We start from the raw sequence: 57,671 nt of genomic DNA on the forward strand, positions 1-57,671 counted from the left end.
GTACGCCCGACTCGCCCGCCCGTTCCAGCAGCCGCGCCAGCGCCTCCGCGCCCGGGAGCGACGCCAACCTCCGCCATGCCTCGGCCGGTTCGCCCCCGAGCCGTACCTCTGCCGCGCCCCGCGCGAGCCGCTCCCCCACCGGTCCGCCCAGGGCCTCGCCCACCGCCTGCGCCGCGACCACGGGGTCCGCCCCCGCCGCGATACAGGCCCCGACCAGGTCGGCCGCCAAGGGGAGTTGCCGGGCAGCCAGTGCCGCGTCGTACTCCTCCACCGGCCCCGGTCTGCGACGCTGCCGCCACCGCCAGGCCCCGAACCCGGCCAGCAGCCCCACCACAACCCCGGCAAGACCGCCGACCAGCACCCAGCCGGCGCACACCGCGCCCGCCACCGGCATCCACCGCCGCACAACGTCCCGGACCGCGAAGTACCGCTTCTCGTGTGTCCTCTCCAGGGCCAGCAGGTCGGTCAGCCTTCTGCGCGCCCGTCGCTCACGCCGCGCCGCACCGAGCGCCCGGGGCAGCCACCCCAGCGCGAGCGTCCCGTACACAAGCGCCCCCAGCCTGTGGACAACTTCCGTGTTCATGCCGCCTCCGCTCCCCTCACGATGCGCAGCGCCCACCACAGCCCCACGCCCTCCAGCACCCCTCCGACCACCAGACAGCCCAGGCCCGGCCCGCTGTGCAGCAGCACGTGCAGCGGATCGGCGCCCAGCGCGGTGCCGAGCAGAAGGCCCATAACGGGCAGTCCCGCGAGCATCACCGCCGTGGATCGCGATCCCGCCAATTGGGCTCGCAGGTCGGCCCGTTGGTCCCGCTCCGCGCACAGGGCCCCTTCCAGGCGGTCGAGTCCCGCCGCCAGGCCCGCGCCCCGGTCCACCGCCACCCGCCAACACGCGGCGAGCCCCACCAGCCCGTCGGCCCCCGGCTGCCGTGCCGCGCCGGTGAGCGCACCCGGCACATCACCGCCGAACCGCGCCGCCGCCAGCACCACCGCCTGGGCCTCGCCGAGCCCGCCCGAGTCGCGCGCGGCTCTCCGCAGTGCCTCGCCCGGCTGATGCCCGGCCCGCACCTCACCGGCCAGCGCCCCGCACAGGGCGATCACCGCCTCACCCCGCTGCTCCCCCGCGCGCCGCGCCTCCCCGGCCCGCCGTACTCGGCGGAGCAGCGGCATCCCGGCCGCCCCGAGGAACAGCGGCACCACGGACGCACCCAGTACCGCGATCACCAACCCGGCGACCAGCGACCACCCTTCGGGACGCAGCCGTCCGCGCAGCCGCCGCCACTCGGCCCGTGCCCGCTCCCACGCCGGCGGTCCGGTGGCCACCACCCCGCCAGCAGCGCACAGCAGGCGCGCCCTGCGCGCACCCGCGTCCCACCCGCCCATCAACCAGGCCGCCGCCCCGGCACACGCCATGGCCGCCCCCACCGAGATGTCACCGACCCCCGTCATCGCAGCCCACCCCCCTCGGTCCCGTCCCGGAGCAGCCCCCGCAGCCGCTCCCACCCCCGCTCGTACGCGAACGCCTCCGCGCCCCACCGCAGCGCGGGCACCGTCACCACCAGCCCCGTCGCATCGCGCTCCAGGACATGCACCTCGGCGATCCGCCGCCGCCCGGCCCGGTCCCGTACGAGATGCAGGACCACGGACAGCGCCGCCGCCAACTGACTGTGCAGCGCCGCCCTGTCGAGCCCTGCCGCCGTGCCCAGGGCCTCCAGACGGGCCGGTACCTGCGCCGCAGCATTCGCGTGCACCGTTCCGCAGCCGCCCTCGTGGCCGGTGTTGAGCGCCGCCAGGAGCGACACGACCTCCGGTCCGCGCACCTCGCCGACCACCAGTCGGTCCGGTCGCATGCGCAGGGCCTGACGGACCAGGTCCTGCAGCGCCACGAGTCCGACGCCCTCCTGATTGGCGGGCCGCCCCTCCAGGCGCACCACATGGGGATGGTCGGGCCGCAGCTCCGCCGAGTCCTCGGCCAGCACGATCCGCTCCCCGGGACCGACCAACCCCAGCAACGCGCTCAGCAGGGTCGTCTTGCCGCTTCCGGTGCCGCCGCTGATCAGGAACGACAGCCGGGCGTCCAGCAGGGCTCTGAGCACCCGGTCCCCGCCGGGCGGGACTGTCCCCGCCGCCACCAACTCGTCAAGGGTGAACGCGCGCGGCCGTACGACCCGCAGCGACAGGCAGGTGGAGCCGACGGCCACCGGGGGCAGTACCGCGTGCAGTCGGGTGCCGTCCGGAAGCCGGGCGTCGACCCAGGGCCGGGCGTCGTCGAGCCTTCGCCCGGCCACGGCCGCGAGGCGCTGCGCGAGGCGTCGTACGGCCGCCGCGTCCGGAAAGGAGACGCTCGTCAGTTCCAGGCCACCGCCCCGGTCCACCCACACCCGGTCCGGCGCGGACACCAGGACGTCGGTCACCGACGGGTCGGCGAGCAGCGGCTCCAGCGGCCCACTGCCGACCAGCTCGGAGCGCAACCGCTCAGCGGCGCCGAGGATTTCGGCGTCTCCGAGCACTCGCCCCTGCTCGCGCAGGGCCTGTGCCACGCGCGCGGGAGTCGGCTCCGAACCGCTCTCGGCGAGCCACTGCCGTACGCCGTCCAGCAGTCCCGCGCCCGTGCCCGCGCCCGTGCCCGTCCCCGCCTCCCAGCTCATACGCCCCCGCCTTCCGCCGGAACCCGCGCCCAGAAGGCCGTGCAGAACCGGGCGAGCGGCCCCCGCGACGCTCCCCCGGGCGGCACACCGGTGTCTGGCGGCATGGATTCCGCGGGCACCTCGCCGACCAGCGGCAGTCCGAGCAGGCGGGCCACTTCGCGGTCGTCGAGACCCGGCGCGTAGGGGCCGCGGACCGCGACGCGCAGGTCGCGCAGGACCATGCCGACCATGGACGCCACCCGTTTGGCAGCCGCGACGGCGCGCAAATCGGCGGGGACCACCAGCAGCCCGAGGTCGAGCTGGGCGAGGGCTTCCGCGACGCCTTCGTCGACGCGGCGGGGCAGGTCGACGACCACGGTGCCGCCGCGCCGTCTGGCGGCGGCCAGGACCGCGCGGACGGCCTGCGCCGGGATGGTGACACAGTCGCCGCGGTCCCAGCTGAGGACGCGCAGCGCGTGCAGTGCGGGAAGGGACTCCTCCAGGGCGCCGCCACCGACCCTGCCGCGGGAGGCGGCGAACGCCGGCCAGCGCAGGCCTTCGACGGCCTCTCCGCCCAGGAGTACGTCGAGTCCGCCACCCAGAGGATCCGCGTCCACGAGCAGGGTGCGGCGTCCCTCGCGCGCAGAGGTGACGGCGAGCGCGCAGGCCAGCGTGGAGGCTCCGGCCCCGCCGCGGCCGCCGATCACGCCGACGGTGAGCGCGGGGCGACCGACTCCCTCGGCCACGTCGGCGATGCGGTCGACGAGCCACTGCTCGCCGTCCGGAAGCATCAGGACGTGGTCGGCTCCGATCTCGACAGCCCGTTTCCAGACGCCGGAGTCGTCCTGGTCCCGGCCGACCAGCGCCACTCCGCGTCGGCGCGCCGCTCCGCGCACGCGCCGCGCCGCGTCGTCGCCGACCAGGACGAGCGGTGCCGCCTCCCAGCTGCCGCGGCCCTCGGGCACCCCGTGGTGGACCTCCGGCCTCGCGCCCGCCGCGGCGCACAGGCGCAGCAGGTCGTCGAGGAGTTCGGCGTCCTCCGTGACGATCAATGGTCCGCCCTGCCGCCCGTCGGCGGCGGGCGGCAGGTCGTGTGTGATGGCTCCCGCCACGATCTCCAGCCCCCTTCGCTGCTCCTTGCGCGGAGCTCGCAAGGTCCTCTGCGGACCCGCGATTCCCTCTCGTGTGAAGAACCGGCAAGCGGCCTCCATATGGACGGCCGATACGAACCGGCCAAACGCGTCCGACAAACGGAACCGGCCATGAACTTGCCGCGAGGAACTCGCCGCGAGCGGGACGCGCTGGAATCACGGTGCAGCGATCCAGAAAATCGTGTGGATCTTGGTCGATAACTGTGGACAACTCAGTGGTTGTGAATATCGCCTTCACCCATACCGGTGAGCCGCCTGCGACTTCCACAGAGCAGTCTCACGGATACGCAGAGTGACGAATCGCGGGCGCGCGAAGGGGGCGGCCACAGCGATGACAACGGGATCCCGGGGTCGCGCGAAAGAGGGGAAAAACCCATCCGGACATGCGACGACCCCCGCCGGGGGGGAGAGCGGGGGTCGTCCCCACGGCCGACTCGGGGGGGGAGGAGTCGGACCGGGTTAGCACGGTCGCGAACGATCCGTGACTTCCATGGTGTACCCGAGAGCCCTCTCAGGCAAACCCACGCGCCCCACACTAGCCCGAATGGTGGGCGCATATGCTCGGGCTCGTGGAAAACCACTCCTTGCCTCGCACGGCAGCCTTCTTTGACCTGGACAAGACGGTCATTGCGAAGTCGAGCACGCTCACGTTCAGCAAGTCGTTCTACCAAGGCGGGCTGATCAACCGAAGGGCCGTGTTGCGCACCGCATATGCCCAGTTCGTGTTCATGGCGGGCGGCGCGGACCACGATCAGATGGAGCGGATGCGCGCATACCTGTCCACGCTGTGCCGCGGCTGGAACGTCCAGCAGGTCAAGGAGATCGTCGCCGAGACGCTGCACGACCTGATCGACCCGATCATTTACGACGAGGCCGCCTCTCTCATCGAGGAACACCACACCGCCGGGCGGGACGTCGTGATCGTCTCCACGTCCGGGGCGGAAGTGGTCGAGCCGATCGGAGATCTGCTCGGCGCGGACCGAGTGGTGGCCACACGCATGGTCGTCGGCGAGGACGGCTGCTTCACCGGAGATGTGGAGTACTACGCGTACGGGCCGACGAAAGCCGAGGCGGTCAAGGAGCTGGCCGCGTCCGAGGGGTACGACCTCGCGCGCTGCTACGCCTACAGCGACTCCGCGACCGATGTTCCGATGCTGGAGGCCGTCGGCCATCCCCATGCGGTGAATCCGGACCGTGCGCTGCGACGCGAGGCGCTTGCCCGCTCGTGGCCGATTCTGGACTTCCACCGGCCGGTCCGGCTCAAGCAGCGGCTGCCCGCGCTGTCGGTGCCGCCGCGCCCGGCGCTCGTCGCGGCGGCCGCGATAGGAGCGGCGGCGGCCACGGCGGGGCTCGTCTGGTACGCGAGCAAGCGGCGCGCGACGGTGGTGTGAGCGCGTCACGCGTGTGCGCGAGGCACATTTATGCCCGATTCGCTGCCATTTGAACCTAAAAGTAAAGAAGTGCAGTCAGGGGTTCCGCTTCCTCTGGACCAGGAGTAGAAAGGGGTTAACGGCCCGCGAGACCAAGGACATCCGAAAGGATCACCTTCAAACGCAACCGAAGGCCCCACGGACCGCGCATGGACATCGAGCACCCACGCGACGTCGACCCGTCGATTACGGGCCAGCCGCACCAGGTGACGGGCAGGAGTTCCCGACCTGATGGGCAAATATCGAGGACGCTTGGTAACCCGGTGAGCATGCCAGCGGCGGTACGAGAACTCGTACCGCCGCAACCCTGTCCGGAGGCTTACGCCGCGCCGCGCTGAAGCGCCTCGCAGACGGCTGTCGACTCCCTGGCTCCCAGTTCAATCGCCCTTCCGCAGTGGGCGATCCAGGTCGCCATGCCCTTCGGGGTGCCAGAGACATAGCCTTCCAGGGCCGCCAGGTAGGCCGCGCGGCCCAGCTCGGCGTGACCGACCTCCGCCGGGCAGACGGATTTGGGGTCGAGGCCGCTGCCGACCAGGACGATGCGCTCGGCCGCACGTGCGACCAGGCCGTTGTGGGTCCCGAAGGGGCGCAGGGCAAGCAGCTCGCCGTGCACGACGGCAGCCGTCACCAGCGCCGGGGCCGAACCACCCGCGATGATCAGCCGCGAGAGCCCTTCGAGTCGGCCGGCCACCTCGGTCGCGTCGGGCAGGGGCAGCTCGACGAGCGGCTCGTCGACCGGTTCACCGTCCTGACGGGGCCTGCCGACGGTGTCCCCCTGGTCCGCGGCCGCGACGAGGTGCAGCCGGGCCAGCACCCGGAGGGGAGACTGCCGCCAGATGGACAGCAGTTGGCCCGCCTCGGCGGTCAGCCGAAGAGCCGCGCCGACCGTCTGGGCCTCGTCGTCACCGCTGAAGTCGCTGCGTCGGCGCACCTCTTCAAGGGCCCAGTCGGCGCCGGACAGCGCCGCGGAACCGCGGGCGCCCCGCAGCGCGGCCTCGGAAGTGATCTCGTTGCCGCGGCGCCGCATGATCCGGTGTCCGTAGACCCGGTCCACTGCCTTGCGGACGGACTCGACGGATTCGGCCACGCCGGGCAGCGAACCCAGGGCCGCGAGCGGATCGGTGGTCGCGCCTGTCGTACTCATGAGTACGACCCTACGCACCCCGGCGGCCCGCCCCACGAAGGAGTGGTCTTCTTCACGTCACCAGGGCACTGTGCGCAATCACCCCACTACCCTTGGTGAACATGAAAATTGCTTTCGTAGGGAAGGGCGGCAGCGGCAAGACGACCCTGTCCTCCCTCTTCATCCGCCACCTCGCGGCCTCAGGGTCGCCGGTCGTCGCGGTGGACGCCGACATCAACCAGCACTTGGGGGCCGCCCTCGGCCTCGACGAAGCGGTGGCCGCCGGGCTGCCCGCCATGGGCCCGCGGCTGCAGCTGATCAAGGACTACCTGCGCGGCTCCAATCCGCGGATCACGTCCGCGGAGACGATGATCAAGACGACCCCGCCCGGTGAAGGGTCCCGACTGCTGCGGGTGTGCGAGAACAATCCGGTGTACGACGCCTGTGCGCGGCCGGTGGAACTCGACGGCGGAGCCGTCCGTTTGATGGTCACCGGCCCGTTCAGCGAGGCCGATTTGGGAGTGGCCTGCTACCACTCCAAGACCGGTGCAGTGGAGCTCTGCCTGAACCATCTCGTCGACGGCCAGAGCGAGTACGTCGTCGTCGACATGACGGCAGGCTCCGACTCCTTCGCGTCCGGCATGTTCACCCGCTTCGACATCACGTTCCTCGTCGCCGAGCCGACCCGGAAGGGAGTCTCCGTCTATCGGCAGTACAAGGAGTACGCCCGCGACTTCGGAGTCATCCTGAAGGTCGTCGGCAACAAGATGCAGGGCCAGGACGACATCGACTTCCTCCGCGCCGAGGTCGGTGACGACCTCCTGGTCGCAGTCGGGCACTCGGACTGGGTGCGCGCCATGGAGAAGGGCCGCCCACCCCGGTTCGAGCTCCTGGAGGACGCCAACCGCCGCTCCCTGCGCACCTTGCAGACTGCGGCCGACGCGACGTACGAGCTGCGGGACTGGGAGCGCTACACGCGCCAGATGGTGCACTTCCACCTGAAGAACGCGGGCAGCTGGGGCAACGAGAGGACCGGGGCCGACCTGGCGGCGCAGGTCGACCCCGGTTTCGTACTGGGAGAGGGACTGGTGGCTACGGCTTGAGGGCCGGCGCCCCGGGGATGCCCTTCGGGGCCGGGGCGGGGCGGCCCGACAGGAAGGACGCCCAGCCCTGCTTCGGGGCCTCTCCGACGGTGAGGCCGCGAAGCCTGTCCAGCGTGGCCGGGTCCTGGGCGTCGAGCCAGTCGGCGAGTTGCCGGAAGGAGACGCAGCGGACGTCGGGCTTGTTGCAGACGTTCTCCACGACCTGGTCGATGGCACGCATGTAGGTGCCGCCGTTCCAGGACTCGAAGTGGTTGCCGATGATCAGCGGCGCGCGGTTGCCGTCGTAGGCGCGGTCGAAGCCCTTGAGCAGGCCGTCACGCATCTGGTTGCCCCAGTACTCCTGCTTGTCGGGGTCGCCCTGCGTCTGCGTGCCCGACTGGTTGACCATGAAGTTGTAGTCCATGGTGAGCTGCTCGTAGGTGTGCCCGGGGAAGGGGACCAGCTGCATCGACAGATCCCACAGGCCGTTCTTCTTCTTGGGCCAGAGCTGGTTGTTGACGCCGCTGGTGTCATAGCGGAAGCCCAGCTGCCGGGCCGCCTTCATGAAGTTCTTCTGACCCTCCAGGCAGGGCGTGCGGGCGCCGATGAGCTCCTTGTCGTAGTCGAAGGGCAGCGGAGCCGCGTTCTTCATGCCCGCGTTGGTCTTCCAGGACTTCACGAACGCCTTCGCCTGGGCGATCTCGCTCTTCCACTCCGCGACCGACCACTCGCCGACACCGCCTCCCGCACCACAGAAGTGGCCGTTGAAGTGCGTGCCGATCTCGTTGCCCTCCAGCCACGCACCACGTAGCTGCTCGACGGTGTCCTTGATGCCCTTCTCGTCGTTGAAGCCGATCTCCGAGCTGCCCGGCGAGTGCTCCGGTGGCTTGTACAGCTCGCGCTTGTCCTCCGGCAGCAGGTACACACCGCTCAGGAAGTACGTCATCGTCGCCCCGTTGTCCTTGGCGACCTTGCGGAAGTGCGAGAAGAGCTTCTGGCTGTCCTCGCCGGCGCCGTCCCACGAGAAGACCACGAACTGCGGGGGCTTCTGACCGGGCTTCAGCCGCTCGGGCTTGGGCAGATACGGCTGCGCTCCGGTGTACGCGGTGGAGCCGTCGCCGATCAGGCGGACCACGCTCCGGGGCGCCGGGGCCCCCGCGGCCTCGTTCGCGCCTTCCTTGGAACCGCTGGTGCCGGTGGCGCAACCGGCGAGCGCCGTGGCGCAGGCCGCGGCGACTGCTACGCCCGCGGCGATCCTCTGGGTGGCGGCCATTTCCGCCCACCTTCTTCCTTCTGTCAGAGCAACGCCGCTTTGGGCGTTCTAGGGTGCTGTGCGGCTAAATGCCGACAGCGCCGTCAAGGTCGCACGAGGCCGAGACCGAATAAATACGACAAGCCGATAAAAAGCTCGGTTCACCCACGAGGGTGAATTAATGCCCCATTTGCCACTAAAGTCCGCATCAGAGCTTTACTCTGGATTACGATCTATTTACCGAGCGTTGAAAGTCCCGCCACTGCACGCCGTGACCCACGGCCGCGATCTGCCCCCGTCCTCCCTGGACGGGGATCACCTGTTCCGCGACCGCGCTGCCCCGGAGGAGACGGGAATGCCTGCCTGCGTCCCCACCCGCGCCGCCGACTCGACTCGGCCCAGGCGCATCCACCAACCCCACAGCCCCCCGCCGACCCCGCCCCGCCGATTCCGTATCGCGGGCGCCGATCTGTCGGCCTCGATCGCGGTCTTCCTGATCGCCCTGCCCCTGTCCCTCGGCATCGCCCTCGCCACCGGCGCGCCGCTCCAGTCGGGGCTCGTCGCCGCCGCCGTGGGCGGACTCGTCGCCGCGCGGTTCGGCGGCTCACCGCTCCAGGTGAGCGGGCCCGCCGCCGGGCTCACGGTCGTCACCGCCGAGCTCATCCACCGCTACGGATGGCGTACGACCTGCGCCATCACCGTCCTCGCCGGAGTCGCCCAGCTGGGCCTGGGGTGCCTGCGCGTGGCCCGCACGGCGCTCGCCGTCAGCCCCGCGATCGTGCACGGCATGCTGGCCGGCATCGGTGTGACCATCGCCGTCGCCCAGCTGCACATCGTGCTGGGCGGCACCCCGCAGAGCTCCGTGCTCGACAATCTGCAAGCGCTACCCGCCCAGTTGGCGCGCGTTCACCCCGCGGCGGTCTCGATGAGCGCGCTGACACTGGCGCTCCTCTTCGCCTGGCCACGGATTCCCGGACGGGTCGGGCATGTCCTGCGCACCGTGCCGGCCGCGCTGGTCGCCGTCGCGGGGGCCACCCTGACCGCCTCACTCACCGGGCTGGTCCTGCCCAAGGTCGACCTGCCGTCCTGGAGCAGCCACGCGCTGGCCGGGCTGCCCGAGGGGCCGGTGCTCGGGATCGCCGCCGCCGTCCTCACCGTCACGCTGGTGTGCAGTGTGCAGTCGCTGCTAGGCGCCGTGGCCGTGGACAAGCTGGTGGCGAGGCGACCCGTGCAGCAAACCCGGGTGGGTCGCTCCGACCTGAACCGGGAGTTGCTCGGTCAGGGCGCCGCCAATGTCGTCTCCGGTGCGCTCGGCGGGCTGCCCGTCGCCGGGGTCGCCGTGCGCAGTTCGGCGAATGTGCAAGCCGGTGCCGTGAGCCGGAACTCCACGATGCTGCACGGCGTTTTCGTAGTAGTTGCCGCGCTGCTGATGGTCCCGATCCTGGAGCTGATCCCCCTCGCATCGCTCGCCGCCCTGGTGATGGCCGTCGGCATCCAGATGGTGTCCCTGCACCACATCCGCACGGTCACCCGCCACCGCGAAGTGCTGGTGTACGTCGTCACCACGCTCGGCGTCGTGTGCCTCGGTGTTCTCGAGGGCGTGGCGCTGGGGGTCTCCGTGGCCGTCGCCGTCGCCCTGCACCGCCTCACCCGCACGTGCATCACGCATGACGAGAGAGGAGCAGTCCATCACGTACGAGTAAGAGGGCAGTTGACGTTCCTCGCGGTGCCTCGACTCAGCCGCGCCCTGCACCTGGTGCCTCAAGGGGCGCATGTGGTCCTGGAGTTGGACGGGTCGTTCATGGACCACGCGGCATACGAGTCCCTGCAGGACTGGCAGAACGCGCATGTCGCGCGAGGCGGCACGGTCGATTTGACCGGGCGGACCGGCACCCGGATCGCCGAGCCCGCGGGCCCCTCCCACTGCCGCTGCCGCCCCTGGACGCCATGGCGCAACCACCACTGCGAACCTTCCGCCGGTCCGCAGCCCGCATCCGCCGCCGACCGGTCTGGCGGGGCGGGCCCAGCAGACGAATCGGCGGGGCCGGCCGGTGCCACCGGGCGCGATGGCCGGAGCGGGCAGAGCGGTCATCAACTGGCGCGCGGGATCAGCGCGTTCCAGCGCAACACCGCACCCCTGGTGCGCGGTGAACTGGCACGGCTGGCGCGGGAAGGGCAGCGACCGTCGCAGCTGTTCCTGACCTGTGCCGACTCGCGGCTTGTCACGTCGATGATCACCTCCAGTGGTCCGGGCGACCTGTTCGTCGTACGCAACGTGGGCAACCTCGTGCCGAGACCCGGGGAGGAGAGCGGGGACGATTCGGTGGCCGCGGCGATCGAGTACGCGGTGGACGTACTGCATGTGCGATCCATCACGGTGTGCGGGCACTCCGGGTGCGGGGCCATGCAGGCCCTGTTGAACGCGGAGCCCGGGGGGGCGCAGACCCCACTCAAGCGGTGGCTGCGGCACGGGCTGCCGAGTCTGGAGCGGATGGCCGCCAAGAACCGCCCCTGGGCCCGGCTAGCCGGGCGGGCGCCGGCCGACGCGGTGGAGCAGCTGTGCCTGACCAACGTGGTGCAGCAGTTGGACCATCTGCGGGCGCACGAGTCAGTGGCGCGGGCCCTGCGGGAGGGTGCGCTCGAGCTGCACGGGATGTACTTCCACGTCGGGGAGGCGCAGGCGTATCTGCTGGCCGAACGCGACGGCGGCGAGCTGTTCGATCATGTGGGGGCGGCGGAGGATCTGCGGCACCCCGCCTGACCTCGCCACCCGTGTGACCTCGGCGTGGTGCGCGGCCCCGGTTGGTGGGGCGCGCACCACGCCGTACGTATGGATGCGGCGGGTATATAGGCGCGGGGTGCCCTTACGTGGGCCGGGTGTGGGGGCCAGGCGCAAGGGCCAGGAGTGAGGACCGGGCGTGAGGGCCGCGACACGCCCGGGCGTCGCATGTGCCATGGCGTCCACGTGGGGGCGGTCGCGGGAATGGTGGGCGGGTGAACCCGCGTGCCTGTCCGTACGTGGCTCGGAGTGCGTACCCCAGCGTGCCTGGTGCGCGCTTCTGAAGGAACCTCAGCTCCTCGATAGGTCTAAACCAATTTGAGATCGGCCCTTGTCATCGAGGCCCCCGGTCTGATGAGCTGTGGCCTGGGACACAACGGACACCCTGGGAAAGGGAGATGTCGTGAGCAACGAAAGCCTGGCCAACCTGCTGAAGGAAGAGCGCAGGTTCGCGCCGCCCGCCGACCTGGCGGCGAACGCCAATGTCACCGCGGAGGCGTATGAGCAGGCCAAGGCTGACAGGCTCGGCTTCTGGGCCGAGCAGGCCCGCCGGCTGACCTGGGCCACCGAGCCGACCGAAACGCTGGACTGGTCGAACCCTCCGTTCGCGAAGTGGTTCGCCGACGGAAAGCTGAACGTCGCGTACAACTGCGTCGACCGGCATGTAGAGGCCGGGAACGGCGACCGGGTCGCCATCCACTTCGAGGGCGAGCCGGGTGACAGCCGGGCGATCACCTATGCGGAGCTCAAGGACGAGGTGAGCAAGGCCGCCAACGCACTGATCGAGCTGGGCGTCGGCAAGGGCGACCGGGTCGCCGTCTATCTGCCGATGATCCCTGAGGCCGTCGTCGCGATGCTGGCGTGTGCACGGATCGGCGCGGCGCATTCGGTCGTCTTCGGCGGATTCTCCGCGGACGCGATCGCCACACGCATCCAGGACGCGGACGCCAAGCTGGTCATCACCTCCGACGGCGGTTACCGACGCGGCAAGCCGTCCGCGCTCAAGCCGGCCGTAGACGACGCGGTGAGCCGGGTCGACGGGGTCGACAAGGTGCTGGTGGTGCGGCGCACCGGGCAGGAAGTCGACTGGACCGAGGGCCGCGACGTGTGGTGGCACGAGATCGTCGAGCGGCAGTCGGCCGAGCACACGCCGGAGGCGTTCGACGCCGAGCAGCCGCTGTTCATCCTCTACACCTCCGGGACCACGGGGAAGCCGAAGGGCATCCTGCACACCTCGGGCGGCTACCTCACGCAGGCCTCCTACACCCACCACGCCGTCTTCGACCTCAAGCCGGAGACCGACGTGTACTGGTGCACGGCCGACATCGGCTGGGTCACCGGGCACTCGTACATCACGTACGGGCCGCTTTCGAACGGTGCGACGCAGGTGATGTACGAGGGCACGCCGGACACGCCGCACCAGGGGCGGTTCTGGGAGATCGTGCAGAAGTACGGGGTGACGATTCTCTACACGGCGCCCACGGCTATCCGTACGTTCATGAAGTGGGGGGACGACATCCCCGCGAAGTTCGATCTCAGCAGCCTGCGGGTACTGGGGTCCGTGGGTGAGCCGATCAACCCCGAGGCGTGGGTCTGGTACCGCAAGCACATCGGCGGCGACCGGACGCCCATCGTGGACACGTGGTGGCAGACCGAGACCGGCGCGATGATGATCTCGCCGCTGCCGGGGGTCACCGAGACCAAGCCGGGGTCGGCGCAGCGGCCGTTGCCGGGGATCTCGGCGACCGTGGTCGACGACGAGGCGCGGGAGGTTCCCAACGGGGGTGGCGGGTACCTGGTGCTCACCGAGCCGTGGCCCTCGATGCTGCGCACGATCTGGGGCGACGACCAGCGCTTCCTCGACACGTACTGGTCGCGGTTCGAGGGGAAGTACTTCGCCGGGGACGGGGCGAAGAAGGACGAGGACGGGGACATCTGGCTCCTCGGACGGGTCGACGACGTGATGCTCGTGTCCGGGCACAACATCTCGACGACCGAGGTCGAGTCGGCGCTCGTCTCGCATCCTTCGGTCGCCGAGGCGGCCGTGGTCGGTGCGGCGGACGAGACGACGGGGCAGGCGATTGTCGCGTTCGTGATTCTGCGGGGGACCGCTTCCGCGGAGGATGCCGGGCTGGTGGCGGATCTGCGGAATCACGTAGGGGCGACGCTGGGGCCGATCGCCAAACCGAAGCGGGTGTTGCCGGTGGCCGAGCTTCCCAAGACTCGGTCCGGGAAGATCATGCGACGGTTGTTGCGTGACGTGGCGGAGAACCGGGAGCTGGGGGATGTCACGACGTTGACGGACTCCACGGTGATGGATCTCATCCAGGCGAAGCTGCCGGCGGCGCCGAGCGAGGACTGAGGGTTTCCCCCACCCACCACCCCTTTGAGTGTGGGGGCACTAAGTGCCCCCACCCCCCCGATCTCGCGGGGCTCCGCCCCACACCCCAAACCCTGCGGGGCTCCGCCCCACCCCAAACCCTGCGGGGCTCCGCCCCTGCCCCCGGCGGGTACCGCATCCCCCTGACCACCTCGCGCTTGCACGACCCCGCTGGGGCCTGGCGTCGCGCGGTACAGCCCGGGCCCCGGTCCGTGTCCGCTGCGGCTGTGAGGCGTGCAGCGCTGTGGCGCGGCCCTGCGGCAGCACGCTGAGGGTCTCCTCCTTGGTCTCCTCCTGACGGTCGTGCTGGGCCTGGGGGCTCGTGAGGTCTCCGTCGAGTCGGCTATCACCGCTCCGGCCTCCCCGCCCGTCGGGGTCTCGCGTGGCCTCGCGTGCGTCCGTTGCCCGGCCGTGGGCTCGCTCACCGTACGCAGTGTCCCGGGCGGGCTCTCGCAGGTCCGTGCGGCATGACCGTGGGCCATCATGTCCAGCCCTCGTTGTGTCCAGCCCCTGTTGTGTCCAGCCCTCGTTGGTGCCGGGGCGCGCCCCGCACGTCCACGCGGGCGCCCATCCCCTTGCGCACCATATGTTCGCAATGCGAAATATCTCGCTGCAACGGCAAGGTAAAGTAGTGACCTCAGGGTGTGCCGGGAAGTCTGGTCGGCGGTGTCGTCAGCGATCCCGTGTGGCGGCCGTCAGCAAGCAGCCGTAACGACCCGGAGGTCCCGCCGTGGCCACGCCCAGCGCCAACAACCGCAAGTTCCTCGGGCGCCTGTCCCTGCCCGAGCGGAACTTCGTCGCGGAGGCGCTGCGGACCGAGACCGTCGGTGGGGTGCTGCTGCTCGTCGCGGCGGTTGCCGCGCTGGTGTGGGCCAACACGCCACTGCGGGACAGTTACGCCTCCATCAGCCACTTCCATCTCGGGCCCTCCGCGCTCGGACTGAACCTGTCCGTTCAGCACTGGGCGGCGGACGGACTGCTGGCCGTGTTCTTCTTCGTCGCCGGTATCGAACTCAAGCGCGAGCTGGTGGCGGGGGATCTGCGCGATCCGAAGGCCGCGATACTGCCCGTCGTCGCGGCCGTGTGCGGAATGGCCGTACCCGCGCTGGTCTATACCATCACCAATGTGATCGGGGGCGGATCCCTCGGAGGGTGGGCCGTACCCACCGCCACCGACATCGCCTTCGCCCTCGCCGTACTCGCCGTGATCGGCACCTCCCTGCCGTCCTCCCTGCGCGCCTTCCTGCTCACCCTCGCCGTCGTAGACGATCTGTTCGCGATTCTCATCATCGCGATCTTCTTCACCGACCACATCGACTTCGGCGCGCTGGGCGGGGCCGTCGTCGGGCTCGGCGTGTTCTGGGTACTGCTGCGCAAGGGCGTACGCGGGTGGTACGTGTATGTGCCGCTCGCGCTCGTCATCTGGGGGCTGATGTACAACAGCGGCGTCCACGCCACCATCTCCGGCGTCGCGATGGGGCTGATGCTGCGCTGCCACCGGCAGGAGGGCGAGGAGCACTCACCCGGGGAGCACATCGAGCATCTTGTCCGGCCCCTTTCCGCCGGGCTCGCCGTGCCGCTGTTCGCGCTCTTCAGCGCCGGGGTCGTCGTCTCCGGCGGGGCGATCGGTGACGTGTTCACCCGGCCCGAGACGCTCGGTGTCGTGCTGGGGCTCGTCGTCGGGAAGGCCGTGGGCATATTCGGGGGGACCTGGCTGGCGGCCCGGTTCACCAGGGCCTCGCTCAGTGAGGATCTCGTCTGGCCCGACGTCTTCGCCGTCGCCTCCCTCGCCGGAATCGGCTTCACCGTCTCGCTCCTCATCGGCGAACTCGCCTTCAAGAACGACCCGGTACTCACCGACGAGGTCAAGGCCGCCGTACTGATCGGCTCGCTCATAGCCGCCGTACTCGCCACGACGCTGCTGAAGGTACGCAACGCCAAGTACCTTGCGCTGTACGAGGCCGAGGAGCTCGACGAGGACAGCGACGGCATCCCCGACATCTACGAGCAGAACAACCCGGCGTACCACCTGCGGATGGCCGAGATCCACGAACGGAAGGCCGCCGAGCACCGAAGGCTTGCCGAAGTGGCGGGCGGGGCAAGCGAGGAGAACGACGGTCCGGCATGATCTGAGCAGAACCGGATGGTCAGAACCGGATGGTCAGGGCCGGACAGTCAGGACCGGACAGTCAGAACCGGACAGTCAGGACCGGACGGTCGGCAGTGGACGGTACGGACGCTGGAGCAGCCAGGGCCGTTCCGGCACCGTTGGCAGCCAGACCGTACAGATCAGCCCGTACAGAGCAGGCACATACAGAAGAGGGAGTCCGCGATGAGCGCACCCGACGGCAGCCCGGTCGGCGCCGAACGCAGCATCGGCCAGTTGTTCGCCTCGGCGACGACCGAGATGTCCGCACTGGTGCACGACGAGATCGCGCTGGCGAAGGCGCAGCTCAAGCAGGACGTCAAGCGCGGCGCGGTCAGCGGCGGCGCGTTCTCCGCGGCCGGAGCGGTGCTGATCTTCTCCCTCCCGATGCTGAACTTCGCCCTGGCGTACGGCATCCGGACCTGGAGCCACTGGAATCTCGCGATCTGCTTCGTCCTGTCGTTCGCCGCGAACGTGCTGGTCGCCGCCGTCCTCGCGCTGATCGGCCTGACCTTCGCAAAGAAGGCGAAGAAGGGCAAGGGCCCGCAAAAGGTCGCCGCTTCGGTCAAGGAGACCGCGGGTGTGCTCCAGAACGCCAAACCGCATCCCCGGACCGTCCCTGTAAGTGACGCGGTCGAGGTTGTGGCACGCTCGACGTCATGACGGACCCCGCCACCCCTTCGGCGCAACCCACCTCAGTCGTGCGGCTCGACGTCCCCGGCGGGAGAGAAGTGACCCACCGGGACGTCGCCGCCAACGGCGCGCGCTTCCACATCGCCGAGATGGGCGACGGCCCGCTCGTCCTGCTGCTGCACGGCTTCCCGCAGTTCTGGTGGACCTGGCGCCGGCAGATGGTGGCGCTCGCGGACGCGGGCTTCCGGGCCGTGGCCATGGATCTGCGCGGCGTCGGCGGCAGCGACCGCACGCCGCGCGGTTACGACCCCGCCAACCTCGCGCTCGACATCACCGGGGTCGTACGGTCCCTCGGGGAGCCCGACGCCGCGCTGGTCGGACACGACCTGGGCGGCTATCTGGCGTGGACGGCGGCCGTGATGCGCCCCAAGCTCGTCCGCCGGCTCGCCGTGTCGTCCATGCCGCATCCGCGGCGCTGGCGCTCGGCCATGCTCTCCGACGTCAAGCAGTCGGCCGCGGGTTCGTACATCTGGGGGTTCCAGCGGCCCTGGATCCCGGAGCGCCAACTCGTCGCAGACGAAGGCGCCCTGGTGGGTCGTCTGGTACGGGACTGGTCGGGGCCGCGACAGCCGGACGACGAGGCCGTGGAGACGTACCGCCGCGCCATGTGCATCCCGTCGACGGCGCATTGTTCGATCGAGCCCTATCGGTGGATGGTCCGTTCGATGGCACGACCGGACGGGATCCAGTTCAACCGGCGCATGAAGCGGCCGGTTCGGGTGCCGACGCTGCATCTGCACGGATCGCTCGATCCGGTGATGCGGACGCGGAGCGCCGCCGGTTCCGGGGAGTACGTCGAAGCGCCGTACCGTTGGCGGCTGTTCGACGGTCTCGGACACTTCCCCCACGAAGAGGACCCCGTGGCGTTTTCGACCGAATTGGTCAACTGGCTGAAGGATCCCGAGCCCGACCGGTGACCCGTCGGTGACTGTCCGATTGCGGCCCGTGGCCCGCCCGGTATGCGGACGGGAACGCCTGTCCTACGAACAGCCAAATGCCTCGCGCATAGGCCAATTGGGGGGCTCAGGCGCGGTTATCGACCTTGGGGCAGGGGCACACGTCGGGGTATGGGCTGGACGCACGACTACAGTGACGCACCACGCAACCGCCGCTCGGCGACGGGCCTGAGCTCCCATCAGAGGGGCACCCCGCAATTGCCGGGCGCGGACCCCCAAGTGGGGATCCCGCGCATTTTGCGCCGCCGGGCCCGCTGGGTTTCGGTACGGCTGCGTCACCCACGAGGCTGAGTCCCCGCACACCGCCGCCCGTCACCCTTCGCTCTCAGAGCGCGCAGCTGTCGCTGTCCACCTGCTGATCGGCCGTGCGACCCTTGGTGGCGTCCGGCTGGACCTCGTCCGCGGTGAGCGCGTACCCGGTGTTGGCGTCGTCGAGGGACTTCGCGAAGACCACTCCGTACACCTTGCCGTCGGGCGTGAGCAGCGGGCCGCCAGAGTTGCCCTGGCGCACGGTCGCGTACAGCGAGTAGACGTCGCGGCGCACGGTTCCGCGGTGGTAGATGTCCGGGCCGTTGGCCGTGATGCGGCCGCGCACGCGCGCGGGCTGGACGTTGTACGCGCCGTTCTGCGGGAAGCCGGCGACGATCGCGTTGTTGCCGCTGGTCGCGTCCTTGGCCGTGAACTGGAGGGCGGGCGCGCGCAGGTTCGGTACGTCGAGCACGGCGATGTCGCGCTCCCAGTCGTACAGGACGACCTTGGCGTCGTACTTCCTGCCCTCGCCGCCGATCTGGACGGTGGGCTCGTCGACCCCGCCGACCACGTGCGCGTTGGTCATCACGCGGCGGTCGCCGAAGACGAAGCCACTGCCCTCGAGGACCTTGCCGCAGCTCTGCGCGGTGCCCATCACCTTGACGATGGACTTCTGGGCGCGGGTGGCGACGGGGCTGTTCGCGAGCGCCGGGTCGGGGGGCCGGACGTCGGTGATGGGTTCGTTGGCGAACGGGCTGAAGACCTGCGGGAAGCCGTTCTGCGCGAGGACCGAGGAGAAGTCTGCGAACCAGGTGTCGGCCTGGGAGGGCAGGGCGCTGGAGACGCCGTGGAGCACCTTGGAGCCGCGGACCTCCTTGCCGAGTGTCGGCAGCGTCGTGCCCGCGAGGGCCGAGCCGATCAGCCAGGCGACCAGGAGCATCGCGACGACGTTGACGAGGGCGCCGCCGGTCGCGTCCAGGGCGCGGGCCGGGGACCAGGTGATGTACCGGCGCAGTTTGTTGCCGAGGTGGGTGGTGAGGGCCTGGCCGACGGAGGCACAGACGATCACGACGATCACCGCGACCACCGCGGCGGTCGTACTCACCTTGGCGTCGTCGGTCAGGGCACCCCAGACGACGGGAAGCAGATAGACGGCGACGAGGCCGCCGCCCAGGAACCCGATCACCGACAGGATGCCGACGACGAAGCCTTGGCGGTAGCCCACGATCGCGAACCACACGGCGGCGACCAGCAACAGGATGTCCAGCACGTTCACGGGGGCCACCCTGTCATGCGCGCCAGTCGAGCGGGACCTGCTTCTCGCGGTCCCAGGGCAGCTCCCAGCCCGCGTAGTGCAGCAGACGGTCGATGATCCCCGCGGTGAAGCCCCAGACCAGGGCCGATTCGACCAGGAATGCCGGACCTCGGTGACCGCTGGGGTGCACGGTCGTCGCACGGTGGGCGGGGTTCGTGAGATCCGCCACGGGGACCGTGAAGACCCGGGCCGTCTCGGCCGGATCGACCACGCCGACCGGGGTCGGCTCGCGCCACCAGCCCAGGACCGGGGTGACCACGAAACCGCTCACCGGGATGTAGAGCTTCGGCAGCACGCCGAAGAGCTGGACACCGCTCGGGTCCAGCCCGGTCTCCTCCTCCGCCTCCCGCAGCGCGGCCCGCAGCGGCCCGTCGGCCTTCGGGTCGCCGTCCTGCGGGTCGAGGGCGCCGCCGGGGAAGGAGGGCTGCCCCGCGTGCGAGCGCAGGGAGCTGGCACGCTCCATCAGCAGCAGCTCGGGGCCGCGGGCGCCCTCGCCGAAGAGGATGAGAACGGCGGACTGCCGCCCCGCGCCGTTCGACGGCGGCAGGAAGCGGCTCAGCTGGAGCGGCTCCACGGTCTCAACGGCGTGCACCACCGGGTCGAGCCAGGCGGGCAGGCCGTCCTTGGTCACCACGACCTGGCCGTTGTGCGAGTCGGGACCTTCGTGTGTGCGGTGGTGCGCGCCGGGTCCGTCGTACGTGCGGTGTGTGCCCGTCTCGTTCCGCGTGCCGCGTGTACCCGTCTCGTCTTGCGTGCCGCGCGTACCCGTCTCATTCTGCGTGCGGTCTGTGTCCGGCTCGTCGTGCCTGCTGTGCGTGTTGCTCGCGTGCGTCATCGCCACCCCCGTTCTGTTCTCCCCAACGCCGGGCGGCGCCGTGTTCGTTCCGTCATCCGGCGCCCAGTGGGGGTGCCGGGACGCCGCCCGCGTCCAGGTAGGACTGCGGCGGGTTGAGGCGTTGGCCGGGGAAGCCGCCCTTCTCGTACTTCAGGAGCTTGCGCGCCTTCTCCGGGTCCGTCTCGCCCTCCCCGTACGCGGGGCAGAGCGGGGCGATGGGGCAGGCGCCGCACGCGGGCTTGCGGGCGTGGCAGATGCGACGGCCGTGGAAGATCACGTGGTGCGAGAGCATCGTCCACTCGCTCTTCGGGAAGAGCGCGCCGACGGCGGCCTCCACCTTGTCCGGGTCGGTCTCGTCGGTCCACTGCCAGCGGCGCACGAGCCGGCCGAAGTGGGTGTCCACGGTGATGCCGGGGCGCCCGAAGGCGTTGCCGAGGACCACGAAGGCGGTCTTGCGGCCTACGCCGGGAAGCTTGACGAGGTCTTCGAGGCGGCCGGGGACCTCACCCCCGAAGTCCTCCGCCAAGACCTTGGAGAGCCCTATCACCGACTTGGTCTTGGCCCTGAAGAAACCGGTCGGACGGAGGATCTCCTCGACCTCCTCCGGATTCGCCGCGGCGAGGTCCTCGGGCGTGGGGTACTTGGCGAAGAGCGCCGGAGTCGTCTGGTTCACCCGCAGGTCGGTCGTCTGGGCCGACAGGACCGTGGCGATCACCAGCTGGAAGGGGTTCTCGAAGTCCAGCTCCGGGTGGGCGTACGGGTACACCTCGGCAAGCTCGCGGTTGATGCGGCGGGCGCGGCGCACGAGAGCGGCGTGGGACTCGACGATCGCCTTCTTGGGGGCGGCTTGCGCGGGGGCCGCCTTCTTGGCGGCCTTCTTGGCCGGCGCCTTCTTGGAAGCGGCCGCCTTGGCCGACACCGCCTTCTTGGAAGCGGCCGCCTTCTTGGAGGCGCTCGCCCCCTTCTCGGACGTGGCTGTCGCCTTGCTGGACGTGGTCGCCGCCTTCTTGATCGCGGCCGCCGCCTTCTTGGCCACGCCTGTCGTCTTCCCGGTCGCGACTGTCGCCTTTTTGGCAGACTTCTTCGCGGCCTTCTTCGCGACCGGCTTCACCGGCGTCGAATTTGTCGCTTTTGTCGTTTTCATACTTCCGACGGAACTCTGTTCGCCCACAGCGGAATCGCGACGTACAACCACCCGCCCAGCCCCCTTGGCCTGTGCTCTCACCGGCGATTTGGACACCCGGCCAGCCTAAAGCCCCCCACCGACATCCGCCCCGGACCCAGAAGATCAGCCCCCAATTGGCCCCCTGCCGCACTGCCCGGCACGCCAGTGCGGCAGACTTGTGACTGATCACACTGTTTGGACCGTCCAGCAAGATGGGGAACACGGTCCCCTGGTATCACGGGGGAACAAGATCCCCTGAGCAGGTCGACAAGGAGAGAACTCGTGGACGACGTTCTGCGGCGCGCCCCGCTCTTCGCGGCGCTCGATGACGAGCAGGCCGCGGAGCTCCGCGCCTCCATGAGTGAGGTGACCCTCGCACGCGGCGACGCTCTCTTCCACGAGGGCGACCCCGGGGACCGCCTCTACGTGGTCACCGAGGGCAAGGTGAAGCTTCACCGCACCTCACCCGACGGCCGCGAGAACATGCTGGCCGTCCTGGGCCCCGGTGAGCTCATCGGCGAGCTGTCGCTGTTCGACCCGGGCCCGCGCACGGCGACCGCCACCGCGCTGACCGAGGTCAAGCTGCTCGGCCTCGGCCACGGCGACCTCCAGCCCTGGCTGAACGCGCGGCCCGAGGTGGCCGCCGCGCTGCTGCGCGCCGTCGCCCGGCGCCTGCGCAAGACCAACGACCAGATGTCCGACCTGGTCTTCTCGGACGTGCCCGGCCGCGTGGCCCGCGCGCTCCTGGACCTCTCCCGCCGCTTCGGCGTGCAGTCGGAGGAGGGCATCCACGTCGTGCACGACCTGACGCAGGAGGAGCTGGCCCAGCTGGTCGGCGCGTCCCGCGAGACGGTCAACAAGGCGCTCGCCGACTTCGCGGGCCGCGGCTGGCTCCGCCTGGAGGCCCGCGCGGTCATCCTGCTGGACGTGGAGCGCCTCGCGAAGCGCTCGCGCTGACCGCACCGCGCGCCGGCTTTCGGACGCACCTGAAGGGCCCCGCTGCACAGCGGGGCCCTTCTCGTATCGCCGGTGCCGCCGGTTCCCGTGTCGCCGGTTCCCGTATCGCCGGTTCCCGTGTCGCCGGTATCGCCGGTTCCCGTATCGCCGGTTCCCATGTCGCCGGTTCCCGTGTCGCCGGCGTCGCCAGGGCGCTCTCACCAGCCGTCCGGACACCCGGACACCGGGACACCGGCACACCCGGACACCCGGACACCCGGACACCCGGACACCCGGACTTTTAGATGAGGCCGTGTTCCCGGAGGTAGTCCATCTGCGCCCGGACCGACAGCTCCGCCGCAGGCCACAGTGAGCGGTCCACGTCCGCGTACACGTGCGCGACGACCTCGGCCGGCGACCGGTAGCCGTTCTCGACCGCCGTCTCGACCTGGGCCAGGCGGTGAGCGCGGTGGGCGAGGTAGAACTCGACGGCGCCCTGGGCGTCCTCCAGGACGGGCCCGTGCCCCGGCAGCACGGTGTGCACGCCGTCGTCCACGGTGAGGGACCTGAGCCGCCGCAGCGAGTCGAGATAGTCGCCCAGACGGCCGTCGGGGTGGGCCACGACGGTCGTACCGCGGCCGAGGATGGTGTCACCCGTCAGAACGGCCCGATCGGCCGGGAGATGGAAGCACAGCGAGTCGGCGGTGTGGCCCGGAGTCGGTACGACACGCAGTTCGAGGCCGCCCACGGTGATGACGTCCCCGTGCGCCAGTCCCTCGTCTCCGAGCCGCAGCGCCGGATCCAGCGCCCGCACCTTCGTGTCCGTCAGTTCTGCGAACCGCCCGGCGCCCTCGGCGTGATCGGGGTGCCCGTGCGTCAGCAGGGTCAGTGCCACCCGCTTCCCCGCCTTCTCGGCGGTGTCCACGACATTGCGCAGATGTACGTCGTCCAGGGGCCCGGGGTCGATCACCACCGCCAGGCCGGAGTCCGGCTCGGAGACGATCCAGGTGTTGGTGCCGTCCAGGGTCATCGCGGACGCGTTGGGCGCGAGCACGTTGACGGCGCGCGAGGTGGCGGAGCCGGAGAGGACCCCGCCTCGCGGCTGGCCGGGGAGGGCTGCGGCGTCGGTCATGCGGGGGCTCCACCGGTCGGGATGTGCTTGGTGAACTCGTCGTGGCCCGGCCAGGCGAGGACCACTTCGCCGTTCTCCAGGCGGGCCTTGGCCAGGACGGGGGTCAGATCACGGGTGGGCGCGGCGGCGAGGACGTCGGCGGCGCTGTCGTACGGGATGAGCTGGCGCAGGGTCGCGACCGTGGGCGGCATCATCAGGAGCTCGCCCTTGTCGTACCCGTCCGCCGCGTCCGCCGGGCGGATCCAGACCGTGCGGTCGGCCTCCGTGGAGGCGTTGCGGGTGCGCTGGCCCTCCGGGAGGGCGGCCACGAAGAACCAGGTGTCGTAGCGGCGGGTTTCGAACTCCGGGGTGATCCAGCGGGTCCAGACGCCCAGGAGGTCGGACCTGAGCACGAGTCCGCGGCGGTCGAGGAACTCGGCGAAGGAGAGGTCGCGGGCGACCAGGGCCGCGCGGTCCGCCTCCCAGTCCTCGCCGGTGGTGTCGCCGACCACGGTGTCCGGGGTGGGCCCGGCCAGCAGGACACCGGCCTCCTCGTACGTCTCGCGGACCGCCGCGCAGACGACGGCCTGGGCGGACGTCTCGTCGGTGCCGAGCCTTTTCGCCCACCACGCGCGTGTGGGGCCCGCCCAGCGGATCTGGTGCTCGTCGTCGCGTGGGTCCACGCCGCCGCCCGGGTACGCGTACGCGCCTCCGGCGAAGGCCATGGAGGCGCGTCTGCGCAGCATGTGCACCACGGGGGTGGTGGGAGTGTCCTTGAGCAGCATGACGGTGGCCGCGCGCTTGGGGGGTACCGGGGTCAGCGTGCCCTCCGCGAGCGCGCGGATCCGCTCGGGCCACTCCGGTGGATACCACTGCCCATTCGCCATGGCCGGAGGCTATCCCGAGCCGGGCGAATGTTCGAGGGGCCCATGGGGATCTCCGGGCCGGGGGCGGGGGCGGCGGCGGGGCGAAGAAAACCGCCCCCGGTCCCGACCGCCTACACCGCCGTCAGCTCCACCTGGATCTCGACCTCGACCGGGGCGTCCAGCGGGAGGACGGCCACACCGACCGCGCTGCGGGCGTGGACGCCCTTGTCGCCCAGGGCGGCGCCCAGGAGCTCGCTCGCGCCGTTCAGGACACCCGGCTGGCCGGTGAAGTCCGAGGCCGAGGCCACGAAGCCGACGACCTTCACGACGCGCGCGATGCGGTCGAGGTCGCCCGCGACGGACTTGACCGCGGCAAGCGCGTTCAGCGCGCAGATGCGGGCCAGGTCCTTGGCCTCCTCGGCCGTGACCTCCGCGCCCACCTTGCCGGTGACCGGAAGCTTGCCGTCCACCATCGGCAGCTGCCCCGAGGTGAAGACGTACACACCGGACTGCACGGCGGGCTGATAGGCGGCCAGCGGCGGAACGACGCCCGGCAGCGTCAGACCGAGCTCCGCGAGCTTCGCCTCGACGGCGCCGCTCATGCCGACTTCTCGCGCTTCAGGTAGGCCACCAGCTGCTCGGGGTTGTTCGGCCCGGGCACGACCTGGACGAGCTCCCAGCCGTCCTCGCCCCAGGTGTCCAGAATCTGCTTCGTGGCATGGACGAGCAGCGGCACGGTTGCGTATTCCCACTTGGTCATGTCGCCGACTGTAGTCGTTGCCGCGGGGGGCCTCGCGCGCACGTTGTCCACAGCCTCCTGCGTAGTACGGCGGCGGACTGGTTAGGCTCGAAGACGTGAGCAGGCTCCAGGTCGTCAGCGGCAAGGGCGGTACCGGCAAGACCACGGTAGCCGCAGCCCTCGCGCTCGCCCTCGCGACCGAGGGCAAGCGCACCCTCCTCGTCGAGGTCGAGGGCAGGCAGGGCATCGCGCAGCTCTTCGAAACAGAAGCGCTGCCCTACGAGGAGCGGAAGATCGCCGTCGCTCCAGGGGGCGGGGAGGTGCACGCCCTCGCCATCGACCCCGAACTGGCCCTTCTGGACTACCTCCAGATGTTCTACAAACTGGGCGGCGCCGGCCGGGCCCTGAAAAAGCTCGGCGCCATCGACTTCGCGACCACCATCGCGCCCGGTCTCAGGGACGTGCTCCTCACGGGGAAGGCGTGCGAGGCCGTCCGCAGGAAGGACAAGAGCGGGCGGTTCGCGTACGACTACGTCGTCATGGACGCGCCACCCACGGGCCGCATCACCCGCTTCCTGAACGTCAACGACGAGGTCGCGGGGCTCGCCAAGATCGGGCCGATACACAATCAGGCGCAAGCCGTGATGCGCGTCCTGAAGTCGCCGGAGACGGCGGTGCACATGGTGACGCTGCTGGAGGAGATGCCCGTCCAGGAGACCGCGGACGGCATCGCCGAGCTGCGGGCGGCGAAGCTGCCGGTGGGACGGATCATCGTGAACATGGTGCGGCCCGCGCTCCTGGACGACGTCGACCTGGAGCTCACGGGCGCCGTCGCGCGCAGCGCCATCGCCAAGTCGCTCTCGGCGGCCGGGCTCGGCGGCGCCCGCCGCGGCGGGAACGCCGAGCGGCTCGTCGGGCCCCTCCTGGAACAGGCCGAGGAGTACGCCGAGCGGCACACCCTGGAGCGCGAGCAGCGAGCCGTCCTGACCGAGCAGGACCTCCCGCTGCACGAACTCCCCCTGCTCGCCGAGGGAATGGACCTGGCGGGCCTGTACGAGCTCGCCACGGAACTGCGCACTCAAGGGATCTCATGAGTCTGGACCCGGCCCGCGTACTCGACCTCGACCCACTGCTCGACGACCCCGACACCCGCATCGTGGTGTGCTGCGGTTCGGGCGGCGTCGGCAAGACGACCACGGCGGCGGCCCTGGGGCTGCGCGCCGCCGAGCGGGGCCGCAAGGTGGTCGTCCTGACCATCGACCCGGCTCGCCGGCTCGCCCAGTCGATGGGCATCGACTCCCTCGACAACGTCCCACGCCGTGTGAAGGGCATCGACGACTCCGCGGGCGGCGAGCTGCACGCCATGATGCTCGACATGAAGCGCACGTTCGACGAGATCGTCGAGGCGCACGCGGACGGCGAACGGGCGGCCGTGATCCTGAACAACCCCTTCTACCAGTCGCTTTCGGCGGGCTTCGCGGGCACGCAGGAGTACATGGCGATGGAGAAGCTGGGCCAGCTGCGGGCGCGGGACCAGTGGGACCTGATCATCGTCGACACGCCGCCGTCCCGCTCGGCGCTCGACTTCCTGGACGCGCCCAAGCGGCTCGGGTCCTTCCTCGACGGACGGCTGATCCGGCTCCTGACGGCCCCGGCGAAGCTGGGCGGGCGTGCGGGGATGAAGTTCCTGAACGTCGGGATGTCGATGATGACCGGCACCCTGGGAAAGCTGCTGGGGGGACAACTACTGAAGGACGTGCAGACGTTCGTGGCGGCGATGGACACGACGTTCGGGGGCTTCCGTACGCGCGCGGACGCCACGTACAAGCTGCTCCAGGCGCCCGGGACGGCGTTCCTGGTGGTGGCAGCCCCGGAGCGGGACGCGCTGCGCGAGGCTGCGTACTTCGTGGAGCGGCTGGCGGCCGAGGACATGCCGTTCGCCGGTCTCGTACTCAACCGGGTGCACGGCAGCGGTGCCGCCCAGCTGTCCGCCGAGCGGGCGCTCGCGGCGGCGGAGAACCTCGATGCCGAGACCGCGGAGAACCTCGATGCCGAGACCGCGGAGGAACTTGCGGCCGAGGCCGCCGGGAAACTTGCGGCCGAGGGGGACAGGGATTCCGGGGCCGTCGGCGGCCTTGATCCCGATCCTGCGGAAGATCTTGAATCCACGGCTGTAGAAAATCTTGACGACGCCCGCATTGTGGATCAGGAGGGCGGGAAAGCTGGACTTCGTAACTCTCCCGACACGTACGGCAGTTCAGAATCTCCCGCTTCCGAGACATCAGCTCCCGACGGCTCCGAAGGTCCAGCCGGCTCCGACGGTTCCGATGAAGGCTCCCCCGCCGCCACGGACAGCACAGACGCCACGGACAGGGCCGACACGCCGCCGCACGGGCACCGGACCGTCGAACAACTCACCGCAGGCCTGCTGAGGCTGCACGCCGAGCGCATGCAGCTGCTCTCCCGCGAGCAGCGCACGCGTGACCGTTTCGCCGCGCTCCACCCGGAGGTGGCGGTTGCCGAAGTGGCCGCGCTGCCTGGCGACGTACACGATCTCGCAGGACTGCGGGACATCGGAGAACGGCTCGCGGCCAACCGGCCGGAGCTGCCTGAAACCGGCGCCTGAGCGGCGCCGTCCACGGGCCCGGGGCCGGCCCTGAGTCATGAACTCGTGGCCGGGCCTGAGATGGCCTGAGGCGAGTGGGTCCGAGGCGGTAGGTGGGTCCGACGCGGGCCGAGGTGGCCCGCGGGACGCCTTCCGTGGCGCCCTCAGCCCACCGCCGCGTAGCGCTCGTACACCTCTTCCTCGTCGAGGGGCAGCAGGCCCGCACCGCGCTCGTACTCCGTACGCGCGGTCTCCAGCAGGCGACGCCACGAGGTGACGGTGGGACGCCTGCGCAGCAACGCGCGACGCTCCCGCTCCGTCATGCCACCCCACACGCCGAATTCGACGCGATTGTCGAGCGCATCGGCGAGGCACTCCGTGCGTACCGGACATCCGGTGCACACTGCCTTCGCCCTGTTCTGCGCTGCTCCTTGAACGAACAGTTCATCCGGATCGGTAGTGCGGCAGGCCGCCTGCGCACTCCAGTCGGTTACCCAGCCCATACCGGCGCCGTCCTCTCCCGAATCGAGGCTCCCCCACGGCGGCAGCGGCATATTCACCGCCGCCAGTTGAGGACGTTACGGAAGGCAGGCACAGCGCAACACCCCCTGCGGGCCCAATCTTGAATGGCCCGAACGGACTATGCGTAAGCGGCAGATCACCCGGGGGAGTGAGCGGCGGACATACGCGAGTATCCCGGCAAACCGGGACAGTTCAGTTGAGTCACAACGGACGCCAGGTGACGCATGAGGCTGATTCGGACACGACCTCCCCAAAAAAGTTGGGGAACCTCCGGAACGATTCGGGGTCGCCGGACGTATTGATACGTGGCCATACTGCTGTGACAGTTGAGAGCAGCTTAGGCCAAGGCATATACGCGTGTCCGGCGAATGAGAACGTAGGCTGCCCCTATGCCAAAGAAGCGCTCGGGCGGTGGTCTGTCGCCAACGCAACAGGCCGCCAAGTTCCTCGGTGTCAGCGTGCTCGCTGGAGCAGTCATGGCCGGAATCGCGCTGCCCGCAGCGGGCGCGCTCGGTCTCGCGGCCAAGGGTTCCGTCCAGGGGTTCGACGAGATTCCCGACAACCTGAAGAGTCCCGCGCTGAGTCAGCGCACCACCATCCTGGACAGCAAGGGCGGTCAGATCGCGACGGTCTACTCGCGCGACCGCACGGTGGTCGACCTCAAGGACATCTCGCCGTACATGCAGAAGGCGATCGTCGCGATCGAGGACTCCCGCTTCTACCAGCACGGCGCGATCGACCTGAAGGGCGTCCTGCGCGCCCTGAACCAGAACGCGCAGAACGGCGGCGTCGCCCAGGGCGCCTCCACGCTCACCCAGCAGCTGGTGAAGAACTACTTCGTGGAGGAGGCCGGAGACGACCCGACAAAGGTCGCCCAGGCCACCCAGCAGACCCTCGGCCGCAAGGTCCGCGAGCTCAAGTACGCGATCCAGCTGGAAGAGAAGCTCGGCAAGAAGAAGATCCTCGAGAACTACCTGAACATCACGTTCTTCGGTGAGCAGGCCTACGGCATCGAGGCCGCCGCCCAGCGTTACTTCTCCAAGCCCGCCAAGGACCTGAACCTCCAGGAGTCGGCGATGCTCGCGGGCATCGTCCAGTCACCCAGCCGGTACGACCCGGTGAACGACGAGGCGGAAGCCACCAAGCGCCGCAACACCGTGCTGCAGCGCATGGCCGAGGTGCACGACATCTCCCAGCAGGAGGCCGACAAGGCCAAGGAGGCGAAGCTCGGCCTGAAGGTCAGCCAGCCGAAGAACGGCTGCATCACGGCGGTCAAGGGCGCGAGCTTCTTCTGCAAGTACGTGGAGAGCGTGTTCCTCAGCGACCCGGTCTTCGGCAAGACCAAGGAGGCCCGGGCGAAGGTCTGGAACCAGGGCGGCCTGACCATCCGTACGACGCTCGACCCGCAGGCGCAGCAGTCGGTGCAGTCCTCGATCAAGTCCCACGTCAACAAGTCGGACTCGGTCGCCACGGCGGCCACCCTGGTCGAGCCGGGCACCGGGAAGATCGTCGGCATGGGCCAGTCGAGGCCGTACGGCTACGGGAAGAACGAGACGGAGTACAACTACTCGGTCGACCGTGACATGGGCGGTTCGAACTATGGCTTCCCGACCGGTTCGACCTTCAAGCCGTTCGTGGCCGCGGCCGCACTGGAGGAGGGCCGGCCGGCGACCCAGCAGTACCCGTCGCCGTACGAGATGGCCTACCCCAGCCCCGTACAGACGTGCAGCAGCAAGCCCTGGACCAACCTGACCAACGAGAAGCTCTCGAACGAGAGCACCGAGGAGAAGGGCCCGTACGCGCTGAAGACGGCGATGGCCAAGTCGGTCAACACCTACTTCGTGCAGATGATCTCGGACATCGGCATCTGCCCCGTGGTGAAGATGACCGACAAGCTGCACGTCGTGCAGGGCAATGGCGACAAGTTGCCCGAGGTGCCCGCCATCACCCTCGGCTCCAAGGGCATCTCCCCGCTGACCATGGCGAGCGCGTACGCCACCTTCGCCTCCCGGGGCATGTACTGCACGCCGATCGCCATCGAGTCGATCACCCAGAAGGCCGACGGCAAGGAGAAGTCGCTCGAGGTCCCGAAGTCGACGTGCTCACGGGCCATGTCCGAGAAGACCGCGGACACCGTCAACACGCTGCTCCAGGGCGTGATCGACTCCGGTACGGGTCAGCAGGCCGGCCTCTCCGACCGCGACAACGCCGGTAAGACGGGTACGACGGACGAGCGCAAGAACGCCTGGTTCGTCGGGTACACGCCGAACCTGTCGGGCGCGGTCTGGGTCGGCAGCCCGAAGCAGAACGTCAAGATGACGAACATCCGCATCGGCGGCGTCTACCACGACCTCGTCTACGGCGGTCAGGTGCCCGGCCCCATCTGGAAGGACGCCATGACCGGCGCCCTCTCGGGCAAGGACTCCCCGTCCTTCAACCTCGTCGACATTCCCGACGAGAAGCCCAAGGACAACGGCCACGGCCCGACCGACGGGAACAACGGCGACAACAAGGGCAACGCGAACGGTGGGAACACCACCAACGGCAACACCGTCAACGGGAACACCATCAGCGGCACCAACGGCAACACGAACGGTGGCGGGTTCCCGACACCTACGTTCTCGTTCCCCTCGGGCTTCATTCAGGGTCAGAACGGCAACGGCGGTCGTCACGGGTAACCCACCCCGTCACGCCCGCTGACAGAGAGCGGCACACACAGTCGTCGGCCTCGGCGCTCCCCCGGTCGGAGGGAGGGCCGAGGCCGACGACTTTCGGTGGGCGGGCTGGTACGGGTGCAGGTACTCGTACTGGTCCGGGTACTCGTACTGGTCCGAGTGCTGGCACTGGTCCAGGTACTCGCACCGGTCCGAGTGCTGGCACTGGTCCAGGTTCTGCGTCTGCTACTGGTTCCGGTCGTCTACTACCGCTACCGGCTCGTCTACTACCGCTACCGGCTCTGGTCCCTCTTGGGCTCAGCCCGCGAGCAGCTTCTTGACCACGGCGGCGACACGGCCGCCCTCGGCCTGCCCCGCGACCTTCGGGTTCACGATCTTCATGACCTGACCCATGGCACGCGGCCCCTCGGCGCCTGCCGCCCTGGCCTCCTCGACGGCCTGCCCGACGATCTGCTGGAGCTCCTCGTCGGACAGCTGCTTGGGCAGGTACGCGGCGAGGACCACCCCCTCCGCCTTCTCCCGCTCGGCCGACTCGGGACGCCCGCCCTGCGCGAAGGCGTCCGCGGCCTCGCGGCGCTTCTTCGCCTCGCGGGTGATCACCTTCTGTACTTCGTCGTCGGAGAGCTCGCGCTTCGTCTTGCCCGCGACCTCCTCCTTGGTGATCGCGGCGAGGGTCAGCCGGAGCGTCGCGGAGCGGAGCTCGTCGCGCTCCTTGATGGCGGCGTTGAGGTCTTCCTGCAGCTTCGACTTGAGCGTGGTCATGCCGTCGATTGTCGCAGGTGTGGTGCGGCGGTCGCTCGCTGATTTCAGCACCGTGCCCAGGACGCGCCGTCGATGGGCGCGAGGCTGTCCACAGGTTCGAGGTTGTCCACAGGGGGGCACGCGGGGGTGTCGGGGTCTGACACGATGGACGTATGCGCGCGCGATACGGAGTACCCCTGGGAATCACGGCGGTGGGCGCCGCCGGACTGTTGTACGCGGCGGGTTTCGAGGCCCGCTCGTTCCGCCTACGACGGGTGACGGTCCCGGTCCTGCCACCAGGCATGCGGCCGCTCCGTGTCCTCCAGGTCTCCGACATCCACATGGTGAGCGGTCAGCGCAAGAAGCAGCGCTGGCTGCGCTCCCTGGCCGGGCTGCGCCCCGACTTCGTCATCAACACCGGGGACAACCTCTCCGACCCTGAGGGCGTCCCCGAAGTCCTTGACGCCCTCGGCCCGTTGATGGAGTTCCCCGGTGCGTACGTCTTCGGTTCGAACGACTACTACGGCCCCAAACTCCGCAACCCCGCCCTGTACTTGCTGGAGAAGTCCCATGGCCGTCACGGTCTGAACGGCAACAAGCCGGCCGTGGGCGCCATCCACAACCCGTGGGAGGACCTGCGCGACGGCTTCGACACGGCGGGCTGGCTGAACCTGACGAACACCCGGGGGACGCTCAAGATAGAAGGCGCCGAAATCGAGCTGACCGGCCTCGACGACCCGCACATCAAGCGGGACCGGTACGCGCGCGTGGCCGGCGGCCCGTCGGAGTCGGCCGATTTCTCGATGGGCGTGGTCCACGCCCCGTACCTGCGCACGCTCGACGCGTTCACGGCGGACGGCTACCCCCTGATCCTGGCCGGTCACACTCACGGCGGCCAGCTGTGCCTCCCCTTCTACGGCGCCTTCGTCACCAACTGCGACCTGGACACGGACCGCGTGAAGGGCCTGTCCACGCACACGGCGGAGGGGCAGACGTCGTACATGCACGTCTCGGCGGGCTGCGGTACGAGCCGCTACACGCCGGTACGGTTCGCATGCCCCCCGGAGGCGTCACTGCTGACGCTGGTCGCTCGGCAGTAGGTCGGATGGCGGTAGGTCGGCCGGAAGCGGACCGGCCGGAAGCAGGCCGGCCGGAAGCAGGCCGGCCGGAAGCGGGTCGGCCGGAAGCGGGTCGGCCGGAATGTGGTGGTCGAGCGTGGGCGATGATCGGAAGCGGCGTCCAGTGCGGCGGCGACGGGCAGGTCGATCGGGTCGATGGCGTCGTGTGGAGCGTCGATATTGCTGCTGCTGTTGCTGTTGATGGGGTGCGAGTCCACGCCCGGCCGTCACCCACCCGGGTGACCCATATCGCCCGATTCACCCCCCACGCTTAGCGTGGGGACATGATCGCCCCGATCCCCAGGGACATACCCGACCTGCCCGCGATACCGGGCATCCCCTCGCCGGCCCCCTTCATCGTCCCGGCGACGGCAGTGGTGGCCCCCGCGCGTCGCCCGCTGGTGGCCACCTTCCGCCTCCTGGTCGCCCTCGTCGCGGCCGCGGGCGTGGCCATCGAGATGCGCCTGGGCAGTCCGCTCCACGTACTCAGCTACTTCACCATCCAGGCCAACCTGCTGGTGGCGGTGGTCTTCGCCGCCTCGGCACGGCGGGCATGGACGGCGCGTCGCCCGCTGCCCGCGGTCCTCACCGGCGGCACGCTGCTCTACATCTCGATCACGGGCCTGGTCTACCACCTGATCCTGGCGGACCCGTCCAGCGGCTTCTCCATGACCGGAGGTATCGCCCCGCCCACCGGCTGGCAGGCGGTGGCGAATCAGATCCTGCACACGGCGACCCCCATCGCCGCGGTGATCGACTGGCTCCTGCTGGCCCGCCCGGCGCCGTTCGCCATCCGGCATGCGACGACGTGGCTTGTCTACCCCCTCGCCTACCTGGGCTTTTCCCTCGTCCGCGGAGCGATGCTGCCGCCGGGCACCCCGGCGCGCTACCTCTACCCCTTCGTGGACGCCGACCGGCACGGCTACGTGGGCATCCTCGGCAACACCGCGATCCTCGGCGTCGCCTTCTACGCCCTCGCCCTCCTCGTCATCGCCCTGGACCACGTCCGCCCCGACCCGTACCGCTACCGTGGCCGACGCTCCGAAAACCGGATTTCGTCTCCGGCCACCAGTGGGCTAAAGTAAACGACGTCGCCGCGAGAGCAGCGACAATCGGGGTGTAGCGCAGCTTGGCAGCGCGCTTCGTTCGGGACGAAGAGGTCGTGGGTTCAAATCCCGCCACCCCGACAGTGAAGTACCAGGTCAGGGGCCTGATCCGCATCGCGGGTCGGGCCCCTGAGTGGTTCCCTCCTCAGCCACGGCGGCGCGAAGGCCCTCGGTATCCAAGTCGAGGCCCCCGCTGAACGGCCCTCGCTCGATCCGGACCTCGAACGCGCGCGTATCCCCCTGGCCGAGGTCACCAAGAAGCGCGCAGAAGAGGCCGCGGACCAGTTCGCTGCAGTAGCTCCCAAGGAGCCAGCTGAAGAGCTGCCGCGTGACGAGATCCGAGCCATCAGCGTCTTCGAGCACTCCGACCTTCTCGAAGAGGCCCTCACGCAGGCACGCCGCAGGATCCTCCTCATCGCCCCCCTGGATCAAGCGCGCCATCGTCAATACCAGCTTCCTCAGCAAGCTCGAAACCCGGCTGCGCCGCGGCGTCAGCGTTCATATCGCCTACGGCTACACGCCCAACGACCCCAAGAACGACCGGGACGCCGTGCGTAAACTCGAGAACCTCGCCAGCCGCTACAAGGAGAAGTTCACCTTCACACGGGTGAAGTCCACCCACGCCAAAGTCCTCGTCTACGACGACGTGTGGATCACCACCAGTTTCAACTGGCTGTCCTTCGAGGGAGACCGCGACCGCACGTACCGCATGGAGGAAGGCACGTTTGTCCGTGGCAGGGAAACCGTCGATGAGAATTACCAGCACTATCTAGAACTGATCGCTCAGGAGAGCGAATAGCAGGTACTCACGTGGCGGTACCAGAGCCTCCTGATGAGACGTAGGCGGGTCACCCTTCGTGCCTATCCTGGCGAGGCACACAGTGAGCGGTATGAGCCATCGCACCGCACGGGGCCACCCTTCCCCACGACTGTGACGTGACCCAACACCATCAGAACTGCGCCCGCTTGCCTGCTCCCAGCGCATCAGACGGGGAACCGCCAGGGAGTCGACTTCCTCAAACCTGCTCCCCGGTGGCTCCCCGCGAATGGTGCTCGGCCTTCGAAACGGCCTCGCCTGGGCCACGGTCGGACTGTCCGCCGCCTGCTTCACTGCCGGTGTGGTCCTCTCCCTGACAGGCCACGAGGAAACCGGCAGGGCCCTCATCACAGCAGGGTCCTTGGGACGAGGAGTCAACACCCGGAAGTAGGGCGGGGTCGCGGCGCGGGCCACCGCTGCTGGACGCATCCCATCCGGCGGCAGTAGCCGACCTCCGCGGAAATACGCGGGGCATCTTCGACCAGACAGGACGTCAGCCCGGTCGCAGGCTCCACGGCCTCGGGTCAGAACTCCGGGCCGTGGCTGAGTTCGCTGGCCGCCGTCTCGCCGAAGGACCGAACCAGAAGTCGGTGCCTTGAGGCGCGTGCGAACGCGGTTGCCCCGTCGACGCCTGCGTGCTGGGAGAGCCGGTCCAGGTGGTGTGGGACCATCGACGCCGTCTCCGTCAGCTCGCGCCGCCCCACACCGCTTCCAGGTCCCGGCAGCGGACCAGGATGCTCGCGTCGGTCAGCGCGATTTCGTGTGTGCAGCCGCCGTCCTCGTCCGGAAGGATTTCGTCGAGGAGGACGGCGTCGACCAGCATCCAGTCGATGGAGTGTTCATAGTCGACGGAGAAGTGCGTCACGCCCGAGTAGCTGATGCGCAGGCCGGAGTCGTGCTTGAACTTGTTGGGCGCGAAGTCCAGGACCAGGCCGCCGCTCTTGTCGGTGGCGAGGTGGACCCCGGCCAGTTCCAGATCCTTGACACAGCGGGTCGCGCCCGCGATGTCGTAGTGGCCGGGGTCGGTGACGAAGGACCGGGCACCTGGGGGCAGGTCGGCGCGCAGACGCGGCAATTCGGCCAGATAGGCCCCCGGATCCACGGAGAACCCTCCGTCGTCCCAGACGGCCGTGACGTACTTCATTTGCATCCTTCCGCGGCAAGAGGCGGTCGCCTCCATTTGTCTCCGGTGATGTCCTCGGTCCCCTTGGGAGCGATGCGGCCGACCTTCCGCAGCTCGTAGATCATCCGTCCCTTGATGGCGTTCTCCACGCCGGGCGGGACCTCGACCTCCGAAGCCTTGATGCCATGTTTATTGAACCAGCCCTGGCTGTTGTACAGCCCGACTTCGCGCATGGACTTGTCGTAGACGTGGATCTCCACGTCCCTTCCCTTGTTGCCCACCGGGAAAATGTCACGCCGGCCCGTGTACCCCTGCCCGAAGTCCAGTGGGTTCTTCGGCCCCGACGGCCCCTTCCCGGCAAGCCCGAGGGGGTCGGTCCAACCCAGTGGGTTCGGAACGTAGGCGTGGTGATCGGGTGCGGGGACGAGACCCAGCGGATCAGCGCTGATGTACCGCGCCGTCTCCGGGTCGTAGTACCGGTGAAGGTTGTAGTGCAGGCCCGACTCGGGATCGGCGTACTGGCCCGGAAAACGCAAGGGACAGTCCACCGGCGACGCATCCTCCCCCGGAGCCGGGAGGCGAGTGCCCCACAGGCTGGTACGGCGCTGCCAGACCAGATCTCCCGTTGCGGCAACCAGTTCCATGGGCGTGCCCACCGCGTCGGTGACGACGGCATACAGCCGGGCCCTGTGCTCAGGAGCCGATTCTTTCGCCAGCTGCGCCAGGAAGGACTTGTTGCCAGTTGACGATGCCGGTCTGTGGCTCGTCTGGGCTACCGGGCGAGGATCGTCAGCCGCGTAGTCCCAGGTGGTGACCCAGCCGTCCGGCGTGATCTGCTCGGCCAGGCACAGGTCGTCCCAGACGAAGTCCGTACAGTCGGCAACGGAACCGTCGTCGGCCACCCGGTGCTTGGAAACGCGTCGGCCGAACGGATCGTACGCGTAGTGCCAGTGGCTGCCGTCCGGAGCGACCAGGTCCGTGAGACGGTCCTCGGCGTTCCACGCGTAGCTCCAGACACGGGTCTGGCCGTTCAGGAGATTGCGGGTCCTGCGGACAAGGCGGCCTTCGGCGTCGTACTCGTACGAGGTGGGGCCAGCCGAGCGGACGAGCGTTCCGTCGAACAGGCGTTCACCGCTTGCTTCTTGGTCCGGCGACGCGGCGTGCACGAGGTTGCCCGCCGGGTCGTACGCGTAACGTTCCGTCCAGCCGTGAGCGCGGACGCCACTGACCCGGCCCATGCCGTCCAGGTCGAAGTGGCGGGTGCCCGATGTCAGTTCCCGGATCTCGGTCACGCAGCCGTCGGCCTGATGGGCGTAGGTGCGGTGTTGGAGGAGGCGGTCCGCGCCGGACAACAGGGAGGCGGAGGTCGCGGTCAGCGTCTGCGCGGTCAACAGCCCCACCGCGCTCCAGCTCTGCGTCAGCGTCACCTCCGTGCCGATGTGGCGCTCTGTCTCGCGGCCCGCGGCGTCGTGCACGAAATCCAGCGTGCCCGCACGCGAGCTGAGGGTGAGAGGGCGCCCGGCCGGGTCGTACGTCCACTCCGAGACCAGCCCGGACGGCGTCACCCGTCGGGTGCGGAGCCCGAGGGCGTCATGGACATGTGTGGTCGTGCCGCCGTTCACGGTCTCCGTCAGGACCCGGCCGAACGCGTCACGTGTCAGCACGACTTCGGCGTCCGCGTTGGCCGCGCGACACAGACCGCCGTCGGGGCCGTAGCCGAACGTGGTGACGTCACCCGCGTCCGAGCGTTGCTCCACGACCCGCCCGAGCGCGTCCCGCGTGAAACTCAGGGTCTCTCCGGCGCCGTTGGTACGCGCCCGCAGACCACCGACAGCGTCGTGCGTGTACTTGAGGGTGCGGCCGTTGAAGTCGGTTTCCGTGGCCAGGCGGCCGGCCTCGTCATAGGTGTACGACCAGGCCAGACCCAGTGGGTTCGTGACGGATGCGAGGCGCAGTTCGCTGTCGTAGGCGAATTCGTACTGTGCGCCGTCCGGGTCCGTGCGGGAGGCCGGGGCGCCGAAGTGGGTCGCTGTATGGCGAGTGGTGTGGCCGGCGGGATTCGTGTGGGTGAGCAGGTTGCCCTCGGCGTCCCACGTCCACGACTCGCGCGTGCCGTCGGGGTGTTCGCGCCAGGAGGGCCTGCCCTCGATGGTCCAGCCCATGCGGGTGGTGTGGTCCAGAGGGTCGGTCGTTTCGACGATTCGGCCGAACGCGTCGCGGCGGACCGTAGTCGTGTGGCCCAGCTCGTCGGTCAGGGCGCGGGGTAGGCCCACCGCATCGTAGGCCACCGTGCGGGTGTGGCCGAGAGCGTTCGTGATCGCCGTCGGGCGGCCTTCCGCGTCGCAGGCGTATCGGGTCTCCGCGCCGACCGGGTCGACCGTCGTCAGCAGGTTGCCCCGCTCGTCGTACGCGTGTCGCCAGACCGCTCCACCAGGCTCGACGAGTTCCGTGGGCAGGCCGAGCGCGTTGTACGCGGCCCGTGCCGACGACCCGTCGGGCAGGGTGAGTTCGGTGAGGTTGCCCGTCTCGTCGTAGCGGTATCGGATGGTGTGGCCGAGCGGGTCGGTGACCGTGAGAGGTTGGCAGCCGTACTCGTCCCACTGGGTGCGGGTGACGTTGCCGAGCGGGTCGGTCTCCTCCTCAACCATGCCCTCCGCGTTGTGGCGGTGGGTGGAGACGCGGCCCTGCGAGTCCGTGTACGTCGTCGTGCGCGCCGTGTCGTCGTACGTCAGCGTCCCGGAGAGGATTCCGTCCACACCCTCGGTGCGGACCACACGTCCCCGCTCGTCGTAGACGTAGGCGAACCAAGTGCCGTTTCTGTCCGTCCACTTGGTCACCCGGCCCTCGGCGTCGTAGCCGAACCGCAGCGGCTCGCCGCTGGAGTTGGTCACCTCGGTGAGGTTGCCGACGCCGTCGTAGCCGTAGCGCATCACGACCGTGCCCTCGTCGGTCGCGATGCCTGGCCGGTAGCGGGACGGTGGCTCGTCGAGCAGGCGCAGGGCGGTGATGCGGGGGCCGGTCGTGTCGACGGCGACGTAGTAGCCGCCGGAGTGACGCAGGCCGAACGGGATGCCCTCGTCGTCGCGTTCGACGTCGATGCGGTTGCCGTTGCGGTCGGTCCAGGAGTCCAGCGCCAGGTGGAAGACGCCGAAGGTCGGGGAGGGGACGGGGGCGGCGAAGGTGCGGACGACGCCGGTCGCCGGGTCGGTGACCGTCATCGCGCTGTCCGGCTTGCCGTCCCATTCCAGGGGCCAGCGGACGCCCTTCACCGGCATGGTCGCCACGCCCGGTTCCGGGACCGGGTAGACCAGGCGCATGCCGTCCGCCGCCGCGAACACCACGCCCTCGCCGTCGATCTGGAGACACTCGTCCAGGGTGGATATCCAGGTCGGACCGAAGCAGACCCCACCCCGGTACGAGGACAGATGGGTGCGCGTGAACTCCAGCGGCAGGCTCCCCGGCAGCGCCAGATCGGTCTGCGTCATCAGCATCGCGCCGGTCGCCACGTCGATCGGCTCGCCGACGCAGGGGGTGCGGTCTGCGTTGCGGGCGGCCGGGCCCAGCTCCACCAGGTCGGGGCGGAGCGACGGCGGCCGTAGCAACAGCGGGGTCGTGTCGCTGAACGCGCCCTCGATACCCGCCTTGACGACCCCGCCGCCCGCGCCCAGCACGCCGCCGAAGATCATGCCGTCCTTGGCGGCCTGGTTGACCTCGTCGAGGCTGAAGCCCTGCTGCAGGCCCGTCGCCATCTTCAGCGGCTGGGCCACGGCCAGGTCGACGGTCACCGACTCGATCCCGCCGAAGGCCGCGGCCACCAGCGTGCCCCCGGCGATCTCGGCGATCGTCGTGGAGACGGCGACCCCGAGACCGGCACCGAACTCGATGACGAGGTCGGCCGCCGCGACGGCCGCGCCGGAGGCCAGGCCCGCGGTGAAGAACGCCAGCGCCACCCCGCCCGCGATCACCGCCGCGTCGATGCCGATCTGCGTCCAGAGCTTGTTGATGGCGTCGTCGATCGCGTCGGCGAACTTGTCCAGCGCCGTGGCCATTTGGCGCCCCGAGTCGGCCAGGTCCTTCAGCCAGCCGCCGTCCTTGTCCTTGGCGTAACGGCCCCAGAATTTCCCGAACGCCTCGATCGATTCACCGGTGTTGTTGTGGATGATCGACGACGCGCTCTGGTTGACCGGGCCGCGTACGTCGTCCACGGCGTCCGCGAAGGTGCGCCAGGCCGTCGCCGCCGACCGCAGCTTCCCGGAGTCGGCTTCCGGCCACCACAGGCCCAGATGGAGCAGGATCTTCCGGGCCTCGTCCTCAACGCTCACCGGCACCGTCCGACTTCGTGACCTTCACTTCGGTGAACATCCCGGCGATCAGCTCGTCGTTGTCGACATGACCGTCCGCCATGTCGGCCATCGCCTCGTGAATGCTCGTCAGACCGAGCACCAGCGTGCCCGCCGCGCTCTCGATCTTCTTCTGCAACGGCTTGTAGGAGTCGCCGAACTCCTTGCCCTGCTTGTCGTTTCCCCAGGGCTCGCCCAGCCCGTCCAGGGACTTCACGAGCGCGGTCAGCGCCTTGCCCAGATCAACTGCCGCCATCTGGAAGTCCGGCGCCGCCCGCTTCAGATCCGCGGTCTTGATGTCGAGGACCTTGGTCGGGTCCTTGCCGTCGCCCATCGACGCCTCCCCCGTTCGCAACTGCGGCCTTCGACCCTAGGGGAGATAGGTCAAGAGAAGGTCATGCCGAAGGCACACAAAGGCAATGTGGCGGCGGTGGAAATACTCACCGCCAAGGGTCAGTTCATCGTCTTCCGTGAACTGAGAGACAACGTCTGTCTCTTGGTGGCCGTGTCTGGCGACATGTCCCGGGCGGGCCGGTAACGCCTTGCCCTCCACCATCGCAAGCATGGGATCCTGGCCACGGCTCGCCGAGCAGGGGTACGGGGCGGGCTTCCTGTGGTGCCTTCTTCGGGTACCAGCCGGACACCGCCGGCGTGAACAGCCACGTCGCGAAGCCGTTATCTCTACGGCAACAGCCAGCCCTTCACCCACGCCGTGATCGAGTTCGACGGTGCTCCCGCCCTTGAGGTCCACCTCGGCGTGAACCGTTCCGGGTTTGATCGAGACTCTAGGTCGTGACTGTGACCTGGGGTTTCGTGGTTTCGCGGTAGTAGTTGGTCTCGTATTCGGCGGGCGGGATGTGCCCGATCTCACCGTGGAGCCGACGGTGGCACGCGGAGAACCACGGGGCGCTGGACGCGGCCTCTCGGACGCGGTCACAGCCCCGCGTGCCAGTCCCACTCCAGATCGCCCGTGTCGAATACGCTGCGAAGACGTCCAGTCTGGCGTTCTCGATGAGGCATACGTACAAGGGAATGCCGCCCGGTGGCGGCCCTACACGTCGGTCCGGATGGCGCGGCTGCCGGATGCGGAAGGGGTGTGGCATGAGGTCCCCAGGTGTGCACCTACGGGAGATCACCGACGCAAACCGGGACGCTGTTCGCGCCCTCCGGGTCCGACGGGACCAGAAGCAGTTCGTCGCCTCCGTGTCCAAGTCGCTCAAGGAGGCGGCAAAGAAACCGGAGGCCAATCCCTGGTACCGCGCCGTATACCGTGGCGACGAGCCAGTCGGTTTCGTGATGCTGTCGTGGAAGCCGTCGGCCGGTCCTTTCAAAGGGCGGCACTTCCTCTGGCGCCTCCTCGTCGACAAGCGGTACCAGCGGCGAGGGGTCGGCCGAGAGGCGCTCACGCAGATCGCCGCCCTGGTTCGCGCGGACGGCGCCACCGAACTGCTGACCAGCTACGAGCCCGGTGACGGCGAACCGTGGCCCTTCTACCAGAGGTTCGGGTTCGAGCCCACCGGGGAGATGGACGACGGTGAGGTCGTTCTGCGGCTGGCCTTCCCCGCCGGGTGAGCTCATACCAGAGGTTCGGGTTCGAGCCCACCGGGGAGATGGACGACGGTGAGGTCGTTCTGCGGCTGGCCTTCCCCGCCGGGTGAGCTCATACGGGAAACCGAGGACGGTTTTGACCGCCGGTGGTCTCAGGACGAAGAAACTGGTGGGCACCTGGAAGTCGATGCCCCGTGCGTGCAGGTTCGAACGTTCCCTTCCCGACCCTGAACCTGGAAAGGCGCCATGTCTCCAAGAGCCGGCCTCGGTCTCGTCGGGTCCGGCTCTTTGCCGTGCTCCCGCACCGCTGCGGGATCCCGGTCCTTGACCTCGATCCGGGCGGCGAAGACATGGGACCCGCAGCCGTCTGCCCGGTTGGCTCAGGCGTTGGGGCGCTTGCCGTGGTTGGCCTTCTTCTTCTTGCGCGCGCGTCGCTTGTTCCCTCGCTTGGCCATGGTGCGTATCTCCCTAATCCAGTACTTTCCACTCCTTCGCCAGTCTAGATTTGGACCGGCGGGTCCGCATCAGCGGTGCCGCGGGCACAGCACCCGCATACCGGCGCTCCGCCACCCCGGAGCAATCACCGGCTTCTGTCGAATGCGCGCCGAAGCCACCCAGGCCGAGTGATCGTTCCCTCGGCCGTCTCTGGGCCGTGCCAGGCCGCCCGAGGGCACTCGACGGCGACCGACAGTGACAGGCGAGCCACAGCCGCCGACAGCGAATCCCCAGATCGGCCCCGCCCAGCGAATCCCCAGATCGGCCCCGCCCCCGGATCAAGCGGGTTTCTTGCTCGATGTAGTCAAAACCAAGGCTGAGGCATGCCCCGACCACGATGGCGTGTGGATTCTCCGGGGCACGGAAGTTCAGAGGGCCCTCACCGGATCGGTGAGGGCCCTCAGGCGTTCGATCGACGTCGACGACTCTCCACGATCGACCTGACAAGGATGAGGAGACCCGACCGCTCTCAGTACGTGGCTATCGGACGTCTACGAAGTCGCCGGCCGCGTTGACCGCCGGAGTCGTCGTCGTGCCCGCGAAGCTGTAGCGGAAGTAGCCGGCGGTGGAGGCGGTGACGGTCGTCTTGAGGTTGCCCGTCGAGTTGGACTTGATCGTCTTCACCGTGGTGTAGGTGCTGCTGCCCTTCTTGCGGAACTGCAGCTTCACCGACTGGTTCGTGTAGCCGTGGTACTTGTTGTCCTCCCAGTTGGCCCGGGAGAGCTTGCCGGTGACCGTGATGGTCTTACCCTTCTTCACCGGCTCCGGCGAGGCGTTGACCGTCAGTGTCGAGTAGCGCTGCACCTTGAACGTGGTGGCCGCGTCCCGGTGGATGTAGTCGTAGTCATGGGCGGAGACCAGCGTGGCGAGGTCCCAGGTGGCCGCCGCGCTGTTGTTGACGAAGCCGGTCGCCGCCTGGGGGTCGAAGGTCAGCGTGCCCGTGCAGGTCGACGTGGTGGCGCTCGCCTTGACGCACGTGATCTCGCCGTCGTCGTACCAGATCTGCGCGAAGTTCGGCTTCGGACCGAAGGCGCTGATGTACGTGGTCTCGGCGATGCCCGAATCGTCCGACGCGGTCACGGAGACCTTGGCGGTCACCACCTTGGTGGTACCGACCACGACCGGCTTGCCGCCGTTGACGACGACCTTGTCGATCGTGATGTTGCCTGAGCCGCCGTCTTCCGCCTGGGCGGCGGTGGCACCGAATGCGGGGGCGACCAGCACGACGCTGGTGCCGAGCAGGGCAAGGCGCGTGGTTGCGCGCATGGATGTCCCCCCATGGAGTCCTGGTTGATCAGAGGGAGCGTACGGCGTTGGCCAACGGTTCACCACGGTGTTGTTTCAACGCAGGAGGGGCCGGTGGGGGTGACGTATCCCCTGTGCGCTACGGCGACTCGCTTTTGTCGCGCACCTATGGGGGGTTCGATGCGACGAACCACAGCAGCCGCGAGTGTCGTCACCGTACTCGTGCCGCTTCTCCTGGCCGGCGCTTCCACGGCGTCGGCCGCAGCCAAAGGGTCGATCACCGTGAGGACGTTGGACCGGAGCGGCAAACCGGTTCACGCCCAAGTGGCGGTCTACAACACGAAAACGAACGACTTCCGCTACATCGACAGCAACAAGGCGACGTCACTGCCCAACGGCAGCTACGAACTCGCCACATCCTTCACCGACGCCGGGGATGACGGCGCCACCGTCGGCGGCCACAGTGTGACGGTCTCCGGGGCCACGAAGACCACGTTCGACGCCCGGAAGGGCCGCCCGGTCAACGTCTCGCTCAGCCCGAAACCGGGCAGCGGATACGACCACACGGTCAGCGCGTACGTCTGCGCCTCCGACAACAGCCCCGCCACCATGGGCATTTCGGCGGAGGCGGGTGACCTGTACGTCATCCCGACGAGCAGCAAGGCGTACGAGGTGTCCTACGGCACCGCGTACCAGCCACAGTCGGCGACCGGCGGGGACTTCTGGCTGGCCTCCGCCACGCACAGGGGCGGCGTGCCGTCCGGGGTGTCCGCGACACTCAAGAAGTCCGGGCTGACCACCCTCAAGGTGTCTGCCCGTTCCGGCCCCGACAGCGGACAGGCGCAGTTCTCGTTCAGCTACCAGTCGACGGGCGGCGACGGCTGCTCGATGTCCACGAACTCGCTCTGGTTCCAACGTGACCTGCCCAACTCCTTCAGCGTCCACCTCCCGCCGGGCGAGTGGAACGTGGGGCAGCAGAGCCGCGACTTCATCTACGACGGGTTCCACGAGTACACGGCCGGCAAGACGACCTCGCTGGCGCTCGGCCACGCGGTCTGGGGGCCTGGCGGGCGGCTGCCCAACACCTGGTACCACCAGCTGTACTTCGGATCCATCAACATGTTCGCCGACCCCACCCTTCCTGCCGGCGGGATGCTGGCCGACGGCACCGTGAAGCTGACCCACGCGGGCAAGACGCTCTACTCGCACAACTATGCCCGCGGGGAGGACGTCGACGGGCACCCGCGGATCCCCGGTGCGGGCTGGTACACGCTCAGTGAAACCGGCCATCGCAGCCTGCCGTCCGGTTCGCTGTCGACCAGCTCCAGCCTCAGCCTGCACTTCTACGCGGATCCGAGCAAGAACCAGCAGATCCGTGACTACATCACCCGGTTCTGGCCCGAAGCGCTCAACAGCAGGAACCAGGCGGCTCCCGGGTCGACCACGACCGTCGCCCTGGGCATGCAGCGCAACGGCACGGACGACAGCACGGTGCGTCAGTTGTCGGACAGCGTGAAGTCCGTACATGCCTGGTACACCACCGACAACGGCGCCCACTGGCACGCCGCCACCGCGAAGCCGTCCGGCGGCAAGTGGACCATCGCCGTCCACAACCCGGCCTCCGGCCACGTCGGCCTGCGCTCGACGGTCACCGACACCCACGGCGACAGCTCGACGACCACGGTGTCCAACGCGTACGCCGTCAGCTGAAGGCCGCCGGACCTGCCCTGTCACACGGGCAGGTCCGGACTCCACAGACCCGGCTCCCGGATTCAGTACGCGATGAACTAAATATATGGCGCATTCAATACACAGCGCATTCAATACACTGTGTATCGTGAATCCGTGAGTACACCAGACGCCGTGCCCGGACGAGAGACCCGCCCGCCCCGCCGCCGCGTGCACACCCGTGCGCGGCTGCTGGAGTCGGCTGAGCGCGTCATCGTGGAGCACGGCTACGCCCAGACGACGATCGAGGACCTCTGTGCCGCCGCGGGATACACGCGAGGCGCGTTCTACTCCAACTTCCGCGGCAAGGACGACCTGGTCCTCGCGCTCTTCGATCGCCACTCGGCGGACCGTCTCGACCAGTTGGAACAGCTGCTCGACGGGTCCGGTGCCGTCTCGGCCGAGGGCGTGGCCCGGGCGTTGCTGGAGGTCGACGCGCTGGAGCGGAACTGGATCCTGCTGTTCCTGGAGTTCCGTATCCACGCCGCCAGGGATCCACGGCTCGGCGCCAAGCTGGACGAACACGACCGAGCCGTCCGGGACGCCCTGGCAGAGCTGCTCCAGCGGTGCTGTCCCGGGGTGGCCCGCGGGGTCGCGCCGGTCGGCGGGGTCGCGGCCACCCTGCTCGCCATCCGTGAGGGCATCCTCGCGCGGACGGCGGGCGAGGGACCGGGTGCGCGGGAAGCGCTGGAGGCGGCGGTCGCGACGCTCTCGGCGATCCTGCCCGACCTCGGCATCGCACCGGCCGCCGCGGCCCCGGAGCCGGAGTCATAGGGCGCGCGGGCATCGCCCTGCACATGGCTTGACGTCAGGGGCACCGGTCACGGGCCGGCGCCCGGTTCCCCCTACTTCCGCGAGGGATCACACGATGCAAGGGACGCCGCCCCGTCCGGACGCCCGACGGGCAGACTCCCGGCGCTGGAAAGCGCTGATATTCATCGCACTCGCCCAGCTGATGGTCGTCCTCGACACCACGGTCGTCAACATCTCCCTGCCGTCGGCGCAGCACGACCTCGGCATCTCCGACGGCAACCGCCAGTGGGTCATCACCGCCTACTCGCTGGCCTTCGGCGGGCTGCTGCTCTTCGGCGGCCGCATCGCCGACCTGGCCGGGCGCCGCCGTATGTTCGTCATCGGCCTCGTCGGCTTCGCGGGAGCCTCCGCGCTGGGCGGTGCGGCGGTCGGCACGGCGACCCTGCTGGCCGCCCGCGCGCTGCAGGGAGTGTTCGGGGCTCTGCTGGCGCCGGCCGCCCTGTCCCTGCTGGCCGTGACGTTCAGCGAACCGAAAGAGCGTGCCAAGGCGTTCGGCATCTACGGTGCCGTCTCCGGTGGCGGCGGCGCGCTCGGACTGATCCTCGGCGGTGTGCTCACGCAGTATCTGAGCTGGCGCTGGGCGCTGTATGTCAACATCCCCTTCGCGGTCGCCGGGATCGTCGGCGCCGTGACCGTGATCCGCGAACCCGTCGATCGGCCCCCGAGGTCCCGGCTGGACATCCCCGGAGTCCTGCTGGCGACCGCTGGTCTGGTCTCGCTCGTCCTCGGCTTCTCACAGGCCGAGACGCACGGGTGGCACGCGCACATCACCGTGACTCTGCTGGTCGCCGCTGTGCTTCTGCTCGCCGTGTTCGTCGTGGTCGAAAGCAGGGTCGCGACGCCGTTGCTCCCCCTGCGGGTAGTCACCGACCGCAACCGCGGCGGGGTGTACCTCTCCCTCGGGCTGTCCGTCATCGGGATGTTCGGCCTCTTCCTCTTCCTCACCTACTACCTGCAGGTCGTGAAGGGCTACACCCCCTTCGCCACCGGACTCGCCTTCCTCCCGATGATCGTCGGCATGGTGACCGGGTCCACCCAGATCGGCTCCCGGCTGATGAACGTGCTGCCGCCCCGGCTGCTGATGGGCACGGGCTTCCTGGTCTCCGCTCTCGGCATCCTGATGCTCACCCAGCTCCGGGTCGAGAGCTCGTACGTCTCTGTGGTGCTGCCCGCCCAGGTGCTGCTCGGGCTCGGCATGGGAACGGCCTTCATGCCCGCGACGAGTCTGGCCACGCACCACGTGCAGCCGCAGGACGCCGGCGTGGCCTCCGCCATGGTCTCCACCTCGCAGCAGGTCGGCGGTTCGATCGGGACCGCACTGCTGAACACCGTCGCGAGCAGTTCGGGCCACCGCTGGGCCGCCCGGCACCTTCGGCAGGCCCGGTCCCTCGGCAGGACCGGCTACGCCGATCACGCCGCCGTCCACGGGTACACGGTCGCGACCTGGTGGGCCGTGTCGATCCTCGGCATCGCCGCGCTGGCCGCCTTCACCCTCATCGACGCTCCGCGCCAGGACACCGGCCCGTCCGCCGCGACCGACACGGAGAAGACGGCAGCGCCCGTCCTGCACGGCTGAGGCAGGACGAAGGGGTTCCTCCCGGTGGCCCGGGTGGAACCCCTTCAGCGCGACACCTCCACCGCTCAGCCGGTGAAGACCGCCTTCATCACCGATCCGTCGGACACACGTGCCAGCGCCTCGGCATGGTCGCTCAGCGGGAACACCGTCACCAGCCGGGCGAGATCGAAGCGCGCCGTCAGTGCCGGGAGAAGCTTCACGTACTCGACCAGATGCGCTCCGGAGAACGCCCAGGAACCGATCACGTCCAGCTGCCGGAAGACGATCTGGTGCGGGTTGAGCACCGTGTCACCGGCGTCCGTGTACTGGCCGATCACCAGGTAGGAGCCCCCGCGCCGGGCCAGGGAGAGACCCTGGGCCACCGCTGCGGGCACTCCCGCGCACTCGATCACCAGATCGGCGCCGAGCCCACCGGTCGCCTCCAGTACCCCGGCCGGCACCTCCTGGGGTGTTGCCGCGCCGGCGATGTCGATGTGCACGTCGCCGATGCCGGCCTCGGCCGCCAGCCGCAGCCGCTCTGCGGGGCCGCCCACGATGATCACCTTGCCCGCGCCGGAGAGCCGGGCCAGTGCCGCGGCCGCGAGGCCCACCGGCCCACTGCCCTGGACCAGGACCGTCTCGCCCAGCCGGACCGGCCGACGCTCGTGGAGCGCGTGCACCACCGTCGGTCCGGCGCACGCCAGAGACATCGCGGCCACCTGATCGACCCCCGGGTCGAGTCTGACGACCGTGGTCCCCGGACGCAGCACGATGTGCTCGGCCCAGGCCCCGGAAAGGGCCGGCTCCTCCGCCGTGGAGCGGTTCACACCATAGGTGCGGCGCTGCTCGCACAGCGTCGGCTCCCGGTACTGCCGGCAGGGCACGCAGACACCGCAGGCGACGGAGGAGGCCCACATCACGGCATCCCCCACCCGCAGCGGCCGACCGGCCGCGTCCACGCAGGTGCCGGGGCCCAGCTCGTGCACCACGCCGAGACCTTCGTGGCCGAGCACCAGCGGGGTGGGCACCGCGAGGTGGCCCTTCTGAAGGTGCAGATCGGTTCCGCACACCCCGCCGTAGCTGCAGGCCACCACCAGCCCGCCCGCAGGGGCCGGCGGCAGGTCGAACTCCCGCAGCTTCAGGGGCTGGTCGAACTCCTCCAGAACCAGGGCACGCGACCCCGGTACGGGCCGCGCGGTCATCGTGCGGCTCCGTCGAGGGACGCGAGGAACGTCTCCTCGAGGGGCACCAGCGGCCGGGTGTCGCGCAGGACCACGTGTTCCGGGCGTGGTTCACCGGGCCAGCTCGGCAGGTTCATGGTGTCGTTGTAGGTCGCGATGAGAAGCCGACGGGGGAACGGGGACATGTTCGGAGCCGAACCGTGCACGATCTCGGGAGAGAAGAAGACCAGCGAGCCGGCCGGTCCCTTGGGGCTGGTCATGCCGTGCGTGGCCACCAGGCCGGCGAGCTGCTCGGCGGTGAGCGCGATGTCGTCCGGGTCGAGGTGCAGCTCGGACTTGGCCCCCTGGCGGCGGTCGTCGCGCACCAGGCCGGCGCGGTGGGAGCCGGGGACGAAGATGACCGGGCCGTTGAACTCGTCCACGTCGTCGAGGAAGACACCGACGTTGATCTGGCGGGGGGCGGGCAGGTTGTCGGCGATCCGCCAGGCGACGTAGTCCTGGTGCCACGACCAGCGTTCGCCGCCGAAGGCCGGCTTGGCGTTGATCTTGAACTGGTAGGGGTAGACGTCCTCGGTCAGCAACTGCCGGACCGGCCCCAGGACCCGGGGGTCACGCAGCAGTGCGGCGTACTCCGGTTGGCGCTGGTGGGAGGCGTAGACGGCCCGCACCGCGGCACCGTCGTCCTCGACGATCCGCTGGGGTCCGGGGACCTCGCAGTCGCGCTCGAACGCCGCACGCAGGGACGCCACTTCGGCGGCGGTGAGTGCGGACTCCACCAGGAGGAAACCGTCCTCGTGGTAGCGGTCGATCTGTTCCTCGCTCATCAATTCTTCGCTTCTCTCGCTGTATTACGGATGGGCCCGGCGCAGTGGCGCTCAGCCCATGAAGTGGCCGCCGTCGACGACCAGTTGCTGGCCGGTGAGATAGCGGCTCCGATCGGTCACCAGGAATTCGAGGGCGTCGGCGACGTCCGTCACCGTGCCGATCCGCCCGAGCGGGATCTGGCCCAGAACGCGCCGACGTGGCTCCGCCTCGTCCAGCCGGTACCGCTCGATGACCTCGGGCGTGTCGGTGAAACCGGGGATGAGCGCGTTGACCCGGACCGCCGGCGCGAGTTCCAGCGCCAGACACCGGGTGAGCTGGAGCAGCCCGGCCTTGCTGGCGCAGTAGTTGGCCCCGTTCGGCCGCGGCCGGATGGCGGTGGTCGCGCCGATGTTCACGATCGATCCGCGGCCTGCCGCCACCATCGCCGGGGCCAACGCCCTGGTGAGGTGGAACGGCCCGGACAGGTTGGTGGCGATCACCCGGTCCCAGTCCTCGTCGGTCAGTTCCAGGAAGGGCCGGTCCCGGTTGACACCGGCGTTGTTCACCAGGACGTGCGGTGCGCCGTGGGCGGCGAGGATGCGCTCGCAGCCCGCCCGGACCTCGGCCGGGCGGGTCAGGTCGATCCGCACGGTTTCGATGCCGTCCCCGCGCTGCCCGGCGGCCGCACGGGCCGCCCGCTCATCTCCCCGGAAGAGGGCGAGGACGTGGTAACCCAGGGCGCTGAGCCGCCTGGACAGCTCCAGTCCGATGCCGCGGGTGCCGCCGCTCACCACGGCCGTGCGGGCGGCCACCTCAGAACGGCCGGTCACCGGCGATGGCCGCACGGTCCACGACACGACGGTGGGGGTAGTAGTCGGACGTGGCGTAGTGCTGCACTGCGCGGTTGTCCCAGAACACCACGTCCCCCGGCTGCCAGCGGAATCGCACCTGGTACTCGGGGTACTGGGCCTGCCGGAACAGGTACCGCAGCAGTTCCTCGCTCTCCGCGGGCTCCAGCCCCTCGATGCGGGTGGTGAAGATGGAGGTGACGAAGAGGCTCTTGCGTCCCGTCCTCGGGTGGGTCCGCACCACCGGATGGGCGACCGGCGGGAACAACTCCTGGAAGTGCCGGCGCTGCTCGTCCGTCAGCAGGTCGCGGTAGTTCGCCGACGGTGTGAAGTCGTGCACCGCCCGCAGGCCCTCCAGGCGCCTCTTCACCTCGTCGGGCAGGTTGTCGTAGGCCGCACCGGTGTCGGCGAAGAGCGTGTCGCCCCCGGCCTCGGGCATCTCCACCATCCGCAGGACCGCGCCGAGCGGCGGGTTGGGGATCCAGGGGAAGTCGTGGTGCCAGACGTTCTCGAAGCCGGGGTTGGCAGCGCCCTTCTCCAGGCGGACGACGTCCTGGGAGGCGCCCTTGGGCAGGAACGGGTGCTGGTCGATCTCGCCCCAGTTGGCGGCGAAGGCCCGCTGCTGCTCGTGGGTGAGTTCCTGCCCGCGGAAGAAGAGGACCTTCCACTCCAGCAGGGCACGGTCCAGTTCCTCGAAGACCTCCGGGGCCAGCGGTTCGGACAGGTTCAGGCCCTCGATCTGCGCACCCAGCAGCGGGCCGTAGGGGCGCACCGAGAAGTGCCCGTACGGTCCGCCCTGCCGGCCCTCGGCGAGGCGCCGGAGCAGCCTCGGCCCGTGGTGGTCCTCGCGGCCGTCGATGCCGTGCCGCACCAGCGCACGGATGCGTGTCAGTTCCTCGGTGTCCTTCGCCGCTTCGTCACTCAGCGTCGTGGTCATGTGGTTTCGTGCTCCAGTCGGTCGGCCGGGTGATGGTCGATGTGGTCCAGGCACTCCTGGCGGGTGCCGGCATGACGGGCGACGGCCCAGCCGGCGGGGACGTCGGCGAAGGCCGGCCACAACGAGTGGTGGCCTTTCCCGTCGGCCAGGACCAGATAGGTCCCGTTCGGGTCGTCGAAGGGGTTCGGCACGGGTTCAGCTCCCCACGGAGTCGCGGCCGAGGGCCGCTCTGTGCAGGTGATCGGCGAGTACGGGCCCCAGTTGCGCGAGGGCTTCGGGCGTGGTCATGCGGTGATGGGTCACCGTCACGTCATGCGTGCGGATCTCGCCGTCCACGTACGCCCGCCAGGCCTGCGGGGAGGTGCGGCCGGCCTCATAGGGGTCGGTCGGGTCGGACAGCGCGGCGGCGAAGAAGACCAGATCACCCCGGAAGCGGCCGGGTGTGAACGAGGTCATCAGACGCAGGTGGTGCAGGAAGACCTCGTGCAGGCACCTGGTCGGCACCTCGTCCGGCATCTGCTCGGTGTCGCCGAACACAAGCCTGACGAAGGCGCGTTCATCGATCTCGGGCACCGGTCCCACGGCACTCGGGCAGGGGTAGGAGTCCAGCACGGCCAGCAGCTCCACCCGTTCGCCCGCCGTCTCCAGGGCGGTCGCCGCGGCATGCGCCACCAGCCCGCCGAAGGACCAGCCGAGCAGGTGGTAGGGCCCGTCGGGCTGCACGGCCCGGATCTGCTCCAGGTAGTCGGAGGCCATCTCCTGGACGCTGCCGGGCATGCGGCCGGAGTCCGTGAGCCCGCGCGCCTGCAGGCCGTACACCGGCTGGTCGGGCCCGAGATGGCGGAGCAGGCCCTGGTAGGACCAGCTGATGCCGGCGGCGGGAGGGAAGCAGAACAGCGGCGGACGGCCGCCCCGACGGCGCAGCGGCAGCAGCGGCGCCAGGGGCCCCTCGTCGGCAGCCGCAGCGGTCATCCGGCGGTCCAGTGCCGCCACCGTCGGGGCCTCGAACAGGTCGCGGACGCTCAGATCCACCCGGAAGTCGGCCTGGATCCGGGCGAGCAGCCGGGCCGCCAGCATCGAGTGGCCGCCGAGCTGGAAGAAGTCGTCCTCCACGCCGACCCGGGCCACTCCCAGCACCTCGGCGAAGTGCCCCGCCAGGGCCTTCTCCCGCCCGGTGCGCGGGGCACGGGTGGGGGTTGCCGCGGTGAAGTCGGGTCGGGGCAGGGCCCGGCGGTCGAGCTTGCCGTTGGGGGTCAGCGGGAACGCGTCGAGCACGACCACGGCGGCCGGCACCAAGTGCCTGGGCAGCCGCTCCGCCACATGCTCGCGGACGGCCGCCGGAGCCGGTGCTCCCCCGCCCTGCGCCACCACATAGGCGACCAGACAAGCGGCTCCCGAGGGGTCGTCACGGACGACGACCTCGGCCTGGGTGACGCCCGGACAGCCGGCGACGGCGTCCCTGACCTCCGCCGGTTCGATCCGGACGCCCCTGATCTTGACCTGGTGGTCGGTGCGGCCCAGGTACTCCAGATCGCCGTCGGGCAGGCGGCGGACCAGGTCGCCCGTGCGGTACATCCGGCTTCCGGGCTCGCCGAAGGGGTCGGCCACGAAGCGTTCGGCCGTCAGTGCCGGACGATTGAGGTAGCCGAGGGCGAGTGCCTCACCGGACAGGTAGAGCTCGCCCGGGACACCCGGCGGCGCCAGCCGCAGTCCACCGTCCAGGACGTGCCCCGACACGTTGGGGATCGGCCGGCCGATCGGCACGGGGGAGGGCCAGCCGGCGGTGTCGGCCGGCAGGGTGTAGGCGGTGACCAGGTGGGTCTCGGAAGGACCGTAATGGTTGTGCAGTCGCCGGTTCGGCACCCGGCGGCAGAACTCCCGGACGGCGCGGCTGGGTACGAGGGCCTCGCCGCCCTGGGCGAGCACCCGCAGCGCGGGAAGGTCCCGGTCCTGCGCGGCCGCGGCCTCACAGACCGCCTCGATCACCAGGTGGGGTGCGAAGAGTTCGTTGATCTGCTGCTCGTCCAGCCACTTGGCCAGGCGGTCCGGGTCGCGTCGGACGTCGTCGTCCGGAATGACCAGGGTCTTGCCGAAGAGCAGCGCCGAGGTGATCTCCTGCACCGACACGTCGAAGCTGAGTGCGGTGAACTGGGCCGTCCTGGAGTCGGGAACCCGCGGAAGGTCGTCGTTGTGCCACCTGAGCAGGTTGACCAGGGAGCCGGTGGGCATGACCACGCCCTTGGGGGTCCCGGTGGTGCCCGAGGTGTAGATGACGTACGCGGTGTGCCACGGCTCCAGCCGGCCGAGCCGGTCCCGGTCGTCCACCGCGGCACCGGACCGGTGCCGGAGCGCCTCGGCGGCCTCGGACCCGTCGACCACGAGGGTGCGGACGCCGGTCTCGGGCAGGCCGGCGAGAACCCCCGTGGTGGTGAGCAGCAGCGCGGGCGCGGAGTCCCGCAGCATGAAGGCGATCCGCTCCGCCGGGTACTCCGGGTCGACGGGAAGGTACGCGGCTCCGGCCTTCAGGATGGCCAGCAGGGCTACGACCATGTCGGCCGACCGGGACGCCGCCAGGGCCACGATCCGGTCCGGGCCGGCGCCTTCGGCGATCAGCAGCCGGGCGAGGCGGTTCGACGCGAGGTCGAGGTCCCGGTAGGTCACGGACCGTCCGTCGCGGTCCAGCACGGCCGTCGCCGTGGGGGTGCGTGCCGTCTGGGCGGCGAACAGTTCGGGCAGCGTGGTCTCGTGGTACTTGAGGCGGTTGGCGCGGGACTCGGCGAGCAGTTCGGCGCGCTCCTCCTCGGTGGCCAGGTCGATCAGACCGACCGCTCGCTCCTGGGCGTTCGGCGCGGTGAACGCCCTGAGCAGTGCCAGGAAACGGCGGTGGTGGGCGGCCAGTCCGTCGGACCGGTACAACTCGGGATTGCCGACCAGGTCGATCCGCAGTCCGGAGCCGTCGGAGCGGTCGTAGGCCGTGACGGAGAGGTCGTCGACCGGTCCCTGGGTGAGGTTGTGCGCCTCGGCCCGGTGCCCGGCGAATTCCAGGTCGTAGTCGAAGGACATGATGTTGACCTGAGGGCCGGTCAGAAAGCTCTCCTGCGGGCGCAGTCCGAATGACCGGGCGAGAGACTCCCCCCGGTGGCGCTGGTGCCGGAGCAGTCGGCGGAACTCCCGGGAGACCTTGCGTATCAGGTCGAGCACGGACTCCTCTGGGCGTACTTCCACGTGCAGCGGCAGGGTGTTGGAGAGCATGACCGGCACCGTGCGGAGTTCGGCGTCGGGCCGGGCCGCCACCGGCAGGGTGAGGACCACGTGCCGCTCCCCCGTCGTCTTGTGCAGGTAGGCGACGGTGGCGGCGACCAGCAGCACCGACCAGTGCGTGCGCGCCTGCCGCGCCGCGGTACGGAGCCGGGTGGTCTCGGCGGCGGAGAGCCGGCCCGTCTCGGTCAGGTTGTGGTCCGGGGTGCCGGACGGGGTGCCGGCCAGCCGTGTCGGCCTCAGCGCCTCGGCGAACCGGCCGCCCCAGTGGGCCTGGTCGGCCGCGCGTGCGTCCGATTCCCGGTACCGGCGCTCGTTGTCCAGAAGCGTGCGCAGGCTGCCGTACGGTGTCGGCGCCGGGTCGCGGCCTGTGACGGCGGCACTGTAGAGCTCGGCGACCCTGAAGGAGATCAGTGCGCCGCTGTGCCCGTCGGCCAGGATGTGATGAGCACTCAGGTACCAGACGAAGTGTTCGGGCCCGAGTCGGAACAGGGCGTACGAGAAAAGGGGACCGGTGGACAGCGGCAGCCGACGGGCCAGGTCGGCCCGCATCCAGGCCTTGGCCGCCGCCATGGGATCGTCCTCGGTGCTGACGTCGAGAACGGGGAAGACCCAGTCGTCGGCCAGGTCGGCGGTCTGCCAGGGCACGCCTTCGCATTCGCCGAACCGTGCCCGAAAGGGTTCGGCCTCGGCGATGGTCCGCCGGAGTGCGGCTTCGAACTTCTCCGCGTCGATCGGGCCGCGGATCTCCAGGTATTCACCGATGCGGGACTGCTGCCCTTTCGGATTCAACTGCTCGGCCAACCATATCTCATGCTGGGCAGCCGAAATTGGCAGACGTGTGCCGTACAACTCTTTCCCCCGTAAATCACGTTGTGCAGATATTTCAGAGACTAGACCGCACCGCTAAACTCCCCCATGCGCCGGACCAGCCGCATTTCATGCGTCCCGCAGCGCATATTCCACAACGATGGCGTACGTCACATCCGATCGGCCCGGTCGCCCCGGGGCTCAAGTTGCGGTGAGAGTCGAGCCAATTCTCGGTAAAAGGGACACCTCGAACTTGCCTGGCGTCCGGCACGCCACCGAAGATCATCATCCGGCGGGATTGACCAACCTGCCGTCATGGAAAACACGCCCACGGGGGATAGAAATGGACTTCCACATACTCGGGCCGCTGCAGATTGCGGCAGCCGACGGCTCCGTCACACAGGGTCCCGGCGCCCTCAAACAGCGGGCGCTGCTGGCGCTGCTGTGCCTGAACGCCGAGCGAGTCGTCTCCACCCAGCAATTGACCGACCTCCTCTGGGCGGACAACCCGCCACGCAGCGCGGCCACCGCTCTGCAGGTCTACGTATCCCGGCTGCGCAAGCACCTGTCGGCACTGGACGCGGACCCGGCCGTCCTTGCCACTCGGGCTCCCGGTTACGTCCTCGACCTGGGCCGGCGGCACGAACTGGACCTGTGCCGTTTCGAGTCCCATGTGACCGGGGCCCACCAGCTGAACGCCATCGGGCGGACGGCGGAGGCCTCGGAGCTGCTGGCCTCCGCCATCGCGCTGTGGCGCGGGCCTGCCCTCGCCGACGTCCGCGGCCTGCCCATGCTGGACGATCTGGGCCACCAGCTGGACGAGAAGCGGAATTCCGCTCACGAGCTGTGGGTGGAAACCGAACTCCGGCTCGGCCGGAACGCCTGGGTGATCAGTGAGGCCTACGGCCTGGTCGCGGACCAGCCGTTGTGGGAGAACCTCTATCTCTATCTGATGGTGGCTCTCTACCGGAGTGGCCGCACCGCCGACGCGCTCGGCGTATACAACACCCTCCGGAACAAGCTCGTCGAAGGGCTCGGCATGGAACCGAGCCTCCGGCTCCGGCAGGTGCAGCGGGCCGTTCTCTCCCGGGCCTCCTGGCTCGAGGACAAGGCCGCCCTTCCGCTGGTCTCGTAGAGGTTCACGCCTGCCCCGGGGACGTCCGTTGCGCCGCCTCAGACCGCGGGCCGGACATCCTCGGCGGGCGTGAGGGTGGTGGTTCGCCTGGCGCGTGCGGGCCGGGGCAGTTCGAGGGTGATGAACGCCTCCGCCCGCATGATGGCGAGCCCGATCCTCGGCAGATCGCGTGCCCGCGGATACACCAGGAACCGCGGCTCCCAGCGCGGCTGGAATTTGGCGTTGAACTTGTAGAGCGACTCGATCTGGAACCAGCGCGAGGAGAAGACCAGCAGTCCGCGCCACACGCGCAGCACCGGTCCTGCGCCGAGTCGCTCACCCCTGGCCAGGGCCGAGCGGAACATCGCGAAGTTCAGTGACACGCGACGCACGCCCATCCGCTGCGCCGCCTGCAAGGCCGCGACGATCAGCAGCTCGTTGAGGCCGGGGTCGGCGGAGCGGTCGCGTCTCATCAGGTCCAGGGAGATGTCCTCAGGCCCCCAGGGCACGAAGTGCAGTATCGCCTTCAGGTCGTCGCCGGCCGGGTCCTCCCCCGCTGCCTCATCGGGTGCCTTGTGGGCGGTGACGACGACGCAATCGTCGTCCGCGGGATCGCCGAACCGGCCCAGCGCGGTGGAAAAGCCGCGTTCCACGGTGGTTCCCCGCCAGCGTGCGGCGGCGTCACCGATCCGTTGCCGCTCCGTCTCGTTCAGTTCGGCGACCCGGCGGACCCGGCAGACGTAGCCGCCCCGCTCGATCCGCTTCACCATCTGCCGGACGTTGCGCATGGCCCGTCCGGACAGCGAGAAGTCGGCCGTGTCGACCACCGCCTCGTCGCCCAGCTCCAGCGCATCCAGCCCGGTCTCCCTGGCCCAGATCTCCCCGCCGGTCTCACTGCAGCCCACCACGGCGGGCACCCACGCGTGCTCGCGCGCCTCGGCCATGAAGGCGTTGATCGCACCGGGCCAGGCCTCGACGTCTCCGAGCGGGTCGCCCGAGGCCAGCATGACGCCCGAGACCACCCGGTAGGCGATCGCCGCCTTGCCCGAGGGGGAGAACACCACGCTCTTGTCGCGCCGCAGAGCGAAATAGCCCAGGGAGTCGCGGGCGCCGTAGCGGTCGAGCAGCGCCCGCACGCGCGACTCGTCCTCGGCGGTCAGTTCCGGTTCCGGCGTCTCCGGACGCAGTGCCAGCCAAGCGCTGGTCAGCGCGGTCAACAGGCCCAGTGCGCCCAGCGAGTAGCCCACCAGATCGGCGACCCGGACGGAGGTGTACCCGACCGGCCCCTCGATGCCGAACAGCCCGTACAGCACGTGCTCCAGCCGTTGCGGAAAGGTGTACGACCGGCGTTCGCTCGACGGGTGGACGCTGACGACGAGCAGGCCGAGCAGGACGCTGAGCCCGCCCAGGCCGAGAAAACTGGCAAGTGCTCTCAGGCGGGTGCGCGGGTCGG

At 69.6% G+C, this 57,671-nt stretch carries 46 protein-coding genes and 1 tRNA gene (1 of these 47 running past the window's edge); 21 read left to right on the top strand and 26 right to left on the bottom strand.

Annotated features, from left to right (window positions below; all coding sequences use genetic code 11):
- From ABZ656_RS17005 to ssd, 4 genes are all read right to left on the bottom strand, one after another.
- Positions 1–583: type II secretion system F family protein (locus tag ABZ656_RS17005; protein ID WP_360268735.1), on the bottom strand; the 583-nt coding region annotated here is incomplete at its 3' end.
- A complete protein-coding gene (locus ABZ656_RS17010; RefSeq protein ID WP_101399635.1) occupies positions 580–1,449 on the bottom strand; it encodes a type II secretion system F family protein in 870 nt (289 codons plus the stop codon). The genes ABZ656_RS17010 and ABZ656_RS17005, both read right to left, overlap by 4 nt.
- Complete coding sequence (locus ABZ656_RS17015) at positions 1,446–2,648, bottom strand: TadA family conjugal transfer-associated ATPase (protein ID WP_101399633.1); 1,203 nt, start codon at positions 2,646–2,648, stop codon at positions 1,446–1,448. The genes ABZ656_RS17010 and ABZ656_RS17015 overlap by 4 nt, the downstream gene beginning before the upstream one ends.
- Positions 2,645–3,739, bottom strand: coding sequence for a septum site-determining protein Ssd (gene ssd / locus ABZ656_RS17020; protein ID WP_360268740.1), 1,095 nt, complete (start codon positions 3,737–3,739; stop codon positions 2,645–2,647). Before ssd ends, ABZ656_RS17015 begins: the two co-directional genes overlap by 4 nt.
- 596 nt (positions 3,740–4,335) lie before the next feature.
- Here ssd and ABZ656_RS17025 point away from each other — a divergent pair.
- Positions 4,336–5,169 carry an HAD-IB family hydrolase gene (locus ABZ656_RS17025; RefSeq protein WP_360268742.1) on the top strand — a complete coding sequence of 278 codons (834 nt, stop codon included), beginning with the start codon at positions 4,336–4,338 and terminating at the stop codon, positions 5,167–5,169.
- A gap of 358 nt (positions 5,170–5,527) precedes the next feature.
- Here the strand turns inward: ABZ656_RS17025 and ABZ656_RS17030 are convergent, their stop codons facing one another.
- Entirely contained in the window at positions 5,528–6,352 is an 825-nt protein-coding gene (locus ABZ656_RS17030) for an oxidoreductase (protein WP_360268745.1), read from the bottom strand.
- A gap of 101 nt (positions 6,353–6,453) precedes the next feature.
- Here ABZ656_RS17030 and ABZ656_RS17035 point away from each other — a divergent pair, with 101 nt between their 5' ends.
- Entirely contained in the window at positions 6,454–7,434 is a 981-nt protein-coding gene (locus ABZ656_RS17035; protein ID WP_101399627.1) for an ATP-binding protein, read from the top strand.
- Here ABZ656_RS17035 and ABZ656_RS17040 read toward each other — a convergent pair.
- Positions 7,424–8,686: a hypothetical protein gene (locus ABZ656_RS17040; RefSeq protein WP_101399625.1), complete on the bottom strand. Its 1,263-nt coding sequence runs from the start codon at positions 8,684–8,686 to the stop codon at positions 7,424–7,426. The two genes, ABZ656_RS17035 and ABZ656_RS17040, sit on opposite strands and share 11 nt — an antisense overlap.
- A gap of 334 nt (positions 8,687–9,020) precedes the next feature.
- On the opposite strand from ABZ656_RS17040, the gene ABZ656_RS17045 reads away from it, so the two are divergent.
- The 6 genes from ABZ656_RS17045 (at position 9,021) to ABZ656_RS17070 (ending at position 17,910) form a co-directional block, all read left to right on the top strand.
- Positions 9,021–11,426 carry a SulP family inorganic anion transporter gene (locus ABZ656_RS17045; RefSeq protein ID WP_360268804.1) on the top strand — a complete coding sequence of 802 codons (2,406 nt, stop codon included), beginning with the start codon at positions 9,021–9,023 and terminating at the stop codon, positions 11,424–11,426.
- Between the two features lie 379 nt (positions 11,427–11,805).
- Positions 11,806–13,806, top strand: a complete 2,001-nt coding sequence (gene acs / locus ABZ656_RS17050) for an acetate--CoA ligase (RefSeq protein ID WP_101399621.1) — start codon at positions 11,806–11,808, stop codon at positions 13,804–13,806.
- A gap of 748 nt (positions 13,807–14,554) precedes the next feature.
- On the top strand, positions 14,555–15,952 hold the full coding sequence (nhaA, locus tag ABZ656_RS17055) for a Na+/H+ antiporter NhaA (RefSeq protein ID WP_360268749.1): 1,398 nt from the start codon (positions 14,555–14,557) through the stop codon (positions 15,950–15,952).
- 204 nt (positions 15,953–16,156) lie between these two features.
- Positions 16,157–16,633 (top strand): phage holin family protein, encoded by a 477-nt coding sequence (locus ABZ656_RS17060; protein WP_101399617.1) that lies wholly within the window; start codon positions 16,157–16,159, stop codon positions 16,631–16,633.
- Positions 16,630–17,580 (top strand): alpha/beta hydrolase, encoded by a 951-nt coding sequence (locus ABZ656_RS17065; protein WP_067373876.1) that lies wholly within the window; start codon positions 16,630–16,632, stop codon positions 17,578–17,580. The genes ABZ656_RS17060 and ABZ656_RS17065 overlap by 4 nt, the downstream gene beginning before the upstream one ends.
- Before the next feature lie 150 nt (positions 17,581–17,730).
- Positions 17,731–17,910 (top strand): hypothetical protein, encoded by a 180-nt coding sequence (locus ABZ656_RS17070; RefSeq protein ID WP_075033566.1) that lies wholly within the window; start codon positions 17,731–17,733, stop codon positions 17,908–17,910.
- A 34-nt stretch (positions 17,911–17,944) separates the two neighbouring features.
- Here the strand turns inward: ABZ656_RS17070 and ABZ656_RS17075 are convergent, their stop codons facing one another.
- The 3 genes from ABZ656_RS17075 to nth form a co-directional block, all read right to left on the bottom strand.
- On the bottom strand, positions 17,945–19,144 hold the full coding sequence (locus ABZ656_RS17075; RefSeq protein ID WP_101403633.1) for a MarP family serine protease: 1,200 nt from the start codon (positions 19,142–19,144) through the stop codon (positions 17,945–17,947).
- 13 nt (positions 19,145–19,157) lie between these two features.
- Entirely contained in the window at positions 19,158–19,817 is a 660-nt protein-coding gene (locus ABZ656_RS17080; protein WP_360268807.1) for a CoA pyrophosphatase, read from the bottom strand.
- A gap of 253 nt (positions 19,818–20,070) precedes the next feature.
- Complete coding sequence (nth, locus tag ABZ656_RS17085) at positions 20,071–21,162, bottom strand: endonuclease III (protein ID WP_360268754.1); 1,092 nt, start codon at positions 21,160–21,162, stop codon at positions 20,071–20,073.
- A 303-nt stretch (positions 21,163–21,465) separates the two neighbouring features.
- Between nth and ABZ656_RS17090 the strand changes: the two genes are divergently transcribed.
- A complete protein-coding gene (locus ABZ656_RS17090; protein WP_006382668.1) occupies positions 21,466–22,140 on the top strand; it encodes a Crp/Fnr family transcriptional regulator in 675 nt (224 codons plus the stop codon).
- A gap of 280 nt (positions 22,141–22,420) precedes the next feature.
- On the opposite strand, the gene ABZ656_RS17095 is transcribed toward ABZ656_RS17090, so the two are convergent.
- The 4 genes from ABZ656_RS17095 to ABZ656_RS17110 all read right to left on the bottom strand — a co-directional run bounded on the left by ABZ656_RS17095 (position 22,421) and on the right by ABZ656_RS17110 (position 24,856).
- On the bottom strand, positions 22,421–23,251 hold the full coding sequence (locus tag ABZ656_RS17095; protein WP_101399614.1) for an MBL fold metallo-hydrolase: 831 nt from the start codon (positions 23,249–23,251) through the stop codon (positions 22,421–22,423).
- Complete coding sequence (locus ABZ656_RS17100; RefSeq protein WP_360268758.1) at positions 23,248–24,117, bottom strand: NUDIX hydrolase; 870 nt, start codon at positions 24,115–24,117, stop codon at positions 23,248–23,250. The genes ABZ656_RS17095 and ABZ656_RS17100 overlap by 4 nt, the downstream gene beginning before the upstream one ends.
- A 110-nt stretch (positions 24,118–24,227) precedes the next feature.
- The gene (locus ABZ656_RS17105) at positions 24,228–24,698 is read right to left on the bottom strand and encodes a RidA family protein (protein ID WP_101399612.1); all 471 of its coding nucleotides are present in this window, start codon (positions 24,696–24,698) and stop codon (positions 24,228–24,230) included.
- A complete protein-coding gene (locus ABZ656_RS17110; RefSeq protein WP_075033571.1) occupies positions 24,695–24,856 on the bottom strand; it encodes a DUF4177 domain-containing protein in 162 nt (53 codons plus the stop codon). The genes ABZ656_RS17105 and ABZ656_RS17110 overlap by 4 nt, the downstream gene beginning before the upstream one ends.
- A 95-nt stretch (positions 24,857–24,951) precedes the next feature.
- On the opposite strand from ABZ656_RS17110, the gene ABZ656_RS17115 reads away from it, so the two are divergent.
- Together ABZ656_RS17115 and ABZ656_RS17120 are read left to right on the top strand one after the other, a co-directional pair.
- The gene (locus ABZ656_RS17115) at positions 24,952–25,929 is read left to right on the top strand and encodes an ArsA-related P-loop ATPase (RefSeq protein ID WP_101399611.1); all 978 of its coding nucleotides are present in this window, start codon (positions 24,952–24,954) and stop codon (positions 25,927–25,929) included.
- Positions 25,926–27,461 (top strand): ArsA family ATPase, encoded by a 1,536-nt coding sequence (locus tag ABZ656_RS17120; protein WP_360268762.1) that lies wholly within the window; start codon positions 25,926–25,928, stop codon positions 27,459–27,461. The genes ABZ656_RS17115 and ABZ656_RS17120 overlap by 4 nt, the downstream gene beginning before the upstream one ends.
- Before the next feature lie 143 nt (positions 27,462–27,604).
- Here ABZ656_RS17120 and wblA read toward each other — a convergent pair whose 3' ends face one another.
- On the bottom strand, positions 27,605–27,943 hold the full coding sequence (gene wblA, locus ABZ656_RS17125; protein WP_028799159.1) for a transcriptional regulator WblA: 339 nt from the start codon (positions 27,941–27,943) through the stop codon (positions 27,605–27,607).
- A 408-nt stretch (positions 27,944–28,351) separates the two neighbouring features.
- Here wblA and ABZ656_RS17130 point away from each other — a divergent pair, with 408 nt between their 5' ends.
- Positions 28,352–30,640 carry a transglycosylase domain-containing protein gene (locus ABZ656_RS17130; RefSeq protein WP_360268765.1) on the top strand — a complete coding sequence of 763 codons (2,289 nt, stop codon included), beginning with the start codon at positions 28,352–28,354 and terminating at the stop codon, positions 30,638–30,640.
- Between the two features lie 294 nt (positions 30,641–30,934).
- Here ABZ656_RS17130 and ABZ656_RS17135 read toward each other — a convergent pair whose 3' ends face one another.
- Positions 30,935–31,399 (bottom strand): GatB/YqeY domain-containing protein, encoded by a 465-nt coding sequence (locus tag ABZ656_RS17135; protein ID WP_095857889.1) that lies wholly within the window; start codon positions 31,397–31,399, stop codon positions 30,935–30,937.
- A 152-nt stretch (positions 31,400–31,551) separates the two neighbouring features.
- On the opposite strand from ABZ656_RS17135, the gene ABZ656_RS17140 reads away from it, so the two are divergent.
- From ABZ656_RS17140 to ABZ656_RS17155, 4 genes are all read left to right on the top strand, one after another.
- On the top strand, positions 31,552–32,478 hold the full coding sequence (locus ABZ656_RS17140) for a metallophosphoesterase (protein ID WP_101399605.1): 927 nt from the start codon (positions 31,552–31,554) through the stop codon (positions 32,476–32,478).
- A gap of 302 nt (positions 32,479–32,780) precedes the next feature.
- Positions 32,781–33,581, top strand: a complete 801-nt coding sequence (locus ABZ656_RS17145) for a Pr6Pr family membrane protein (protein ID WP_360268769.1) — start codon at positions 32,781–32,783, stop codon at positions 33,579–33,581.
- Positions 33,582–33,609: 28 nt separating this feature from the next.
- Positions 33,610–33,683: transfer RNA gene (locus tag ABZ656_RS17150), tRNA-Pro, on the top strand.
- Positions 33,684–33,930: 247 nt separating this feature from the next.
- Positions 33,931–34,401 (top strand): hypothetical protein, encoded by a 471-nt coding sequence (locus tag ABZ656_RS17155; RefSeq protein ID WP_129592055.1) that lies wholly within the window; start codon positions 33,931–33,933, stop codon positions 34,399–34,401.
- Between the two features lie 703 nt (positions 34,402–35,104).
- On the opposite strand, the gene ABZ656_RS17160 is transcribed toward ABZ656_RS17155, so the two are convergent.
- Genes ABZ656_RS17160 through ABZ656_RS17170 form a run of 3 tightly spaced genes read right to left on the bottom strand, consistent with a single transcriptional unit; the run spans position 35,105 to position 40,216 of the window.
- Positions 35,105–35,563, bottom strand: coding sequence for a hypothetical protein (locus ABZ656_RS17160; RefSeq protein ID WP_101399595.1), 459 nt, complete (start codon positions 35,561–35,563; stop codon positions 35,105–35,107).
- Positions 35,560–39,864, bottom strand: coding sequence for a DUF6531 domain-containing protein (locus ABZ656_RS17165; protein ID WP_360268773.1), 4,305 nt, complete (start codon positions 39,862–39,864; stop codon positions 35,560–35,562). The genes ABZ656_RS17160 and ABZ656_RS17165 overlap by 4 nt, the downstream gene beginning before the upstream one ends.
- Positions 39,854–40,216 (bottom strand): hypothetical protein, encoded by a 363-nt coding sequence (locus ABZ656_RS17170; protein WP_101399591.1) that lies wholly within the window; start codon positions 40,214–40,216, stop codon positions 39,854–39,856. The genes ABZ656_RS17165 and ABZ656_RS17170 overlap by 11 nt, the downstream gene beginning before the upstream one ends.
- Positions 40,217–40,983: 767 nt before the next feature.
- On the opposite strand from ABZ656_RS17170, the gene ABZ656_RS17175 reads away from it, so the two are divergent.
- Positions 40,984–41,454 (top strand): GNAT family N-acetyltransferase, encoded by a 471-nt coding sequence (locus tag ABZ656_RS17175; protein WP_360268776.1) that lies wholly within the window; start codon positions 40,984–40,986, stop codon positions 41,452–41,454.
- A gap of 951 nt (positions 41,455–42,405) precedes the next feature.
- Here ABZ656_RS17175 and ABZ656_RS17180 read toward each other — a convergent pair.
- Positions 42,406–43,191, bottom strand: a complete 786-nt coding sequence (locus tag ABZ656_RS17180; protein WP_101399587.1) for a single-stranded DNA-binding protein — start codon at positions 43,189–43,191, stop codon at positions 42,406–42,408.
- 159 nt (positions 43,192–43,350) lie between these two features.
- Between ABZ656_RS17180 and ABZ656_RS17185 the strand changes: the two genes are divergently transcribed.
- The 3 genes from ABZ656_RS17185 (at position 43,351) to ABZ656_RS17195 (ending at position 47,287) form a co-directional block, all read left to right on the top strand.
- Entirely contained in the window at positions 43,351–44,880 is a 1,530-nt protein-coding gene (locus ABZ656_RS17185; protein ID WP_101399585.1) for a hypothetical protein, read from the top strand.
- A gap of 135 nt (positions 44,881–45,015) precedes the next feature.
- Positions 45,016–45,672: a TetR/AcrR family transcriptional regulator gene (locus ABZ656_RS17190; protein WP_129592054.1), complete on the top strand. Its 657-nt coding sequence runs from the start codon at positions 45,016–45,018 to the stop codon at positions 45,670–45,672.
- Positions 45,673–45,766: 94 nt separating this feature from the next.
- Positions 45,767–47,287, top strand: a complete 1,521-nt coding sequence (locus ABZ656_RS17195) for an MFS transporter (protein WP_360268781.1) — start codon at positions 45,767–45,769, stop codon at positions 47,285–47,287.
- 65 nt (positions 47,288–47,352) lie between these two features.
- Here ABZ656_RS17195 and ABZ656_RS17200 read toward each other — a convergent pair whose 3' ends face one another.
- Genes ABZ656_RS17200 through ABZ656_RS17225 form a run of 6 tightly spaced genes read right to left on the bottom strand, consistent with a single transcriptional unit; the run spans position 47,353 to position 55,146 of the window.
- On the bottom strand, positions 47,353–48,468 hold the full coding sequence (locus ABZ656_RS17200) for a zinc-binding dehydrogenase (RefSeq protein WP_360268784.1): 1,116 nt from the start codon (positions 48,466–48,468) through the stop codon (positions 47,353–47,355).
- Positions 48,465–49,271: a phytanoyl-CoA dioxygenase family protein gene (locus tag ABZ656_RS17205; protein ID WP_101399577.1), complete on the bottom strand. Its 807-nt coding sequence runs from the start codon at positions 49,269–49,271 to the stop codon at positions 48,465–48,467. Before ABZ656_RS17205 ends, ABZ656_RS17200 begins: the two co-directional genes overlap by 4 nt.
- Before the next feature lie 51 nt (positions 49,272–49,322).
- Positions 49,323–50,063 (bottom strand): SDR family NAD(P)-dependent oxidoreductase, encoded by a 741-nt coding sequence (locus ABZ656_RS17210; protein ID WP_180361982.1) that lies wholly within the window; start codon positions 50,061–50,063, stop codon positions 49,323–49,325.
- 1 nt (position 50,064) lies between these two features.
- Positions 50,065–51,036: a TauD/TfdA family dioxygenase gene (locus ABZ656_RS17215; protein ID WP_101399575.1), complete on the bottom strand. Its 972-nt coding sequence runs from the start codon at positions 51,034–51,036 to the stop codon at positions 50,065–50,067.
- Positions 51,033–51,227, bottom strand: a complete 195-nt coding sequence (locus ABZ656_RS17220) for an MbtH family protein (RefSeq protein ID WP_101399573.1) — start codon at positions 51,225–51,227, stop codon at positions 51,033–51,035. The genes ABZ656_RS17215 and ABZ656_RS17220 overlap by 4 nt, the downstream gene beginning before the upstream one ends.
- Before the next feature lie 4 nt (positions 51,228–51,231).
- Positions 51,232–55,146: an amino acid adenylation domain-containing protein gene (locus ABZ656_RS17225; RefSeq protein ID WP_360268789.1), complete on the bottom strand. Its 3,915-nt coding sequence runs from the start codon at positions 55,144–55,146 to the stop codon at positions 51,232–51,234.
- 301 nt (positions 55,147–55,447) lie between these two features.
- Here ABZ656_RS17225 and ABZ656_RS17230 point away from each other — a divergent pair, with 301 nt between their 5' ends.
- Positions 55,448–56,239 (top strand): AfsR/SARP family transcriptional regulator, encoded by a 792-nt coding sequence (locus ABZ656_RS17230; RefSeq protein WP_360268792.1) that lies wholly within the window; start codon positions 55,448–55,450, stop codon positions 56,237–56,239.
- Positions 56,240–56,277: 38 nt separating this feature from the next.
- On the opposite strand, the gene ABZ656_RS17235 is transcribed toward ABZ656_RS17230, so the two are convergent.
- Positions 56,278–57,671, bottom strand: the 3' portion of a protein-coding gene (locus ABZ656_RS17235) for a phosphatidylglycerol lysyltransferase domain-containing protein (RefSeq protein WP_360268795.1). It continues 379 nt past the right edge of the window; 1,394 of the gene's 1,773 nt are visible here — the last part of the coding sequence; the start codon falls outside the window, past its right edge; the stop codon is at positions 56,278–56,280.

It is taken from the genome of Streptomyces sp. NPDC007095, from assembly GCF_040634475.1.
In the GTDB taxonomy this organism is placed as follows: domain Bacteria; phylum Actinomycetota; class Actinomycetes; order Streptomycetales; family Streptomycetaceae; genus Streptomyces.

Excerpts from the sequence above, each read along its gene's own strand:
- ABZ656_RS17230 (WP_360268792.1), top strand. The coding sequence starts at position 55,448 with ATGGACTTCCACATACTCGGGCCGCTGCAGATTGCGGCAGCCGACGGC.
- ABZ656_RS17060 (WP_101399617.1), top strand. The coding sequence starts at position 16,157 with ATGAGCGCACCCGACGGCAGCCCGGTCGGCGCCGAACGCAGCATCGGC.
- ABZ656_RS17140 (WP_101399605.1), top strand. The coding sequence starts at position 31,552 with ATGCGCGCGCGATACGGAGTACCCCTGGGAATCACGGCGGTGGGCGCC.
- ABZ656_RS17025 (WP_360268742.1), top strand. The coding sequence starts at position 4,336 with ATGCTCGGGCTCGTGGAAAACCACTCCTTGCCTCGCACGGCAGCCTTC.
- ABZ656_RS17215 (WP_101399575.1), bottom strand. The coding sequence starts at position 51,036 with ATGACCACGACGCTGAGTGACGAAGCGGCGAAGGACACCGAGGAACTG.
- ABZ656_RS17065 (WP_067373876.1), top strand. The coding sequence starts at position 16,630 with ATGACGGACCCCGCCACCCCTTCGGCGCAACCCACCTCAGTCGTGCGG.
- ABZ656_RS17035 (WP_101399627.1), top strand. The coding sequence starts at position 6,454 with ATGAAAATTGCTTTCGTAGGGAAGGGCGGCAGCGGCAAGACGACCCTG.
- ABZ656_RS17135 (WP_095857889.1), bottom strand. The coding sequence starts at position 31,399 with ATGACCACGCTCAAGTCGAAGCTGCAGGAAGACCTCAACGCCGCCATC.
- ABZ656_RS17100 (WP_360268758.1), bottom strand. The coding sequence starts at position 24,117 with ATGGCGAATGGGCAGTGGTATCCACCGGAGTGGCCCGAGCGGATCCGC.
- ABZ656_RS17010 (WP_101399635.1), bottom strand. The coding sequence starts at position 1,449 with ATGACGGGGGTCGGTGACATCTCGGTGGGGGCGGCCATGGCGTGTGCC.
- ABZ656_RS17130 (WP_360268765.1), top strand. The coding sequence starts at position 28,352 with ATGCCAAAGAAGCGCTCGGGCGGTGGTCTGTCGCCAACGCAACAGGCC.
- ABZ656_RS17015 (WP_101399633.1), bottom strand. The coding sequence starts at position 2,648 with ATGAGCTGGGAGGCGGGGACGGGCACGGGCGCGGGCACGGGCGCGGGA.
- ABZ656_RS17105 (WP_101399612.1), bottom strand. The coding sequence starts at position 24,698 with ATGAGCGGCGCCGTCGAGGCGAAGCTCGCGGAGCTCGGTCTGACGCTG.
- ABZ656_RS17110 (WP_075033571.1), bottom strand. The coding sequence starts at position 24,856 with ATGACCAAGTGGGAATACGCAACCGTGCCGCTGCTCGTCCATGCCACG.
- wblA (WP_028799159.1), bottom strand. The coding sequence starts at position 27,943 with ATGGGCTGGGTAACCGACTGGAGTGCGCAGGCGGCCTGCCGCACTACC.
- ABZ656_RS17200 (WP_360268784.1), bottom strand. The coding sequence starts at position 48,468 with ATGACCGCGCGGCCCGTACCGGGGTCGCGTGCCCTGGTTCTGGAGGAG.
- ABZ656_RS17185 (WP_101399585.1), top strand. The coding sequence starts at position 43,351 with ATGCGACGAACCACAGCAGCCGCGAGTGTCGTCACCGTACTCGTGCCG.
- ABZ656_RS17145 (WP_360268769.1), top strand. The coding sequence starts at position 32,781 with ATGATCGCCCCGATCCCCAGGGACATACCCGACCTGCCCGCGATACCG.
- ABZ656_RS17160 (WP_101399595.1), bottom strand. The coding sequence starts at position 35,563 with ATGAAGTACGTCACGGCCGTCTGGGACGACGGAGGGTTCTCCGTGGAT.
- ABZ656_RS17095 (WP_101399614.1), bottom strand. The coding sequence starts at position 23,251 with ATGACCGACGCCGCAGCCCTCCCCGGCCAGCCGCGAGGCGGGGTCCTC.
- ABZ656_RS17045 (WP_360268804.1), top strand. The coding sequence starts at position 9,021 with ATGCCTGCCTGCGTCCCCACCCGCGCCGCCGACTCGACTCGGCCCAGG.
- ABZ656_RS17175 (WP_360268776.1), top strand. The coding sequence starts at position 40,984 with ATGAGGTCCCCAGGTGTGCACCTACGGGAGATCACCGACGCAAACCGG.
- nth (WP_360268754.1), bottom strand. The coding sequence starts at position 21,162 with ATGAAAACGACAAAAGCGACAAATTCGACGCCGGTGAAGCCGGTCGCG.
- ABZ656_RS17120 (WP_360268762.1), top strand. The coding sequence starts at position 25,926 with ATGAGTCTGGACCCGGCCCGCGTACTCGACCTCGACCCACTGCTCGAC.
- ABZ656_RS17070 (WP_075033566.1), top strand. The coding sequence starts at position 17,731 with ATGGGCTGGACGCACGACTACAGTGACGCACCACGCAACCGCCGCTCG.
- ABZ656_RS17180 (WP_101399587.1), bottom strand. The coding sequence starts at position 43,191 with ATGCGCGCAACCACGCGCCTTGCCCTGCTCGGCACCAGCGTCGTGCTG.
- ABZ656_RS17040 (WP_101399625.1), bottom strand. The coding sequence starts at position 8,686 with ATGGCCGCCACCCAGAGGATCGCCGCGGGCGTAGCAGTCGCCGCGGCC.
- ABZ656_RS17195 (WP_360268781.1), top strand. The coding sequence starts at position 45,767 with ATGCAAGGGACGCCGCCCCGTCCGGACGCCCGACGGGCAGACTCCCGG.
- ABZ656_RS17205 (WP_101399577.1), bottom strand. The coding sequence starts at position 49,271 with ATGAGCGAGGAACAGATCGACCGCTACCACGAGGACGGTTTCCTCCTG.
- ABZ656_RS17030 (WP_360268745.1), bottom strand. The coding sequence starts at position 6,352 with ATGAGTACGACAGGCGCGACCACCGATCCGCTCGCGGCCCTGGGTTCG.
- ABZ656_RS17170 (WP_101399591.1), bottom strand. The coding sequence starts at position 40,216 with ATGGGCGACGGCAAGGACCCGACCAAGGTCCTCGACATCAAGACCGCG.